General features: G+C 67.7%; 52 protein-coding genes and 1 pseudogene (2 of these 53 cut by a window edge). 26 read left to right on the top strand and 27 right to left on the bottom strand.

The window, feature by feature from the left end:
• The 10 genes from ACYQPG_RS17220 to ACYQPG_RS17175 all read left to right on the top strand — a co-directional run.
• On the top strand, positions 1-928 hold the 3' portion of the coding sequence (locus ACYQPG_RS17220) for an ABC transporter substrate-binding protein (RefSeq protein WP_461231325.1). The gene continues 83 nt to the left of window position 1, outside the view; only the last 928 of its 1,011 coding nucleotides appear in the window; its start codon lies off the left edge, out of view; it ends in the stop codon at positions 926-928.
• Positions 929-975: 47 nt separating this feature from the next.
• On the top strand, positions 976-2,127 hold the full coding sequence (locus ACYQPG_RS17215; RefSeq protein ID WP_092044892.1) for an acyl-CoA dehydrogenase family protein: 1,152 nt from the start codon (positions 976-978) through the stop codon (positions 2,125-2,127).
• The gene (locus ACYQPG_RS17210) at positions 2,124-3,254 is read left to right on the top strand and encodes an acyl-CoA dehydrogenase family protein (RefSeq protein ID WP_461231324.1); all 1,131 of its coding nucleotides are present in this window, start codon (positions 2,124-2,126) and stop codon (positions 3,252-3,254) included. The genes ACYQPG_RS17215 and ACYQPG_RS17210 overlap by 4 nt, the downstream gene beginning before the upstream one ends.
• Before the next feature lie 16 nt (positions 3,255-3,270).
• Positions 3,271-4,542 (top strand): CaiB/BaiF CoA transferase family protein, encoded by a 1,272-nt coding sequence (locus ACYQPG_RS17205; RefSeq protein ID WP_461231323.1) that lies wholly within the window; start codon positions 3,271-3,273, stop codon positions 4,540-4,542.
• Positions 4,539-5,342, top strand: coding sequence for an enoyl-CoA hydratase/isomerase family protein (locus tag ACYQPG_RS17200; protein WP_461231322.1), 804 nt, complete (start codon positions 4,539-4,541; stop codon positions 5,340-5,342). The genes ACYQPG_RS17205 and ACYQPG_RS17200 overlap by 4 nt, the downstream gene beginning before the upstream one ends.
• A gap of 204 nt (positions 5,343-5,546) precedes the next feature.
• Positions 5,547-6,362: a class II aldolase/adducin family protein gene (locus tag ACYQPG_RS17195; protein WP_092044898.1), complete on the top strand. Its 816-nt coding sequence runs from the start codon at positions 5,547-5,549 to the stop codon at positions 6,360-6,362.
• 144 nt (positions 6,363-6,506) lie between these two features.
• The gene (locus ACYQPG_RS17190; protein ID WP_461231321.1) at positions 6,507-7,799 is read left to right on the top strand and encodes an MFS transporter; all 1,293 of its coding nucleotides are present in this window, start codon (positions 6,507-6,509) and stop codon (positions 7,797-7,799) included.
• Positions 7,800-7,819: 20 nt separating this feature from the next.
• Complete coding sequence (locus tag ACYQPG_RS17185) at positions 7,820-8,749, top strand: SMP-30/gluconolactonase/LRE family protein (protein WP_461231320.1); 930 nt, start codon at positions 7,820-7,822, stop codon at positions 8,747-8,749.
• Positions 8,750-8,969: 220 nt separating this feature from the next.
• Complete coding sequence (locus ACYQPG_RS17180) at positions 8,970-9,515, top strand: carboxymuconolactone decarboxylase family protein (protein WP_461231319.1); 546 nt, start codon at positions 8,970-8,972, stop codon at positions 9,513-9,515.
• Complete coding sequence (locus ACYQPG_RS17175) at positions 9,512-9,796, top strand: hypothetical protein (protein WP_461232538.1); 285 nt, start codon at positions 9,512-9,514, stop codon at positions 9,794-9,796. Before ACYQPG_RS17180 ends, ACYQPG_RS17175 begins: the two co-directional genes overlap by 4 nt.
• Positions 9,797-9,960: 164 nt before the next feature.
• On the opposite strand, the gene ACYQPG_RS17170 is transcribed toward ACYQPG_RS17175, so the two are convergent.
• The 5 genes from ACYQPG_RS17170 to ACYQPG_RS17150 all read right to left on the bottom strand — a co-directional run bounded on the left by ACYQPG_RS17170 (position 9,961) and on the right by ACYQPG_RS17150 (position 15,215).
• Positions 9,961-11,211, bottom strand: coding sequence for an NAD(P)/FAD-dependent oxidoreductase (locus ACYQPG_RS17170; protein WP_461231318.1), 1,251 nt, complete (start codon positions 11,209-11,211; stop codon positions 9,961-9,963).
• Between the two features lie 152 nt (positions 11,212-11,363).
• The gene (locus ACYQPG_RS17165) at positions 11,364-12,134 is read right to left on the bottom strand and encodes an ABC transporter permease (RefSeq protein ID WP_461231317.1); all 771 of its coding nucleotides are present in this window, start codon (positions 12,132-12,134) and stop codon (positions 11,364-11,366) included.
• Positions 12,135-12,136: 2 nt separating this feature from the next.
• A complete protein-coding gene (locus ACYQPG_RS17160; RefSeq protein ID WP_461231316.1) occupies positions 12,137-12,970 on the bottom strand; it encodes an ABC transporter permease in 834 nt (277 codons plus the stop codon).
• On the bottom strand, positions 12,970-14,169 hold the full coding sequence (locus ACYQPG_RS17155) for an ABC transporter ATP-binding protein (RefSeq protein WP_461231315.1): 1,200 nt from the start codon (positions 14,167-14,169) through the stop codon (positions 12,970-12,972). The genes ACYQPG_RS17160 and ACYQPG_RS17155 overlap by 1 nt, the downstream gene beginning before the upstream one ends.
• Complete coding sequence (locus ACYQPG_RS17150) at positions 14,148-15,215, bottom strand: ABC transporter substrate-binding protein (RefSeq protein WP_461231314.1); 1,068 nt, start codon at positions 15,213-15,215, stop codon at positions 14,148-14,150. The genes ACYQPG_RS17155 and ACYQPG_RS17150 overlap by 22 nt, the downstream gene beginning before the upstream one ends.
• Before the next feature lie 201 nt (positions 15,216-15,416).
• Between ACYQPG_RS17150 and ACYQPG_RS17145 the strand changes: the two genes are divergently transcribed.
• On the top strand, positions 15,417-16,697 hold the full coding sequence (locus tag ACYQPG_RS17145) for an NAD(P)/FAD-dependent oxidoreductase (RefSeq protein WP_267428607.1): 1,281 nt from the start codon (positions 15,417-15,419) through the stop codon (positions 16,695-16,697).
• Between the two features lie 1,089 nt (positions 16,698-17,786).
• On the opposite strand, the gene ACYQPG_RS17140 is transcribed toward ACYQPG_RS17145, so the two are convergent.
• The 9 genes from ACYQPG_RS17140 to ACYQPG_RS17100 all read right to left on the bottom strand — a co-directional run bounded on the left by ACYQPG_RS17140 (position 17,787) and on the right by ACYQPG_RS17100 (position 27,026).
• On the bottom strand, positions 17,787-19,892 hold the full coding sequence (locus tag ACYQPG_RS17140) for a hypothetical protein (RefSeq protein WP_461231313.1): 2,106 nt from the start codon (positions 19,890-19,892) through the stop codon (positions 17,787-17,789).
• A 77-nt stretch (positions 19,893-19,969) separates the two neighbouring features.
• Positions 19,970-21,196, bottom strand: coding sequence for a pyridoxal phosphate-dependent aminotransferase (locus ACYQPG_RS17135; protein ID WP_461231312.1), 1,227 nt, complete (start codon positions 21,194-21,196; stop codon positions 19,970-19,972).
• 4 nt (positions 21,197-21,200) lie between these two features.
• A complete protein-coding gene (locus tag ACYQPG_RS17130; protein WP_147940304.1) occupies positions 21,201-21,899 on the bottom strand; it encodes a glycosyltransferase family 2 protein in 699 nt (232 codons plus the stop codon).
• 3 nt (positions 21,900-21,902) lie between these two features.
• Entirely contained in the window at positions 21,903-22,955 is a 1,053-nt protein-coding gene (locus ACYQPG_RS17125) for a radical SAM/SPASM domain-containing protein (RefSeq protein WP_447673309.1), read from the bottom strand.
• On the bottom strand, positions 22,952-24,310 hold the full coding sequence (locus ACYQPG_RS17120; RefSeq protein ID WP_461231311.1) for a glycosyltransferase 87 family protein: 1,359 nt from the start codon (positions 24,308-24,310) through the stop codon (positions 22,952-22,954). The genes ACYQPG_RS17125 and ACYQPG_RS17120 overlap by 4 nt, the downstream gene beginning before the upstream one ends.
• Positions 24,307-25,050, bottom strand: a complete 744-nt coding sequence (locus ACYQPG_RS17115) for a TIGR04282 family arsenosugar biosynthesis glycosyltransferase (protein WP_461231310.1) — start codon at positions 25,048-25,050, stop codon at positions 24,307-24,309. The genes ACYQPG_RS17120 and ACYQPG_RS17115 overlap by 4 nt, the downstream gene beginning before the upstream one ends.
• A 19-nt stretch (positions 25,051-25,069) precedes the next feature.
• Positions 25,070-25,600 (bottom strand): hypothetical protein, encoded by a 531-nt coding sequence (locus ACYQPG_RS17110; RefSeq protein ID WP_447673307.1) that lies wholly within the window; start codon positions 25,598-25,600, stop codon positions 25,070-25,072.
• Complete coding sequence (locus tag ACYQPG_RS17105; protein WP_461231309.1) at positions 25,597-26,370, bottom strand: molybdopterin-dependent oxidoreductase; 774 nt, start codon at positions 26,368-26,370, stop codon at positions 25,597-25,599. Before ACYQPG_RS17105 ends, ACYQPG_RS17110 begins: the two co-directional genes overlap by 4 nt.
• Complete coding sequence (locus ACYQPG_RS17100; protein ID WP_461231308.1) at positions 26,367-27,026, bottom strand: cytochrome b/b6 domain-containing protein; 660 nt, start codon at positions 27,024-27,026, stop codon at positions 26,367-26,369. The genes ACYQPG_RS17105 and ACYQPG_RS17100 overlap by 4 nt, the downstream gene beginning before the upstream one ends.
• A 173-nt stretch (positions 27,027-27,199) precedes the next feature.
• Between ACYQPG_RS17100 and ACYQPG_RS17095 the strand changes: the two genes are divergently transcribed.
• On the top strand, positions 27,200-28,186 hold the full coding sequence (locus ACYQPG_RS17095) for an AraC family transcriptional regulator (RefSeq protein WP_461231307.1): 987 nt from the start codon (positions 27,200-27,202) through the stop codon (positions 28,184-28,186).
• 676 nt (positions 28,187-28,862) lie between these two features.
• Positions 28,863-29,753: an alpha/beta fold hydrolase gene (locus ACYQPG_RS17090; RefSeq protein WP_461231306.1), complete on the top strand. Its 891-nt coding sequence runs from the start codon at positions 28,863-28,865 to the stop codon at positions 29,751-29,753.
• A 60-nt stretch (positions 29,754-29,813) separates the two neighbouring features.
• On the opposite strand, the gene ACYQPG_RS17085 is transcribed toward ACYQPG_RS17090, so the two are convergent.
• From ACYQPG_RS17085 to ACYQPG_RS17075, 3 genes are read right to left on the bottom strand one after another with little or no spacing between them, the layout of a single operon-like run.
• Positions 29,814-30,584, bottom strand: coding sequence for an SDR family NAD(P)-dependent oxidoreductase (locus ACYQPG_RS17085; protein WP_461231305.1), 771 nt, complete (start codon positions 30,582-30,584; stop codon positions 29,814-29,816).
• Between the two features lie 2 nt (positions 30,585-30,586).
• Positions 30,587-30,796: a hypothetical protein gene (locus tag ACYQPG_RS17080; protein ID WP_461231304.1), complete on the bottom strand. Its 210-nt coding sequence runs from the start codon at positions 30,794-30,796 to the stop codon at positions 30,587-30,589.
• 26 nt (positions 30,797-30,822) lie between these two features.
• The gene (locus ACYQPG_RS17075) at positions 30,823-31,512 is read right to left on the bottom strand and encodes an SDR family NAD(P)-dependent oxidoreductase (RefSeq protein WP_461231303.1); all 690 of its coding nucleotides are present in this window, start codon (positions 31,510-31,512) and stop codon (positions 30,823-30,825) included.
• A gap of 100 nt (positions 31,513-31,612) precedes the next feature.
• Here ACYQPG_RS17075 and ACYQPG_RS17070 point away from each other — a divergent pair, with 100 nt between their 5' ends.
• Entirely contained in the window at positions 31,613-32,545 is a 933-nt protein-coding gene (locus ACYQPG_RS17070; RefSeq protein WP_461231302.1) for a LysR family transcriptional regulator, read from the top strand.
• Between the two features lie 13 nt (positions 32,546-32,558).
• On the opposite strand, the gene ACYQPG_RS17065 is transcribed toward ACYQPG_RS17070, so the two are convergent.
• From ACYQPG_RS17065 to ACYQPG_RS17055, 3 genes are all read right to left on the bottom strand, one after another.
• The gene (locus tag ACYQPG_RS17065; RefSeq protein WP_461231301.1) at positions 32,559-33,275 is read right to left on the bottom strand and encodes an SDR family oxidoreductase; all 717 of its coding nucleotides are present in this window, start codon (positions 33,273-33,275) and stop codon (positions 32,559-32,561) included.
• Between the two features lie 27 nt (positions 33,276-33,302).
• Positions 33,303-33,977 carry a peroxiredoxin-like family protein gene (locus ACYQPG_RS17060; RefSeq protein WP_461231300.1) on the bottom strand — a complete coding sequence of 225 codons (675 nt, stop codon included), beginning with the start codon at positions 33,975-33,977 and terminating at the stop codon, positions 33,303-33,305.
• Positions 33,978-34,073: 96 nt separating this feature from the next.
• Positions 34,074-34,709, bottom strand: a complete 636-nt coding sequence (locus ACYQPG_RS17055) for a glutathione S-transferase family protein (protein ID WP_461231299.1) — start codon at positions 34,707-34,709, stop codon at positions 34,074-34,076.
• A 122-nt stretch (positions 34,710-34,831) separates the two neighbouring features.
• Between ACYQPG_RS17055 and ACYQPG_RS17050 the strand changes: the two genes are divergently transcribed.
• Together ACYQPG_RS17050 and ACYQPG_RS17045 are read left to right on the top strand one after the other, a co-directional pair.
• Entirely contained in the window at positions 34,832-35,737 is a 906-nt protein-coding gene (locus ACYQPG_RS17050) for a LysR family transcriptional regulator (protein WP_461231298.1), read from the top strand.
• Positions 35,738-35,833: 96 nt separating this feature from the next.
• Positions 35,834-36,604 carry an enoyl-CoA hydratase/isomerase family protein gene (locus ACYQPG_RS17045; RefSeq protein ID WP_461231297.1) on the top strand — a complete coding sequence of 257 codons (771 nt, stop codon included), beginning with the start codon at positions 35,834-35,836 and terminating at the stop codon, positions 36,602-36,604.
• 68 nt (positions 36,605-36,672) lie between these two features.
• On the opposite strand, the gene ACYQPG_RS17040 is transcribed toward ACYQPG_RS17045, so the two are convergent.
• Positions 36,673-37,653, bottom strand: a complete 981-nt coding sequence (locus ACYQPG_RS17040; protein WP_461231296.1) for an alpha/beta fold hydrolase — start codon at positions 37,651-37,653, stop codon at positions 36,673-36,675.
• A 282-nt stretch (positions 37,654-37,935) separates the two neighbouring features.
• Positions 37,936-38,853 carry a LysR family transcriptional regulator gene (locus ACYQPG_RS17035; RefSeq protein WP_461231295.1) on the bottom strand — a complete coding sequence of 306 codons (918 nt, stop codon included), beginning with the start codon at positions 38,851-38,853 and terminating at the stop codon, positions 37,936-37,938.
• Between the two features lie 129 nt (positions 38,854-38,982).
• On the opposite strand from ACYQPG_RS17035, the gene ACYQPG_RS17030 reads away from it, so the two are divergent.
• The 3 genes from ACYQPG_RS17030 to solA all read left to right on the top strand — a co-directional run bounded on the left by ACYQPG_RS17030 (position 38,983) and on the right by solA (position 41,970).
• The gene (locus tag ACYQPG_RS17030; RefSeq protein WP_461231294.1) at positions 38,983-39,837 is read left to right on the top strand and encodes an alpha/beta fold hydrolase; all 855 of its coding nucleotides are present in this window, start codon (positions 38,983-38,985) and stop codon (positions 39,835-39,837) included.
• 434 nt (positions 39,838-40,271) lie between these two features.
• Positions 40,272-40,517, top strand: a complete 246-nt coding sequence (locus ACYQPG_RS17025) for an arginase family protein (RefSeq protein ID WP_461231293.1) — start codon at positions 40,272-40,274, stop codon at positions 40,515-40,517.
• A 292-nt stretch (positions 40,518-40,809) separates the two neighbouring features.
• Positions 40,810-41,970 carry an N-methyl-L-tryptophan oxidase gene (gene solA, locus ACYQPG_RS17020; RefSeq protein WP_461231292.1) on the top strand — a complete coding sequence of 387 codons (1,161 nt, stop codon included), beginning with the start codon at positions 40,810-40,812 and terminating at the stop codon, positions 41,968-41,970.
• Positions 41,971-42,022: 52 nt separating this feature from the next.
• On the opposite strand, the gene ACYQPG_RS17015 is transcribed toward solA, so the two are convergent.
• Together ACYQPG_RS17015 and ACYQPG_RS17010 are read right to left on the bottom strand one after the other, a co-directional pair.
• On the bottom strand, positions 42,023-42,553 hold the full coding sequence (locus ACYQPG_RS17015; RefSeq protein ID WP_461231291.1) for a DUF5943 domain-containing protein: 531 nt from the start codon (positions 42,551-42,553) through the stop codon (positions 42,023-42,025).
• Between the two features lie 5 nt (positions 42,554-42,558).
• A complete protein-coding gene (locus ACYQPG_RS17010; RefSeq protein WP_461231290.1) occupies positions 42,559-43,536 on the bottom strand; it encodes a dipeptidase in 978 nt (325 codons plus the stop codon).
• A gap of 218 nt (positions 43,537-43,754) precedes the next feature.
• Between ACYQPG_RS17010 and ACYQPG_RS17005 the strand changes: the two genes are divergently transcribed.
• The 7 genes from ACYQPG_RS17005 to ACYQPG_RS16975 all read left to right on the top strand — a co-directional run bounded on the left by ACYQPG_RS17005 (position 43,755) and on the right by ACYQPG_RS16975 (position 51,842).
• On the top strand, positions 43,755-44,921 hold the full coding sequence (locus ACYQPG_RS17005; protein ID WP_050735877.1) for a branched-chain amino acid ABC transporter substrate-binding protein: 1,167 nt from the start codon (positions 43,755-43,757) through the stop codon (positions 44,919-44,921).
• Between the two features lie 23 nt (positions 44,922-44,944).
• Complete coding sequence (locus tag ACYQPG_RS17000) at positions 44,945-45,856, top strand: branched-chain amino acid ABC transporter permease (protein ID WP_461231289.1); 912 nt, start codon at positions 44,945-44,947, stop codon at positions 45,854-45,856.
• 28 nt (positions 45,857-45,884) lie between these two features.
• Positions 45,885-47,111: a branched-chain amino acid ABC transporter permease gene (locus ACYQPG_RS16995; protein ID WP_447682502.1), complete on the top strand. Its 1,227-nt coding sequence runs from the start codon at positions 45,885-45,887 to the stop codon at positions 47,109-47,111.
• Positions 47,108-47,899, top strand: coding sequence for an ABC transporter ATP-binding protein (locus tag ACYQPG_RS16990; protein ID WP_050735874.1), 792 nt, complete (start codon positions 47,108-47,110; stop codon positions 47,897-47,899). The genes ACYQPG_RS16995 and ACYQPG_RS16990 overlap by 4 nt, the downstream gene beginning before the upstream one ends.
• Complete coding sequence (locus ACYQPG_RS16985) at positions 47,896-48,615, top strand: ABC transporter ATP-binding protein (protein ID WP_147939827.1); 720 nt, start codon at positions 47,896-47,898, stop codon at positions 48,613-48,615. The genes ACYQPG_RS16990 and ACYQPG_RS16985 overlap by 4 nt, the downstream gene beginning before the upstream one ends.
• A 39-nt stretch (positions 48,616-48,654) precedes the next feature.
• On the top strand, positions 48,655-49,869 hold the full coding sequence (locus ACYQPG_RS16980; RefSeq protein WP_200905703.1) for a GlxA family transcriptional regulator: 1,215 nt from the start codon (positions 48,655-48,657) through the stop codon (positions 49,867-49,869).
• A 593-nt stretch (positions 49,870-50,462) separates the two neighbouring features.
• Positions 50,463-51,842 (top strand): MFS transporter, encoded by a 1,380-nt coding sequence (locus ACYQPG_RS16975; protein ID WP_461231288.1) that lies wholly within the window; start codon positions 50,463-50,465, stop codon positions 51,840-51,842.
• Between the two features lie 34 nt (positions 51,843-51,876).
• Here the strand turns inward: ACYQPG_RS16975 and ACYQPG_RS16970 are convergent, their stop codons facing one another.
• The 3 genes and pseudogenes from ACYQPG_RS16970 to ACYQPG_RS16960 form a co-directional block, all read right to left on the bottom strand.
• Complete coding sequence (locus ACYQPG_RS16970; RefSeq protein WP_461231287.1) at positions 51,877-54,261, bottom strand: type IA DNA topoisomerase; 2,385 nt, start codon at positions 54,259-54,261, stop codon at positions 51,877-51,879.
• 1,252 nt (positions 54,262-55,513) lie between these two features.
• Positions 55,514-55,971, bottom strand: a pseudogene (locus ACYQPG_RS16965) (IS66 family transposase); the annotation flags it as partial.
• Positions 55,972-56,091: 120 nt separating this feature from the next.
• Positions 56,092-56,232: the 3' portion of a hypothetical protein gene (locus ACYQPG_RS16960; RefSeq protein ID WP_461231286.1), read on the bottom strand. The gene runs 123 nt beyond the window's last position; the window shows 141 of its 264 coding nt (coding positions 124-264); its start codon lies beyond the right edge, outside the window; its stop codon occupies positions 56,092-56,094.

The raw sequence follows: 56,232 nt of genomic DNA, 5'->3' as shown, positions 1-56,232 counted from the left end.
CGAGACGAACACGGTCCGCATCGGCCTGCAATACGGCCTCGTCTACCTGCCGGTAATGATCGCTCAGAACGAAGGTTTGTTCGATAAGCGCGCCAAGGCGGCAGGCCTCGACGGGCTGTCGGTTACGTTGAGCCGCTTCAGTGGCTCGGCCGCGATGAACGACGCGCTGCTCTCCGACAGCATCGAGCTGGGCACACTCGGCGCGACCGGCGCCTTGATCGCCTGGGACAAAACCCGCGGTCGTCAGCAGATCAAGAGTCTCTGCGCCCTCACTTCAGTCGTCTACACGCTGTTTACGGGCAAGCAGGGCGTTACCGCGCTGAAGGATTTTACCTTTGGCGACAAAATCGCGGTCCCAGCCTTCAACTCGCCGCAGGCTATCCTGCTGCGGGTGGCCGCAGCCCGGCAGCTCGGCGATCCGGCCAAGGCGGATACTCTGATGGTGAGCCTGCCCCACCCCGACGCCACCGCGGCCATGCGCGCCGGACAAGGCATCGCCGGCTACTTCTCGACGCCACCCTTCACCCAGATCCTACGGGCGGATCCCAAGCTCCGGGCGATCATGACCTCCACCGGTCTGATCGGCGACGGTGACCCCACCGCCGCGACCCTGAACGCCAAGCAGGGCTTCGTCGACGCCAATCCCAAGGTGACGCAGGCGATCCTCGCCGGCATCGAGGACGCGGTTTCGCTCATCCGCAGCGACCCGAGGCGGGCGGCGGCGATCTACCTGGCTTCAGAGCAGGTGCAGATCGATCAGGCCCAGGTCGAGTCGACCCTCACCGACGGGTCCCTCGTCTACGGCGTGGCCCCGAAAGACATGGTCAACCTTGCCAAGGCGATGGCGGCGCAGGGGCTCCTGCGCAAAGTGCCGACCGACTGGCAAGAGCTCTTCTTTCCGGGCCTCAAGGAACGCGACGGAAGCTGAGCGAGCCATACGGGCGAGCCCCTGATCTGACAGACCACGGAGCAGAGATGCAGAGCTTTCGCTTCAGCGCCGAACCGCTCCCGGCCGAGGCCGAGGCGGCCCGTGCGGCCGTCCGGGTTTTTCTCGACGCTGAACTGGCGGCGGGGCACTTCGTGCCACATCGGACCTCGTGGACGACCTTCGACGCCGGCTTCAGCCGACGTGCCGGGGCGGCCGGGTTCATCGGCCTGACCATGCCGGAGGCGTATGGTGGCCATGAGCGGTCCGGCCTCGTCCGCTTCGTCGTCACCGAGGAGATGCTGGCGGCCGGCGCGCCCTGCGGGGCGCACTGGATCTCCGACCGCCAGTCTGGCCCACAGATCCTGCGGCACGGTTCCGAGGCGGCCAAGCGGGCGATCCTGCCGCGGATCTGCCGCGGCGAATGCGCCTTCGGCATCGGCATGAGCGAGCCGAACTCGGGCTCGGACCTCGCCGCCGTGCGCACCCGCGCGGCGCGCGACGGCGACGATTGGTTGATCAACGGCTCCAAGATCTGGACGACGAACGCCCATCAGGTCGATTACCTGCTGGCCCTGGTCCGGACCGGTGAGCCCGGACCAGACCGGCACGGCGGCCTGACCCAGTTCATCATCGACATGGCGGCTCCCGGGGTCACGGTGCGACCGATCCTCGACCTGTCAGGCCACCACGAGTTCAACGAGGTGTTCTTCACCGACTACCGCGTCCCGGACGCCATGATGGTCGGCGCGGAGGGCGAGGGCTGGGGGCTCGTCACGGAGGAACTCGCTTTCGAGCGCTCGGGGCCCGACCGCTTCCTGTCGGACTACCGGCTGCTCGTCGAACTCGTCGACCGGATTGGGCCGGAACCCGACCGGTTCCAGGCGGTCGAGACCGGCCGGATGGTGGCGCAGCTCACCGCGCTCCTCGGCATGTCGGCCTCGGTGGCCCGGCTCCTCGACAAGGGCGTCGTCCCCGGCGTTGAGGCGGCGCTCGTGAAGGATGTCGGCAACAGCTTCGAGCGCGCGGTGCCGGAGATCGCCCGGCGGCTCGTGCCGGTTGAGCCGAGCCTCACCGCGCAGGGCGAGCCGTTCCGTGAGGCGCTCGGCGGCGTAACCCTGCGGGCGCCCTCCTTCACCCTGCGCGGCGGCACCCGCGAGGTTCTGCGCGGGGTCATCGCGCGGGGGCTGGGCTTGCGATGAACACGACCAACCACGCACAGGATGGGGCGGCCGACGAGGTCGCCGGCATCGTCCTCGATCAATTCGAGCGGCTGCTGGCCCAGCATCTCTCGCCGCAGGTGCTGGCGGCCTTCGACGGTGCCGTGGACGACGCGGCCTGGCCCGCGGATCTCTGGAGGGCGCTTAACGACAGCGGTCTGCCCCTGGCCCTGGTGCCCGAAGCGGCCGACGGGATCGGCTTGGAGGCCAGGACGGCCGCCTTGCTAATTCGGCGCTGTGGGCAGGCGGCCTTGCCGCTGCCGCTGCCCGAGACCATCGCGGGCGCAGCGCTCTGGGCGGCGGCAGGCGGCGGCGCGCCGGAGGGCGCCCTCACCTTGGTCCCAGCCGGCAGTCCCGTTCGAATCACGCGGCGGGCCGACGGTTTCGTCCTCGACGGGCGGGCGGCGCAGGTGCCCTGGGGCGGTTCGGTCGCGGCCCTGCTCGCGGATGCGATCGACGCCGCAGGCGTCCGCCACCTCGTGCGGATCACGGCGCCGGGCACGGTTCGTGATACGCGCCACAACCTCGCGGGTGAGCCGCGCGACGCCCTCGACCTCACAGGCTGTACCGCCGCCATCGACGAGGTACGGGCAGCGCCGGACTGGGCGGCCGAGGTTGGTGTCGGCTCGGTGGAGGCAGCCGGCGCCTGGGTGCGCGCGCAGCAGTTGGTGGGCGCGATGGAGACCTGCCTCGCCTCCGCCCTCGATCACGCCCGCGAGCGGCAGCAATTCGGGCGGCCGCTCGCCAAGTTTCAGGCGATCCAGCACATGCTGGCCGAGGCCGCGGGCCACGTCGCGGCGGCGACCGCGTCGGCTGATCTCGCTGCCGCGTGCTGGGGAGATGCGCGCTTCGTCCTCGCCACCGCGATGGCCAAGGCGCGCTGCGGCGAGGCGGCGGGCCACGTCGCCGCAATCTGCCACCAGATCCACGGAGCGATGGGTTTCACCCAGGAGCACCCGCTGCACCGTGCGACGCGGCGGCTGTGGTCCTGGCGAGACGAGTTCGGCTCCGACGCCGTGTGGCAGGAACGGATCGGGCGCGCGGTCTGCGCGGGCGGCGGCGCTGCACTATGGCCTTTGCTGGTCCGGCTGCGGGCCGGTGCCGGTTGAGATGGGAGATTAGTGCGTGCTGGATCATTCCGCCGAGACGAAAGAGGACGGTCCCCTCGCGGGCGTGCGGATCGTGGATCTCACCAGCGTGATCATGGGGCCCTCGGCCACGCACATTTTGGCCGATCTCGGGGCGGACGTAATCAAGATCGAGACGCCGGAGGGCGACTCCTTCCGTCACTACCGGCCGGCCCGCAACGCCGGGATGGGCGGCAACTTCCTACACCTCAACCGCAACAAGCGCAGCGTCCGTCTCGACCTGAAGCGGCACGAGGCCCGCGCGGCCCTGGACCGGCTGATCGCCACGGCGGACGTCTTCGTGCACTCGATGCGCCCGGACGCGATCCTGCGGCTGGGCTACGGCTACGACCGCGTGCGCGCGCTTAAGCCCGAGATCATCTTCTGCGGCGCCTACGGCTTCGGGGCCGACGGCCCCTACGCGCACAAAGCGGCCTACGACGATCTGATCCAGGCGGGCTCTGGCCTCGCCACCCTCCAGACCGCCGCCACCGGCCAGCCCGGCTACCTGCCCACCGTGCTCTGCGACAAGATCGCGGGGCAGGCCATCGCCTGCGCGATCCTGGCGGCCCTCTACGAGCGACGGGCCGGCGGCGGCGGGCAGGCAGTGGAAGTGCCTATGTTCGAGACCATGGTGGAGTTCAACTTCGTCGAGCACATGGTCGGCTACGCATTCCAGCCACCGCTCGGGCCGCCGGGCTTCAACCGGGTGCTCAGCCCGAAGCGCAAGCCCTACCGCACCCAGGACGGTCACGCCTGCATCCTGCCCTACTCCGACCGGAACTGGCGCGACTTCTTCATCCACACCGGCCGCCTCGAGTTCGTGGACGACCCGCGCTTCACGCCGCTCGCCGTGCGGGTGGAGAACATCGAGGTCCTGTACGCGCTGGTGGAGGAGGAGGCCCCGCGCAGGACCACGGCAGAGTGGGTGGCGTTCTGCGACTCGGTGAGCATCCCGTGCATGCCGGTCCTCGGGCTAGAGGACCTGCCGGAGGACGCGCACCTCAAGGCGGTGGGCTTCTTCGGCACCGCCGAGCATCCGAGTGAGGGCCGCTACCGCACCATGCGCAGGCCGGTCTCGTTCAGCGGCAGCCGATTCACGATTCGCCGCCACGCGCCCCGTCACGGCGAGCACACCGCCGAGGTCCTGGCCGAGGCGGGCCTCGATCCGTCGGAGATCGCTGCCCTGGGCGCGGACATGACCGCGCCCGAAGCGACGACCACGACGGCCGAACGCTCGGCCGTCGCACCCCTGGAGACCGCCCCATGACCAGCCAGACCGAGGATCTTGGTGCGGGCGAAGACCTCCTGTTCGCTGTCGCCGAGGGGGTGGCGACCATCACGTTGAACCGACCAGAGCGGAAAAACGCCTTCACCTTCCCGATGATCGAGGCCTGGACGGCGGCCCTCCAGCGCTGCCGCATGGATGAGGCGGTCCGCGTCGTCATCGTGACCGGCGCAGGCCCGGCCTTCTGCAGCGGCGGCGACATCGTCGAAATGGGCGAGCGCCTCAACCAGCCGCCCCAGCGGCGAAAGGACGAACTTTTTAGCCGGATCCAGCGCATCCCGCTGGCGCTCGAGGATCTCGACAAGCCGGTCATCGCCGCGCTGAACGGCGTGGCCACCGGGGCGGGCCTCGACCTCGCACTGATGTGCGACCTGCGCTACGCTGCGCGCAGTGCCCGCTTTGCCGAGACCTATGTTCGCGTCGGGCTGGTGCCCGGTGCCGGGGGCGCCCACTTCCTGCCCCGACTCGTCGGCACCGCGAAGGCGCTGGAGCTGTTCTTCACCGGTGATTTCGTCGATGCGGAGGAAGCACTCCGGATCGGCCTCGTCAACGGCGTTCACGACGATGTGGCCCTGATGCCGGCGGTCGAGGCGCTGGCGCGTCGGATCGCCAAGGCGCCACCGCTCACGCTGAGCCTGATCAAGCGCGCAGTCTATCAGGGGATGCGCAACGACCTGCGCACCAACCTCGACCTGATCTCCTCGCACTATGCGGTGATCACCGCGACGCCCGAGCATCGGGATGCGGTGCAGGCGTTCATCGGCGGGCGCAGCAAGCCTTGAAGTGAAGGGCGCCCACTTGAGTGCTGGGGGGCTTCCGGTTGGGTCACCCCGCCCCCGTACGTGACGTGGGAAGAGGACGTCCCAGGAACGAAAGCAGCAGAAGCAAGACAACATCTGCATTATGTCAGCCAGTTCCAGCCTTTGATTTGATTGATCGCGAAAGATAATATCAAATAACATTCGATCGACTGAGGGAGCCGCCAAATGAATGTTGCAGCCAAGCGGTCGGTGTACGAACCTGACCAAGCCGGTCTGGCTTTCCCTCGCTACCCAGTGTTCGATGATGCCGCGCAGGAGCGAAGACACCGCAAGGTTCGGTTGGCTGCCGCCTGTAGGCTCTTTGCTGATCTGGGCTACGAATACGGATTCGCCGGCCACATCACCGTCCGTGACCCGGAGGATCCGAACCTCTACTGGACGAATCCGTTCGCCATGGAATTCGGGGCGGTCAAGGCGTCGGACCTCCTCCTCGTCGACCACGACGGCCGAGTCATCGAGGGCGCGCGTGCGGTGAACCGCGCCGGCTTTGTTCTGCACGCCGCCATCCACGAGGCGCACCCCGGCATCCTGGCATCCTGCCACTGCCACACGATCAACGGCATGGCTTGGGCCGCCCTGGGCCGGCGATTGGATCCGATCACCCAGACAGCCTGCGGCTTCTACGGTGATGGGCAGGCCCTGATCACCGAGGAAGCTGGCGCCGTGGTGGTGGAGCGCGGGGCCGGCCACAGCGTCGCCGCCGCGTTCGGACGCGACACTAAGGTTGCCATTCACCAGAACCACGGCCTGTTCAGCGCCGGCCAGGAGAGCATCGAGGAGGCCGTTTGGTGGTTCGTGGCCGCCGAGCGGGCCTGCGAGATTCAACTCAAGGCCGAGGCGACGGGCCACCCCCTGAAGCTCGTTCCCGAAGCCAATGCGGCGCACTCCGCCAAACACCTCGCCACTCCGTTCATGGCGTGGCTTCATGCCCAGCCGATGTTCGACCGTACTTTGCGCCAGCATCCGGACGTGATCGACTGATCGATTGCTGCACACCGCGGCGCGCATCTATGCAGAGCACAATACGGCGTGGATATAGAGCTTGCGGTGCCGGAAATGATTGCGGTGTCCTATGTCTTTAATTGTAATGTAAAATAAAAATATCGAATGCAGCGGGATGTGCTAATGAGCAAGCGCCGTTATTTTCTGTATATTGGCATTTTCTTGCTTGTTGTCTTCAATTATGTGGACCGCGTCGCGCTGTCGGTCGCGGCGCCGGCGATCGCGGCTGAATACAATCTGAGTCCGGTACAGGTCGGTTACCTGTTCTCAGCTTATCTCTGGACGTATGTCGTCTGCTTGATCCCATGCGGATTTCTGACCGATCGCTACGGGGCGAAGGTGGTCAACGGCGTCGGTGTGCTCGTGTGGTCCGGCGCGACGATTCTCACAGGGCTCGCGTCCGGCTTCGTCAGCCTTCTCGGCTCGCGCATGCTGATGGGCGCGGCGGAGGCGTCCACCTATCCAGCGGGCGGTCGCGTGTTGCGGGATTGGGCGCCGCGATCCGAGTTCGGTCTGGCGGCCACGATGCTCAACAGCGGCGGCTACGCGGGTCCTGCGTTCGGGACCTTGCTGCTCGGGTGGGTGGTGTCAGTCCACGGCTGGCGGTGGGGTTTCTATACGGCCGGCTTGCTGGGCTTGGTTTGGCTGGTCGGCTGGTTGGTCTGGTATCGCGGGCCGGAGACGGCAACCTTCGTCGGCGAGGACGAGCGCGCCTTCATCCTGCGTGAGCGCGATTCCGGGGCGAAATCCGGTGGCTCGGCCGACGGGTTTGGCGTGCTGTTGCGCTCGCGCAGTATGATCGCCGTCGCCGTCACGCAGGGCTGCGCCGTCTACACGCAGATCGTGTTCCTGACCTGGCTTCCGAGCTATCTCGCCAACGTCAAGCACATGTCGATCGTAAAGTCGGGCCTGTTCACGGCGTTCCCGTACTTCGCGGCAACGGTCTTCGCGTGGGTCCTCGCCCATCTGAGCGATCGTGCGCTGGCCGCGGAGGGCGGCTCCAGCACGGGGCGGCGGCGGCGCATCGTCGTCGTGTCGATGCTCAGCGCGGCCGTGATCTTGGCGGCACCGTTCGTCGACAGCACGCCGATGATCCTGGGCCTGATCACCATCTCGCTGACCGGATTGGCGACGGGCATCTCGCTCAACATTGCCCTGGCCGCCGATCTGCTGCGGTCGCCGGCGAGTGCTGGCAAGGCCATGGCGATCCAGATCACCGGCGGGAACATGTTCGGCCTCATCGCGCCAATCGCCACGGGCTACATCATCGCGGCGACGGGTAGCTACGACCTCGCCTTCGTGGCCGGTGGCGTGCTGCTGGTGACCGGGGCCGTAATCACGCTGACCCTGACGCACGCCCCGATCGGTGGCGACCTCCCCGCCCCAGCGGTCGTCCCCGCGCTGCGCCGCGCTTAAGCTCTTAGACGGAGGTCACGATGTACGCAGCCCCGCCTATCTGCCCAACGAGTGTCTTCGCCACATACCCCGAGGCGTGGCGGGTGGCCACGGCGGAGAACGAGTGGATCCGCACGCAGCCCGGGCGCATGCCGATCGGGTCGTTCCTGGAGGGGCCGTCCTTCGACCGGGACGGCAATCTCTGGTGTGTCGACATCCCGAACGGACGCATCTTGCGCGTGGCGCCGGACGGCGGTTTCACCATCGTAGCCGAGTACGATGGTTGGCCGAACGGCCTCAAGATCCACCGTGACGGCCGGATATTGATCGCCGACTACAAGAACGGCATTATGGTCGTCGACCCCGCCTCCGGCACGGTCCGGCCGTTCCTCCTGCGGGTCGGCCCCGAGCGGTTCCGGGGCGTCAACGATCTCTTCTTCTCTCGCGATGGCGATCTCTTCTTCACCGATCAGGGCCTAACTGGCTGGCAGGACCCCGGCGGACGCCTTTTCCGCGTTCGGGCGGACGGGTCCGTGACCTGCATCCTGGACGGCATCCCGAGCCCGAACGGCCTCGTCATGAACCTCACCGAGGACACGGTGTACCTGGCAGTTACGCGGGCCAACGCGGTCTGGCGGATCCCGCTGATGCGGGATGGGACGGCCGCCAAGGTGGGCACCTTCATCCAGATGTCGGGCGGGGCGGGGCCGGACGGGCTCGCCCTCGACGCGGAGGGCCGCCTCGCCGTCGCCCATGCCGGGAAGGGCACCGTCTGGCTGTTCGACGCCACGGGGGAACCGGTGTTGCGCATCGCCTCCTGCGCCGGTCTGCATACTACTAACGTGGCGTTCGGCGGCGCGGATGGACGCGCGCTGTTCATCACCGAGTCCGGCTCAGGCGTCATCCTGCAAGCCGACTTGGAGACGCCCGGGCACACCATGTTCTCCCACACGCTCGAGGGCGAGGCGTGACCGTCGGCTCTGTGCGACCGCACGGTCGGAATCGGAAGCCGTAAGGTTCCGGCCAGCCCCGATCGCAGCACGCGGGATCGCCCTGGTTGAGGACGACACGCGAGGCTCGTGCTGGGCGTCGTGCCGTCGTCGAACCCCGCCGTGCCGCGCGGAGATCCTGTCCCCCCTCTTCCCGTCGCTCCGGCGCGATCCCCGACTCACCGACACGGAAGGGATACAGATGGCCCGCCTTCCCTACGCCGACCCGGATCGACCCGAGACGGCCGAGCTCGTCGCCCGCATCACCGCCCAGCGCGGCGGGGTGCTGCACCTCTACGCCATGCTGCTGCACAGCCCGCCGGTGGCCGACGGTTGGCTGCACTTCCTCAGTGCGATTCGCCAGCGCTGCGATCTGCCGGGCGCGCTGCGCGAGCTCGTGATTCTGCAGGTTGCCCACCTCAACGGGGCGCCCTACGAGGCCGAGCAGCATATCCCGATCGCGCTGCGCGAGGGGGTGCACCAAGCGCAGGTCGACGCCCTCCCCGACTGGAGGGCGTCCGACGTGTTCGAGCCGGCGCAGCGCGCGGCCCTGGCCTACTGCGATGCGATGACCCGAACCATCCACGTGCCGGCTGACGTGTTCGCGGACCTGCGCACCCACTTCGACCCGCGGGCGATCGTCGAGCTCACCGCGACGGTCGGGGCCTACAACATGGTCTCGCGCTTCCTCGAAGCGCTCGGCATCAGCTCCGCCGACGACATGCGTGCGGGGCGGGCTGACCGATGACAGCCCCCTTCTCCCTCCACGGCAAGGTCGCGCTCATCACCGGCTGCGGCTCGCAGTTGCCCTGGTGGGGCAATGGTAAGGCCACTGCCGTGACCTTCGCCCGGCGCGGCGTGAGGGTCGCCACCACCGGATCGAAGCTGCAGCTCGAGGTCGCCGCGCGCGTCCTGGACGAGCCCGGGATCAACTGGAGCTTCGCCCCGCATAACGTGATGAAGTTCGCCAACTTCATGGCGCGCGCTGGCATGATCGCGAGCGCGCCGGTGTCGTGGCGCGACCTCTAATTCCCGGAGGCTGTGTCCGATTGGCCCTGCGGCTGAGGGTTCGATACCCGCCGCGAACGAGGCGAAGGTGCGCTCGGCCTCCTGGGGCGGCCTCACCCTCCGCTTGAGACTTCGCCGTGTCATCGTCGCTGGGGCCGCCTCAGGGCGAGGGGCCGCGCTCGCGCTCAGGACGCGAAGCGGCCGACGGCGTAGGGAGCCGGATCGATCGGGGCCGCGCGCTGTGCCATTAGCGTGGCGACCAAGCGCCCGCTCGGCGGACCGGCGGTCATGCCGTAGTGGCCGTGGCCGAACGCGAGGTGTAGGCCCGGCTGCTGAGGGACCGGACCGAGCACGGGCAGCGTATCCGGGAGTGAAGGCCGGAACCCGAGCCACAGCTGCGGCTCCCCGTGGGTGAGGCCGGGGAAGAGCGCGCGCGCGTGCTCGGCCAGGATCCGGGCGCGGGTCTCGTCCGGCGGGGCGTCGAGCCCCGCGAACTCGACCGTTCCGGCCGCGCGCAGGCCACCTACCATCGGCGTCACCCCGAAGCCGCGCGATTTGTAGCTGATCGTGTAGCGCGGTTCGATCGACGGCGTGGGCAGCATGGCGTGATAGCCGCGCTCGGTCTCGAGCGGCACGCGCACGCCGAGCGGGTCGAGCAGCGCCTTCGACCATGCCCCGCCCGCGACCACGACGTCGGCGCCGGCTCGGTTCGCGACATTGGTCCAGACTGTGAAGCCGCCGCCCTCGCGCGGGATGAGTTTCAGGGCCCGCTCGGCCACGATCGTGCCGCCCTCCGCGCGCAGCCGGTCCGCTAGAGCCCCGATGAGCCGGGCGGGGCTGATCGTGTAGCCGTTGCCGGGCACGAGGAGCGCGCGCCGCACGGCGCGGGAGATGCCGGGCACCATCTGCTGCAGGTCGTCGGCACCGAGCATCTGCGCCTCGATCCCGTGCCGCTCGCGGATCTGCCGCTCAACGCCCGCGCCCGCGCTCTCGCCCTCGCCGTCCCAGACCTGGATCTGACCGGTGCGCCGGACAAGCTCGCCGAACACCTGCGGTCCGATCAGGTCCTGCCAGCAGGCGAACGCGTCCTTGTGGAGGGCGCGCAGCGCGTCCGAGATCGCCAGGACCCGCTCGATCCGTCCCTCCTTGATCCAGCGCATCAGCCAAGGCAGCGCGGTGGGCAAGTAGGAGGGGTGGACGACGAGGGGACCCTTCTTGTCCCGAAGCCAGCCGGGCACCTGGCGTAGCATGCCGGGCATCGCGATCGGCGAGGCCGTGTCGGCGCTGATCATGCCCGCGTTGCCGTAGGAGGCGCCGCCGCCCGGCGGCAGCGGATCGATCACGGTCACATCTCGGCCGACGCGCCGGAGGTAGAGCGCGGTTGACAGCCCGACCACGCCCGCGCCGAGGACGATCGCGTTGTTATCATCGCTCATGCGGCGTCTCCGGCGGCCGAGGATAGGCGGTGGCCCGACCGAGATCGGCCGAGGAAATCGCATTCGGATCTCGCCGCGGCGACCGCGGACCGCGCGCGTCGCCCGCGCGATGCGGGCGGGATCGTGGGAGCGGGGGGATCCCGTGCATGGGGTCAGGCGTCCCGGCGCCGGCGCAGGAGCGCGTCGACGCCCAGAATCACGCCCGTGACGCCGATCAGGAACGCGCTGACCGCCGCCACCGTCGGCTCCACCTGCATGTGCAGGCTGTTCCAGATGCGCACCGGCAGGGTCTGGGTGGCAGCGTTGGTGAGAAAGAGCGAGATGACGAGCTCGTCGAAGGAGGTCAGAAACGCGAACAGGGCGGCCGACGCGAGGCCGGGTGCGGCGAGCGGCACGACGACGGTGCGCATGGTCCGGGCGCGGCTGGCGCCCAGGCTCAGGGCCGCCTGCTCCAAGCGCAGGTCGACGGACTGCAGCGCGGACAACAGGATCAGCAGGACGACCGGGAAGGCGATCACCGCGTGGCACAGGCCGACCCAGATTACGCTTCCGACCATCCCGAGGCGCGCGGACGCGTAGTACATGGCGATCGCCGTCACGACGGTCGGCGAGACGATCGGCAGGAGCGCGACGGCCAGGATCAGCCGCTTGGCCGGAAACGCGCCGCGCACGAGCGCGTAGGCAGCTAGGAACCCTACCCCGGTGGCGACGACGCAAGCCACACCGCCGATCGCGAGGCTCGACCACAGCGCGGCGCGCCAGGCCGGATCGCCGAGGAAGGCCGCGAACCAGCGCAGCGACAGGGACGTGGGCGGGAAGCGCAGGAGGGTGCCGCCGCTGAAGCCCAGCACCACCACGATGACGATCGGCAGGATCAGGAGCAGGCAGGCGCATCCGACGAACAGCGGCAGCGCGGCGCGCACGCTCAGGCCCCCATCATGCGGCGCAGATCCGTCACGCGGGCGTAGATCGCGAAGAGGATCAGGGTCGCGACGAGTAGCACCACCGACATCACGGCCGCGCTCGGCCAGTCGATCAGGATCTCGACCGCCCGCTCGATCAACATCGCGACGGTGACGTTGCTGGGCCCACCCATCAGGGCGGGCGTGATGAAGAAGCCGAGCGCCAGGATGAGGACGATGAGCGAGCCCGACACGATCCCCGGGACCGACAGCGGGAGATAGACGCGCCGGAACAGATAGAGGGGGCTCGCCCCGAGGGCGCGCCCGGCCCGCAGCAGGTTGGGGTCGATCGCCTTCATGGTCGCGTAGAGCGTCAGCACCATGTAGGGCAGCAGCACGTAGGTCATGCCGACCACGATCCCGAAGGTATTGTACAGGAGCGCGAGGGGCGCTCCGATGAGCCCCGACGCGCCCAGGAGCTCGTTGACGAGCCCGCTGCGGCCGAGCACCACGGTCAGCGCGTAGGTCCGCACGATCACGCTGGTGAAGTACGGCACGATCACGCAAAACACGACGAGCGCGGCGCGCCAGCCGCGGCGATTGGCCAGGTAGAATGCGATTGGGTAGCCGATCACCAGCGTCGCGAGCGTGACGAGGACCGAGACCCAGAGCGTCGTGAGCGCGGCGACCTGCATCGCGCGCGCGGTGAGGACGTCGACGAAGAGCTCGGGCACCTCGGCGGGCGTCGTCTCGATGAACAGGGTCCGCGCCAGGAACCAGGCGAGCGGCGTGAGGAACAGCAGCGCGAGCAGGCCGAGCGCGGGCAGGAGCAGGAGCCACGTCCGGTCCCGTCCCATCACGCGGCGTCCGGCGGTAGGATGACCGTGTCGGCCGGGGACCACGCGAGGGCGACGCGCTCGCCGGGCTCTGGGTGGTGATGGGCGGCCACGTTCGGGGCGTCGGCTGTCACGAGCGCGCCGCTCGCCGTCTCGACCGCGTAGCGCACGACGCTGCCGAGGAAGGACGCGCGCCGCACCGTGCCGCTCAGGCGGTTGACCGCCTCGCGCGGCAGATCGGCTGAGGGGTGCAGCGTCAGCTTCTCCGGGCGCACGAACAGCTGACCCTCGGTCCCCGCCCCGCGGGTCGCCGCTCCATCCGCGTGCAGCACTGCCCCATCCTCGAGCTGGAATGCGATGCGGTCCGGGCCGGGCGTCACAATCCTGCCCGGCAGGAGGTTCGCCTCGCCCAGGAACCGGGCGGTGAAGGCGTTGACCGGGCGCTCGTAGACGTCGCGGGGCGCGCCGATCTGCTCGACGCGGCCGCGGCTCATGATCGCCACGCGATCGGACAGGTTCATCGCCTCCTCTTGGTCGTGGGTAACATAGAGGACCGTCATTCCGAGCCGCCGCTGGATCTCCTTGATCTCGACCTGCAGGTCGTAGCGGAGGTTCTTGTCGAGGGCGCCCAGGGGCTCGTCCATCAGCACGACGGGCGGCTGGAACACGATCGCCCGGGCGATGGCCACGCGCTGCTGCTGGCCGCCCGAGAGCTGGCGCGCGTAGCGGTCGGACAGGTGCCTGAGTTGGACAAGGTCGAGCGCGGCCGCGACCCGCTCGCGCACGAGCGCCTTCGGCATTCCGCGCGCCCTGAGCGGGAACGCCACGTTCTCGAACACGTCCATGTGCGGGAAGATCGCGTAGTTCTGGAAGACCATGCCGAAGCCGCGCCGCTCCGGGGGCACGGCCGCGAGGTCGACCCCGTCGACCAGGAGGCGCCCGGCGTCAATCGACGCGAATCCCGCGACCATCATCAGGGTCGTGGTCTTGCCCGAGCCGGAGGGGCCGAGCAGCGAGAAGAACTCGCCCGCCTTGATGTGGGTCTCGAAGCGGTCGACGACGGTCTCGGAGCCGTAGATCTTGGTCAGCCCCTGGAGCTCCAGCGCTTTGCCGGCCGGTCCAGTGACTGCCGCGGCCGCCACGTGCTCGCGCGGGCGGGTGAGGCCGACTGCACCCGGCACGATCGCGTCCTGTCCGATCACAGCACCCAGTTCGACCAAGCGCGGCTCACTTTGGTTCGGTTGGCCGACCACCAGTTGATGTCGTTCCTGAAGCCCTTCGACACGGTCCAGGGCGTGCCGGTTGCGGGATCGATCAGGAGATTGGACGTGTGCGGGTAGACCTTGGTGTTGACGGGGATCGCCTTGTACTCGGCCAGCCAGCGCTTCTGTACGTCCTCGCTGATCGAGTAATCGATGAACTTGAGCGCGGCCTCGGGCGCCTTGGCCCCCTTGGGTATGGCGTAGGACTGCACCAAGACCTGGTTCTGGTTCCACTGGATGCCGAGCGGTGCGCCGCCGTCGATGGAGGCCTGAGCGCGGGTGTTCCAGAGCACGCCGAGCACGGCCTCCTTGTCGGCCAGCATCTGCGCGGACAGCGCGCCGGTATCCCAGAACTTGGGGACGCTGGACTTGATCCGGCCCATGGATTTGAGGGCGCGGTCGATGTCGACGGGGTAGACCTTGTCCATCGCAACGCCGTCGGCGAGGAGCGCGATCTCGAGGTTCGGGGCTCCGGACTCGATCCCGGCCAGCGTGCGCGGCCCGGGAAACGCCTGCGTGTCCCAGAACTCGGCCCAGGATTTTGGCTCGGAGCCGGGCTTGAACACGTCCGTGCGGTAGCAGAGCACGAACGCGTACACGAACGAGCCGACCTGATGGCTGAGCTTCAGGCTTGGCTCGATGTCCTCGAGCTTCGTGTATCGAAACGCGCCGTAGTCGATCGGGACGAGCGCGCCCGCCTCCTCCAGCATGAGGTTGGCGTCATTGCCGGTGTCGATGCAGTCGATCTCGACCTGCCCGGCTTTATACATAGCGAGCAATTTGCCCACCGTGCTCGGGACGGGAACGATCTCGATACCGGTCTCTTTCAGGAACGGCTCGTAGACGGTCCTGCGCTTGATCTCGTCAAACGAGCCGCCGGGCGTGCGCACCCGCAGTTGCGTGGCCGCCCGGGCGGGGTTCGTGATCACGGCCGGCATGGCGAGCAACGCTGCACTGCCCACCATGAGGCCGCGCCGCGTCGGGGTCGTGGACAGCTTCGGCACCGCGCGCTCCCATCACCTCGGGGAAGAGTGTAGGCGCAGGAAATACTGTCGGGCTAGCGGAAATCGCAGGCAATTCTGACCGCATTTACGACGTGTCGCACAAGCGACGTGCTGTAGCGGTGGTCCGCGGTCTAGCCCCGCGCTTGCATACTCACGCCGGAGATCGGAGCGTGGTCTCGCCGGCCGTCGAAGGGAGCGTCCATGATCAGGAACGAGCCGTACTGGTGGCGGGCGGCACCTCTGGCCGAATCTGACCCTTTGCCCGTGCGCGACAGCTCCGACGTGGTCATCGTCGGCGCGGGCTATACGGGACTGTCCGCGGCGCTAACGCTGGCCCGGGCTGGCCGCAGCGTTCAGGTCTTCGACCGGCAGAGGCCCGGCGAGGGCGCCTCGTCCCGCAACGGCGGAATCACGAGCGGGAATTTGCGCCTGTCACTCGCCGAGTTGACGAAGCGGTTCGGCCACGAGCGCGCGGGCGCCCTCGTGGCCGAGGCTAAGGCGGCGCGTGAGGACCTGTACCGGTTCATCGCCGAGGAGGGGATCGACTGCGACTTCAAGCTCGTCGGCCGCTTCGCCGGCGCCTCCCGCGCCGTCGACTACGAGCGCCTGGCGCGGGAGGCCGATCACCTGCGCGGCGCGTTCGGCATCGAGGCCCACTCGGTCGCGCGCGGCGAGCAGCGCAGTTACATCGGCACGGCGTTCTACCACGGCGGTAACGTCCGCATGGACATCGGCGGCCTTCATCCGGCGAAACTGCACGCCGCGATGCTCCGCCTCGCCCGGGACGCGGGCGCCCTCGTGCACGGCGAGACCGCCGTTCTCGGCATCCGGGGCGAGGCCGGGGGCTACGAGGTCCTGACCACGCGGGGCGCGGTCCGCGCCAGCCACGTGATCGTCGGCACCAACGGCTACACGGATCGGTTCGACCGGTGGCTGCGCAGCCGGCTCGTGCCCGTGCGCAGCCGCATCATCGCGACCGTGCCGCTCTCGGCCAACCTTATGGGCGAATTGATGCCGAGCCGCATGATGTATTCGGAGACGCGCAAGCTCCACTATTACTATCGGCCGTCGCCCGACGGGACGCGCATCCTGTTCGGCGGCCGGGACGGGACGATCGCCGGCGAGGCGGAGTGGCCTACGGCGAGCCTGCGGCGCGCGCTGGCCGACATCTTCCCACAGCTCGACAGCGTCGCGATCGAGCACAGCTGGTACGGCAACGTTGCCATGAACCGCGACATGGTCCCCCGCATCTTCGCGCGAGACGGGCGCCGCTACGCGGCGGGCTACTGCGGATCGGGCGTCGTTTGGGCGCGATGGGCTGGCCAGAGGGCGGCGCTCCAGGTCCTGAACGATCAGGCGGGACAATCAGCCCTCGACTTCCGCCCGCCGCGGTGGGTGCCGCTCGTCTCCGGCAAGGCGTGGTTCATGCCGGCCGTATTTGGTTGGTTTCGCATCCAGGATCGGTGGGCTACTCGCAGATGAAAATATCGTCGGGCAACGGCTGCCTCGCTCCTAAACAACTCCGCTTCCAAATGACTGCAACTTACAACCGCCAGCTCACCGACCCGGCCGCCGGCCCTATCCTGCTCGTCCCACTCACACTCGCGGCACGGATCCACCCGCACCTACACATGTACATCCAGCGGTTCTGCCCGGTTGGCCCCCGCGCAAGTGTTTGAAACCAGAGCGCCCTCGTCCCCACGGTTCTGCGCACATACGGGCTAAACCATAACCGGCGACCTGCAGCTCAGCCCCGGCACAACAAGCGCCCTTCACGGCTACACCGTCACCGCCAGCAGGCCGCAGAACGCCTGTTCATTCTGGCCGCGTTGGGCACTCCGAGTTTTTACGAATGACCAGAGCTGGCCGTAAGCGGCCGGTCCGCTCCGTGACAAGTCGGCCGCAAAAGCGGACAGCCTCCTACCCACCCATCCCGGTCATTCAGTGGCGCATTCCAGCAGGCTGGATTTGGTCGAAAGCAGCTTGTCCGCACTCAGGGGCTCCGCTGCAAAAGGAGCCGTCCTCCAACCGACCCAATCAAATCATACAGGAGCAAAAGCACAGCTTCAGAAAGCAGACTTGAGCCGCATCGGCTCAGCCCAACCACATCTATGGGGCATATGGGACAACAGATCCGACGCAGTCCCGCCCCTAAGCGCGCCCGAGCCAACCCAGCAGCGTCCAACCGGTAGCGAGGCACGGTCGCCAGCCGGATTTCAGTCATGCCACCCGGTAGCAGACCCCAATCGGCTTGCCCCGTGACGAAGACATCGTCCGGCGTAGAGAGCACGGCCTGCCACACGTCGAGTCGCAGCTTGCGCCTGCGGCCCCCCGCACCAAGGGTGCGGGGGGCCGCCTCTACGTCGATCAGCCGGCCTTGACGGCTGCCGGATTGATGGCTGGCTAACTTGCCTCGTTCTCGCGCGTCTTGATGAAGCTGGCCGCGACCACGCCCACCAGCACGCACGCGCCACCAATGCATCCGCTATCCCAAAGCGTCCGCCGAGAGAGTCGTAACAGATTAGAGCCTCCCGCAACGCCGGACTGATCCTTTGGCGCGAGGGGCCATCGTCATGGGGACGACATGCCGGTTTGGTTGCCGTGCGCCGCGTCGACGATGTCGTCCATGACCAGCTGGCTCAGCGCGCAAATGAAGGATGACAGCCGGTATCCGTCGTGACGCGATAGCGCGTTGTCGAAGGCGCGCACATTCCAGAACGGATCGTTGGCCAGCGTGACCGGGGCGATGCCGGTTAACGGTAACCCGTGCTGGAAGCGCACCGCGGGCGACCCCTGACCCTCGGCCCCGGCCTGCGGCGGTGCCAAGTCCTGGCTGTCCCACCCGAGACCACCTTCCTTCACCCGCCGTCGACGCGCGCGGACCAACCAACCGTTCGCGCGCGGGCAGTCGATGTCCGCGTCAGCCAGTGTCGCGTAGGCGTGGTGCCGCTCCGAGCCGGTTGCCGCCAAACCGAGCATCTCGTGGGTCGTGCCGAACGGTGCGCCCGAGGGCCGCGCGTCGGCGAGCACGCCGGCGGCCGGTCGCGGCGGGTCGAGGTTACCGATCGTGTGCGACTCCTCCGGCAGGCTGATCTGGAACGGAAAGGTCGCGGCCAGGACCGACAGGGTCCGCAAGGGTAAAGTGAGAACGCTGTCGAGGAGATCCGCCTCGCGTGGGACCGCGCAGCTCATTCCGCGGGGTGGCCTATGCTCAATGCGCGCGGCCGCTCGTTCGAGAAAGCCCGCGGCGGGCCGGAAGTCGAACTTGAAGGTCGGGAACAGGTCGTGGGTCGCCCAATCGTAGTCCACGCCGGCGTTGAACATCGCGTCGGTGCCGGCGAGCCGCTGCCGGATGCGTGCCCGGGCGTCCTGGAAGCCGTCGTCGACGTCGAGGCCAATCCAGGCGCAATCGCCCGGCCGCAGCCCGCCCGCCGGGAAGGCGAGCGCCGCGGTGACCGACATTACCACCGGGCGCTGGTCCAGCGGGAACAGGCCGCTGTCATGCGCCACCTCCCCGGGCGTGGCGCCCGGGTCGGCAGGCGTCGCGACGCGCTCCCACACGGCGCGTTGGACCGCCGTCCACTTGCTCGCTTCGGCGGCCGGGTTGATGAGCACCACGAAGTCGCCGAGCACCGGCGGCATCGCTTCGCCGAACCGGTGGCGCCGCACGGCCTTGAGGAGGTCGTCCTTGAGGCCGGTCGCCAGCATGTTGCCGCCAAGGCTGTGGCCGGCCACGACGAGCTTGTTGTGCCGGTCGGCCCCGTCGGGGCCCGGCCTCCTCAACGCCGCCTCCAGAGTGCGCAGCGCGGATATGGCCGCGGGTGCGACCGCCTCACTCACGGGTTTGCGGTCGAAAAGGGTCGCAGCCGCGGAGAGCTCGCCGAAGAAGCCACCGAGCGCCGCCCCGAACCTGTCGCGCAGGCCGCGCTCGTCGACCCGGGCGCCGCGCCAGCCGACGTAGACCGCGGTGACGTCCATCCCGCAGGCGGCGGGATCGCTCCGACAGCGATCGCGTAGGAAGCGGGCGGCGTGCGCCGCGTAGAAGCGCAGATCCGCGACGTTGGCGTCGCCGACCTGGGCGTCGTGGCGCCAGCCGTGGATGAAGGCGATGACGTAGTGACGTCCGGTGGCCAGGTGCTGCGTCAGAGCGTCGAGCTGCGTGATGACTGGCTTGAGCCCCGTAGCCGGCGCGCCGCGGGCGTGCATCTCGCCCTCCATCGCGTGGCGCAGCATGGCGCTGTCGATGGCGACGTCGCTGCCGCCGGCGCGCGACACGAGGGCGTAGGGCTCGCCGTCCTCCTTGAACTCCAGGAAGCCGAGCGTGTACTCCAGCGGCCGCTCGCCGCGCGCGGACGGGATGACGTGGCGCTGCAGGGCGCACCGTAGTCGCGTCCGCCAGCGCCGGTCGTCGCGGAGCGCGCCCTCGTCGTTGGTCGGGTCGCGCCAGCCGTCGCCGTCGAGCATGGACGACATCGGGGCGCCGCGGCCGACCTCGCTGAGGACGGTCCAGCCGGTCCGAAGGCCCTCGCTGCACTCCGGGACGGCCGGATCGAGGTCGCGGTAGGCGCGAGCCTGCGGCGTCGAGAGCACGCCGTAGTTCAGGAACAGGATGCCCAGGGCGAGCAGTGCAGTGGCGATAACGCCGAGCCTGAGCCCGCGGATAAGACGTCCCGTCACTCGCCATGCTCCGCGCAGGACCACACCCAGGCGCCCGACAGGTTTCGCGACGTTCCGGTCGCGCTTCGGGTGGGCTCTCATCGGTGCGAGCGCCGTTGCAGGTGATCCTCAAGGATTTCGAGCGCCGCACCGCTGCCGCGCCGGCCGAGGCCGAGGCGCAGGCGGTCCGCCGGGACCGGCGCCAACGACGAACGCCACAACACGGAAGGCAATACGAGCAGGCCCACCTCTGACGCGACCGCCCGCGCGAACGCGGCCGCGCCCTCCCGCCCGCGGAAACGGGGAAAGGCGAAGGCCAGATTCCTCAGTTCGTCCGGCTCGAACCGTTCCGGATGGCGATCGAGCAGGGCGCGCAGTCGGCGATGGTTGCCGCGACCTGTCGCGCGGGCGCGCCCGGTGATGCGCGGCTCGGCCCGCAACGCGATATGCGCGAGGACCTCGCTCGGGCCGGCGAGGCAGCTCGACAACAGGCTCTTGATGGCAAGGACGCGTTCGAGCACGGCGCGGTCTCGGCAGGCAACCCAGCCGACGCGCAGGCCCGGCAGCCCGAAACCCTTCGAAAGTCCGTTAATCGAGATCCCACGCTCGTACACGTCGATGACTGGCGGGATGGCACCCTCCGGGTTGGCGTCCGTCTGGCGATAGACCTCGTCATTGACAAGCCAGAGCCCGTGCCGGCGGCAGAGGTCGATCAAGCCAGCCAGGGTCGTCCGGTCCAAGGTCGCACCTGTCGGGCTGTTAGGGAAGTTCACCAGCACCAGCCGCGTGTTCGGCCGGATCACGCTGGCGAGGTGGTCCAGGTCGAGCGCCCAATGCCGGTCCGAACTCAGGGCGACCCCATCCGCCGCGCATAAACTCGTCACGACGAGCTCGGACGGTTGGTAGATCGGCACCACCACCACCGCATGGTCGTCCGGGCCGAGCAACGCGCGCAGAACGCAGGCCACCGCTTCCTGTGCGCCGGCACTGACGAGCACGTCATGGGGTTTCAGGCCGACGTACCGCTCGGCGACCGCGGCGCGTAACCAAGAGGCGCCGCGCGGGTCGGCGTAGCCGAGGTCCGCGTTCTGCCAGCGCTTCACGTCCTCCGGACCAGCAAGACGCAGCAGCGCGGCGAGTGAGAGCGACTGCGAGTCCGACGCGGCGAGGTCGTGGTGCGCGCATGTCGACCAACGGGCCAGATATGCCGCCAGCGCGAAGGACCGCCCGGGCGTGGGCCCGCGTCTCGGCGATCTGAGGAGGGCGCGGTCCTCTCGTATGTCGCCTGCCCAACCGCCCGGTGCATGGTAAGCGTCGAACGCCATGGCCTTACGATCTCTGGGCCGGGCTAGCGGCGACGCGCAGGTAGGTCGCCCCGATCCGCGTGGTCGCCCGAAGCGTCCCACCGAGCGAGCCCGCGACCTTCGAGGATCCGCCCAGACGGCGCCGGTAGGGCATCGGCACCTCGCGGATGCGCAGGCCCACGCGCGCGGCCTGCATCTGCATCTCGATGTTCCAGCCGTAGGTCAGCTCGCGCAAGTCGAGGGCCCGCAGCGCCGCGCGGTCGATGGCGCGGAAGGCGCACATGTCGGTGTAACGGACGCCGTAGCGCAGGCCGATGCCGAGGCCTGCGAGGCGGCCGGCGAGAACTTGGTGCCAGAGCATCGACCCGGGCTCGCGGCTCCCCAGGGTGCGCGAGGCGAGGACGAGGTTGTGGTGGCCGGCGAGCACCGGCGCGGCGATCCGCTCGATCAGGTCGCCGCGGTCCGCGCCGTCCCCATCCAGGTAGACGATCACGCGCGAGGCCGGATCGGCGGCGGCTGCTCCGAGCGCGCAGGCCCGCCCGTAGCCGCGTCCGACCTCGATCACCCGGGCGCCGGCGACTCGGGCGATGGCCTGCGTACCGTCGGTCGAGCCGCTGTCGGCGACGATGATGTCGGCTGCATAGGCCGGCGGGATCTCGCGGATCACCGCGCCGATCGCCTCGGCCTCGTTCAGGGTCGGAATGACGATGCTGACCGGGTGCATCGCTCAAAGACTCCAGCGCAGGCCGCAGTTCCGGCACGGGGCGGGCGGCGCGTCGGAGAGGAGCGAGGTGCGGAAGTCGCGATAGGCCTCGCCGTTCCAGATCTCTCGGAGCGTGGCCTGCGTGGCGTCGCCCAACGTGTAGTTGGAATAGCCGCGCACCGAGAAGGGCGCGATGCAGCAGGGCAGCGCCCGTCCGTGGGCTGTGAAGTACATCAGGGACCAGGGTCGCCGACAGGTGGCCCAGGCGCGGTCCTCCTGCCGCTTCAGGCTGATCCCGGGCTCGGTCGCGCCCGAGGCGTCGAGCGTCACCCCCAGCGAGCGGCCCAGGGCCTCGGCCTCGGCGATCGCCGCGGTCTCCTCGGCCCGCGCACTCTCGAATAGCGACAGGTCGGCTCGGGCCATGCCGTACCCGGCCTCGTCGAAGACGAGGCGCTGCAGGTGCACCTCAGTCACGCCCATCTCGGCCGCCAAGCTCACGAAGGCGGGGAGCTGGTCCACGGTCTCCTTGAGACCCGTCAGCCAGAGCGAGACCCGGGGCGTCGTGGCGCCGGACGCCTTCTGGAACGCGACGAACTTGCCGACGTCGCGCACGATGCGGTCGAAGAAATCCTTGCCGCGCACCCTGCGGTACGAGGCCCGGTCAGCGGCGTCGAGGGAGACGCGCAGTTCGTCGAGCCCGGTGTCGATCAGCTCCCGGAAGCGCTTGGGCTGCAGCAGGGTGCCGTTGGTATTGAACAGGACGTAGGTGTCGCGGTCTTTGAGGTAGCGGATCATGCGCGGCAGGTCCTTGACCAGCATCGGCTCGCCGACCCCGTGGAGCACGACCCGGGCGACGTTCGGCACTTGGTCGACGATCCGCGTGAACAAATCCCAGCTCATGTCGGCCGGGGGTTCCAAGGTCTCGAAGGTGCGCGGGCAGGTCTCGCACAGCAGGTTGCAGCGGTTCGTGACCTCAAGATAGAGGCAGACCGGAGGCGCCACGGCCTCGGAGGCTCGGTCGGTACCGATCGCCTCGAAGTAGCGGCGCGGATCCTTCAGGGCGGCTGAGGCCGTCATTGGGCGGTTCCTTCCGGGAGAGCGGCGAGGGGTGCGGTGCGGGCCCGCCACAGCGCACGGGCGGCCAGGACGAGAGCCGGGACGAAGACCAGCGATGGCCAGAGGGAGCGGTCGTTGAATGGATCGATCAGGAACAAGATCGGCGCAGCGCCGAGCCAGATCAGGGCCGGGGCCGGCGCGACCACCGCGGGCAGCGCCAGCCAGGGGTAGTACCAAGCGTAGTGCGGGCTCGCCGCGCAGGTGGTGAGGGCTGCGAGGAGCCCGGCATCGCGGCACAGCGCGACCGCGTCGGGCGCAGGTGGCCGGTCCAGGCCGAAGGCGATCCGGAGCGCGAGCGCGGTGAGCGTCAGGCCGGCGCAGACCAGATAGGTCCGCAGCAGGCCCGGTGGGCTGAGCCCGAGATGGCCAAGCCCGGCGAGCAGCCAGTAGCCCGCGCCGGTCTCGTACCCCTCCTCGGCCCCGTAGCCCCCGGCGAATCCGAGCACATTCGCGCCGGCGCCGAGATAGGGCAGGTAGAGGACCGCGATCACGGCCGCACCGACGAGCATTGGCCGCCACAGCCGGCCACCACGTACGAAGGCGGGCGCTACCGCGACGGGCAGAACCTTGACTAAGGTCGCCGCGCCGAGGAGCGCGCCAGCGAGCCCGTACCGACGGCGGGTGCGGGCGAGCAGCGCGAAGCCGAGGAGGCCGATCGCCACGGCGTCGACGTGCCCGTCGCAGGCGAAGGACCACAGGGCGAGCGGGTTCCAGGCGTAGATCAGGATCCGGGCCGACGGCAGGCCGGCCCCGCGCAGGATCGCGAGCATCGCGAGCACGCCCAGGGCCTCGAAGCCCAGCATCGCCAGCTTCATCCCGGTGACGCCGTGCGAGACCTGGCCTACGGCGGCAAACACCATCTGCGCCGCGGGCGGGTAGATCGTGCGGGCGTAATCCTTCCGGTTGATCTGCGGGTAGACCGCCGCGTCGCGCAGCCGTTCGAGGGCCGGATCGGCCGGTATGTAGCGGTAGGGGTTGATCCCGGCAGCCTGAACCTGCCCGTCCCAGACGTAGCGGTAGATGTCGCTCGACAGGAACGGCGGCGCCGGCAGCAGCGCGGCCCGCATCAGCACGGCGACGCCGAGGATCGTCCACAGGGCGGCCCGCGGCAACCGCTCCCGCAGCACGAGGCGCACGGCGAGGAGGTAGACCGCGAGGCCGACCGCCACGCTGCCGACGAAGACATTGGCGCGGGTGACCGAGCCGACCGTGTCGGCGCCCGGTACGTGGATCGCGAGCGCGCCGACATTCACGGCCAGCAGCAGGAGGCCGAGGGCCGTAAGCCTGCGTGCGGGACTGGCGAGCAGCCGGGTCATGCCGGCACGGCCTCCGACATCTCCGCGAGCCGCGCCAGAACCGCACGCGTCGCCGGGGCGGCGAAGCCGGTCCTGTCGGCCGAAAGCCGGCCGAGCGAGGCCGCGTCGTCGACGTCGTACCAGGGCTCCAGCTCGACGAGATCGAGGCCGATCTCGCGCGCCCGGGCGCGGGTCGCGGCCGCGACGGTGTCGGTGCTCCAGGCGATGTCGGCGAAGAGGCGGGCATGGGCCTGCTTGAGGCCGAGGATGTAGTAGCCGCCGTCGTCGCAGGCGCCGAGCACGGCCCGGTCCCCCGGCGCGAGCAGGATCCGGGCGGCCTGGACGAGGAGGCGCGTCGGCAGTGTCGGGATGTCGGCGCTGAGCACGCAGGCCGCCGCATGGCCCTCCGCGAGCATGCTCCCGACGGCCTGCAGCAGGCAGCGGCCGAAGCCCTCGACCGCCGCCGGGGCCGGAATGTCGCCGTCCGCCGCGACGAGCCGTGTTCCGCATGCGATGTGTGGGACCACCAGCGCCTCGGCGCCGCGCGGCGCATAGGCCGCATAGGCGGCGATCGGCGCGGCGCGCGCCGCCTCCAGGATGTTGGCGGTCGTGTCGCACAGGAAGGCGGCGCTCAGGAGCGCGGCATGGTCGGGCCTCAGCGGCGGGCACAGCCGCGTCTTGGAGCGGCCGCTGCGCGGCGCCTTGGCCATCACGCCGATCGCGCAGGTGGCGGACGATCCGGATGTCGATCTCGGTGCCATCTCACAGAATCCTCCGTGATCAGTGGAAGGGCCGGACGATCCCGATGCGGAGCGTCTCATCTGGCGGGATTGCGGCGGCCGAGCCGGCCACGAAGGTCGGCAGTGCGCGCAGGTGCTCCGGTGTCAGGCCCATGAGGGCGACGTACTCGCCCAGCAGCGCCACCGCCTCGACCGGCACGGCCACGAGCCGGGATTCGACCCCGCTCCAGGCCGCCGGCTGGAGCCCGAGCCGGTTCAGCCCGAGGACGCCGTCGAGGCGCACGATCAAGGCGGCGCCGCCATCGTCGCGGCGGACGAGGCCCGTCACGCGGCCGAGCACGGGCTGGGACTCCTCCGGCTGGAGCAGGAAGCGGCCGGGGAGATCGCCGGCGCGCACGGGCTGGGGAAACCGGTCGGCCGCGCGGCCCGCCATCTCGGGGGCGGTCATGCCGGGCTTCGGCATGTGGTCGGGGGTCGGCGAGGGACCGGCCGTCTGCGCCCGCCCCGGCCCGACGACGGTCAGGGTCAGCAGCGCGGCGCCCAAGGCGCACGGACATACGCGGGCGCTCATAGGCCGGCGAACCAGCTGAATCCGCGGCTCTCCCAGTAGCCGCCGGAATAGGTGTTGGTGACCTCGATGGCCGTGATCCATTTCGGGTTCTTGAAGCCGAGCTTGACCGCGGTGCGCAGGCGCAGCGGATACCCGTAGGGGTCCGGCAGGTCCTGGCCGGCGTAGCGGGTGGCGAGCAGCGTCTGCGGGTGCAGCGCACTGGCCATGTCGATGCTGCTCGGGTAGTCGTCCGCCGTCTTGAAGGCGACGTACTTGGCGGTGAGGTCGGCGCCGACCCGCTCGAGGAACGCGCGGAGCGGCACGCCCGACCACTGTCCGATATAGTCCCAGCCCTCCACGCAGACGTGGCGGATGATGATCTCGCGCTCGGGTAGTTCCGCGATCTGCTGGCGCGTCCAGGGCCGCTTGTCGGAGATCAGCCCGGCGAGCTCGAGCCGCCACGCCTCGCCGTCGATTGGCTTGACGTCCTCGACATCGTAGTAGGCGTTGAAGCGCGGCGGCTTCAGCACCTGCGAGGCGGGGTACTCGGGCGCGAGCTTGTGGGGATCGAACAGGGCGGCCTGGACGCCGTCGTTGAAGTCGGAGACCGCGCGCAGTGCCCGACCGACAGCGGTCGTGTCGGTCACGTCGCAGCCGGTGAGCATGGTGAGCGTCCCAAGCGTCAGGCCGCCGCGCAGCAGACCGCGCCGCTCGATCTGCCGGACCAGGGGCCTGTGGTCGTCGAGGATGCCGGGATCTGGCACCTTGAGGGGGCGGAAGGGCGACCTCATCGCGTCGCCTCCCGCGCCACGGCCGGAAGGGCCGGACGGCGGACCGGGCCGCCGGTCAGCATCGCCCACAGCGTGCGCGGCACGAGCAGGGCGAGCACGACGTGGATGGCGAGGAAGCCCGCCAGCACCGCCATGCCGGCGAAGTGGACGAAGCGCGCCTCCTGGAAGCCGCCGAGCAGCGCGACGAGGCCCGAGAACTGGACCGGCTTCCAGATGGCCAGGCCGCTGACGACTTGGCTGATGCCGGCCAGGATGGCGACGATGTAGAGGATCTTCTGGACGGCGTTGTAGGTCGTCAGGTCCTCGTGGGCGAGCTTGAGTCGCAGCGTGTCGCGGACCGTCTGCACGATGTCGCGCGGCCGGATCGGCAGGAGACGCTCGCGCAGGCGCCCGGTCGCGACGCCGTAGACGAGATAGGCGCCGCCATTGGCAACCAGCAGCCACATGGCGGCGAAATGCCAGAGCAGGCTCTCGGCCGCCCAGGACCCGAGCCGGATCGCCTTGGGGAAGTACACGCCGTGGATGATGACGGAGTCGTCGTAGATGCCCCAGCCGGAGCCGATCAGCACCACCATCGCCACGGCGTTCGTCCAGTGCATGATTCGCACCGGCCATGGGTGCAAGCGACGCCTGGACCTGATCGAGTTCATCTTCATGATAGCGGGCGCCCTTCGTGTGTTTTGATCCAATACGTGGTCGTAAATTGATGAATTATGGGATCGACAAGTCATATGTGAAAAGCCAATCGCGAAATTGCCTATCGTGATGACCTAGACCTTCCACTGAAGACGCTGACATTAGTTCATCAGTAAGAGCGCACGGAGTGCCCATGTCCTGCGATATTCTTCCGCGTCTGTTCTCGACTTTGTCTGTGCAGGTCCATGCGTTCGCGTTCTGTGAGATCCAGACCGGGTGGCAGCTGGCGAAGAACGGCATGGCGGACGCGATTCTTGTCCATTACGTTCTTGCGGGCTCAGGAACGATCGTGGTCGAAGGTCAAGAACCTCTACGTTTCGGGCCGAATTGCATGGTGATCCCACCGCGCGGCATGCGGCACTCAATTGGTTTCGCGGGAGCTACCCGAACGGTTACGGCCGAAGACGCACGCAGAGTACTTCCGGATGGCCTTATTGCGTTGACGGCGGGTGATGGAAGACGGGACATTTTACTGGCCTGTGGCTCTATCGCGGCGCGATATGCCGGCGCGCTCGGTCTTTTCGACCGTCTGCACAACGCTTTGATTGAAGATTTATCCGGCAGCGACAGGCTGCGCCACGCCTTCGCTTTCATAATCGAGGAACTGGTCAATCCAAGTCTTGGTACGCAGGAAGTGACGAGTGCGCTGATGAAGCAGTGCCTGACGATCCTGCTTCGGATCCATCTGAAGGAGAAAGGCGCTGAATCGCCGATCTTCGAAGCGCTGCGCGATCCGAGACTGGTCCCGGCGATCGCGGCTGTCCTCGACGCGCCTGGGGCGCAGCATACGGTCGATAGCTTGGCTGCGCTCTGTGGAATGAGCCGCTCTGGTTTCGCCGAGCGCTTCTCCGCCACATTCGGCGAGGGTCCGATCGAGTATCTGCAGCGGGCGCGACTGCAACTGGCAGCCAAGCTGCTGACGTCCTCGCCCATGCCCGTGAAGGTCATCTCTGAGAGCGTCGGTTACGCCAGCCGCAGTTACTTCTCGCACGCCTTCAAGACCGCTTACGGGTGCGATCCGAGCGCCTACCGCGCTCAAGCCACGAGCCTGGTCAGATCCCTGGAGCAACAATCCGACCTCGGGATCGACGGCGCACGGCGGAAATCCGAAAGGCCCTGAGCGTGCATGCGGGTGGATATCTTCCGAGTTGAACACGAGCACCGAGGGTATTGCCATCATCAACGCCGGATAGTCTCGCCAAAAACTTGCGATGGGGGAACCCGCACGGCGTGCGTTATCGTTCAAATCAGGTGCTGTGGCTCGAACTTGGTGGTTTCTGAAATTAAACCTGCATATAAGCGGTGCGTCGAAAAGACGGCCCGGATTTCCTCAGGGGCCTTCATTCGTAAAACAAAGGGCGGCCTTTCGAGGATGAGGACTCTTAAAAATCCTGCTCTTCAGTATGCACGGCGCGACCCGAGAAGCGGCGCCCATTAAGGCTGAGAAATCTTGAAATCAGGATCTGCCACGCCGATCGATGATGCTCTTCGTCAACGTGGCACAGACGCTTGGTCTGGTTGGGTCGATGGCAAGCCCCGATGAAAGAATGGTCTGCTCGGCGAAAGACCAGCATAGAGTGACGCATATCGGCCACCTCGGCAGACGATCAAAGCGGGCCGCCTGAGGTTATGCTGTCCTTAGACATTACCCTGCTTTGTATATCCAGCGCGTCTGCGTACGGATCGACGCCTGCTGCCGAGTTGGGAACGGAGTCGCGCAGTCACTCCGGGCACCATCGGAACATCAGAGACGTGGATCTGCGGGTGGCATATCCCGCCATTTAAGATGTGAAAGGATGTTCATGCCGTCGGTCCTAGCGCCTGGCACGCACAGCATCGCCGTGAACGGCGTAGCTCAACATTATCACGTCTCCGGCATCGGACCCTATTGCATCGCGCATGCCGGTGGCCCCGGCATAGAGGCCAGCTACTTGCGATTGCCTCTGCTCGAAGAGGACCTGACCATGGTGTATTTGGACCCGATCGGCACAGGATCGTCCGGACGCCTCGCGACCCATCCTCAGGGGTACAGCGTAGACCGCTTCTCCGAACAGCTGCTCGCGTTCATCGACGCGGCCGGTATCCCCAATCCTTACCTTCTCGGCCATTCGCACGGTGCCTTTGTGGTGCTGGAGGCAGCGCTCAAGCGCCCAGGAGGACTCGCGGGCCTGATCATGTATGCGGGCGCTGCCTACACAGGCGGCGCCTTCATGGCCGATGCGAGCGCTGAGATCGCCGTCTTCGTGGCACGCCACGCGGGGACGGCGGAAGCCAACGCGGTCGAGAGGGCCTGGGCCTCGATCCCCACTATCCGCACAGACGCGGCCTATACCGCGGCGCTTCGCGACCTCCTTCCAGCCTATGTGTCGGACTTCCGGCGCTGGCCCGACATCCTCGCGACCCTGCAGCGGCAGCTCCAGGCGACTCTGCTGGTCGGCGATAGCCAAGTCTTCGACGTTCGCGACCGCCTCGCTACCTTGCAGGTTCCGGCGCTCGTCGTCACCGGAACCGACGACTTCATTCTCGGCCCGCACCACGCGGCGTTGCTGGCCGATCTGCTACCGCAGGCGCAAATGAGAATCTTCGAGCAGAGCGGCCACTTCGCCCATATCGAGGAGGCCTGGGCCTTCGCAGAGACTGTCCTTCGCTTCACGGGACGTCCAGGCCGAGCGTTGTCCGGCATATGATGGCCGTACGCGCCTAAGTTCCCCGACCTTAGGCGCTCCACCAAGGTGCTGCGTGGTTGTCTAGGGCAGCGGCACACCGGACAGCGTCGCGCACTGGTCCAGCAGAGCCTCCTGCAGCCCGACGCGACGGGTGCTGGGCTCCGGCAATTTTTCGCGCTGATGATAGAAGTACCGGCCCGTTACACGGGTCGCTGGGTCGTCCCCGACCGCCAGCCATGCCTGGGTCACGGGCGCGGCGGCCATATCATCCGGCGCACCGGGACCGCCCATACGGGTGGGTACCCAGCCCGGTTCGAGGGCGTTCGATCGCACTGCGGGCCAGCGTCGTGCCACGCCGAAAGCCAACAGGACATTCAGGAACTTCGTTTCCGCGTAAGCCTGCGATCCGCTCCAGCGCCGTCTGGTCCATTGCAGATCGTCCATGTCCGGGATACCGCCTGGGTGCATGCCCGAGCTCAGGTAGACGAGGCGGTCTGGCTTCTCCATCAAGGCGGTGAGCACGTAGGGCGCCAAGACGTTGATCGCGAAGAGATGGCTCAGACCATCCCGGGTCTCCAGCCGGCGCGCTTCGCGATAACCGATGCCGACATTATGGATGACGGCGTCGAAGCGCCCGATCGCGTTGGCCTGCTCGACCACGGATCGCATGCCGGCGATCGTGACGACATCACCGATGACGGTCTGGGCCGCGTTCGGAAGCGCCTGTCGCGCGACCTCACCGCGATCGGTGTTCCGCGCATGCAGCACGACTTCATGGCCCTCGCGAGCCAGGCGCTGGCCCGCCATGAGCCCAAGGCCATCCGACGATCCGGTAAGGAAGATACGGGCCATCGTCAGTCTTTCAGCAATGCTTCGGCCACGATCGGCGTTTGAGAGTGCTGCAACGACGCGGCCGCCCGTAGATCGTGCGTCGCGAATGCCTGCTCGGGCAGCACCGCTCCAGGCGATAACGGGCGGCTCTGCGCGGCAACCGGAGCCGTTCCGGTCACCGTCGCCGATCTCCTCGGGTGGACGCTGCCTGCCGTGGTGCGCGGGTGGCGCATGTCCGGTTCGCCTGGCAGTCAGCCAGTCACCAGGGAAGCGGATTGTTGAACCGATCGACGTAGCGCAGCCCGGCCAAGCCGCGGTTCGCCTCGATCATGTCAACCACGCGCGGGATGCTCTCCGCGACGGACAGAGCCGCATCGCCGCCGCCCATCTCGGTCCGCACCCAGCCGGGAGCGACGAGGAGCAGGGCGCGCCCGTCATCGGGGTGCTTCGCCGCATAGCCCTTCATGAGCATGTTGAGCGCGGCTTTGCTGGACGCGTAGAGCTGCCAGCCGCCGGTTGCGTTCGCGATGCTGCCGAGCTCGGAGCTCATGATCCCGATGGTGCCGCCGGCTGGCACCAGATCCCGCAGGAGCTCGACCGCGCGCACGGGCGAGAAGGCGTTGGTCAGCATCATGTCGAGAAAGTCCGTCTCGTGCGCGCTGACCGGGCTCGCCTCGATTTCGCGGGCGATGCCGGCATTGATGAACAGGACGTCGACGCGTCGACCGCTCAAACGCTCGCGCAGCGCGTGGACAGAGCCTACATCGTTGATGTCGATCGGCTGAAGCTCGAGGCTGTCGGGAAAGCGCTTCGCGAGCGTCTCAAGCTGCTCGGAGCGGCCGCGTGCCGTTGCGATCACGCGCCACCCGCGCCCGAGCCACTCCTCCGCGAGGGCGAAGCCCAGTCCGCGCGAAGCGCCGACGACGAGCGCCGTGGATTGCCCTGTCATGAGAGCCTCCTCTGAATTGCCATGGCTCTTTGTGGCGTAGAGTCGGGACAGGAATTAGCGTCGTTCTGTCAGATCATTCCGGACTCGGGGTCATGGAACGATGCCTTATGATGGCCGACTGCTCGCCGGCGTGACGGTTCTGATGGCTGTGGTCGAGGCCGGAACCATGACCCGAGCGGCAGAGGCCCTCGGGCTCACCCAGTCGGGTGTGGGACGCGCCATCCAGCGTCTGGAGACCCGCGTCGGTGTGCGGTTGCTCGATCGCACGACCCGGACCTTGCAGCTCACCGACGAGGGACGTCGCTTCTGGGAGCGGGTCGGCCCGCATCTCGACGGGATCGAGGAGGCGGCCCTGGAAGCTGCGGGCAGCGCTCGGACGGTGCGGGGCCGTTTGCGGGTGAATGTCGATCCGTTTTTCTCGCGCCTCGTCCTGTCGCGCGAGCTGACGGGCTTCCTCGCGATCCATCGCGAACTGCGGCTCGAACTGATCATGCGCGATCAGATCGGCGACCTCGTCGCCGACGGGTTCGATATGGCGCTGCGGTTCGGGGATCCGCCGGTGGCGGGCTTCACCGCGCGTAAGCTCCTGGAAACGCGGATCCTGACGGTCGCGGCGCCGGCGTACCTCGCTGCGCACGGCCGCCCCGCGCACCCGCGCGACCTTCGCGACCACGCCTGCATCGACTATCAGGATCCGCTGACGGGCCGCCCCTTCGCGTGGGAGTTCCACCGCGGCGACGAGGTCGTGCCGGTGCGGCAGCCGGCGCGCCTGATGGTGTCGGACGTCGAGACGATGATCGGCGCCTGTTGCGAGGGCGCGGGGATCGCGCAGGTCATGCAGCTCGGCAGCCGGAATTTCGTCGCGAGCGGCAAGCTCGTCGAGATCTTCCCGGATTGGCCCGACGAGACCTTCCCCCTGTACGCGATCTACCCGTCGCGGCAGCATCGCGCCGCGAAGGTCCGCGCTTTCACCGAATGGTGCCTCCAGCTGGTCGGCGGCGACAACGAACTCGATGCCGCCGCGACACGGTGAGCCGCGTCCGAGGCTACAGCGCCGCCCGGCCGATCGAGGCACCGCCGTCGACGTAGAGCGTCTGCCCCGTCATGAACGCCGCCCCGTCCGACATCAGGAACGCGATGGCTGCCGCGATCTCCTCCGGCCGTCCGAAGCGCCCCATCGGCACCCCGGCGAGGTAGCGCGTCTCGCCCGGGCTGCCCGGCGGGTTGTTGGCCCGGAACAGCTCGGTCTCCGTCGGTCCGGGCGCCACTGCGTTGACGGTGATCCCGGTCGTTGCGAGTTCGAGCGCCCAGGAGCGGGTGAAGCTGACCAGCGCCGCCTTCGCGGCTGCGTAGGCCGTGCGCTCGACGCTGCCGAGGACGGTCAGGCTGGCGATGTTGACGACCCGGCCCCAGCCGCGCCGGCGCATGCTGGGCAGGGTTGCCTGCACAGCCTGAAGCGCCGGATGGAGGTTGACGCGCAGGACCTCGTCCAGCGCGGGGATTTCGACAGCCTCGAGCCGCTGCGGCCGGACCAATCCGACATTGTTGACCACGCCGTCGAAGGCGAAGCGTCCGGTCAGGTCCGCGAGGACCGCGTCTGTGGCGTTGCCGTCGGCGAGGTCGACCGGCACGAGCGTGCCGGGGAAATCGTCGAGGCCTCTGCGCGCGAGGCCGACGACGTGGTGGCCGTCGCCGGCGAGACGGTGGGCCAGCGCCAGCCCGATGCCCTTGCTGGCACCGGTCACGAGAAAGGTTCGGGACATCCTGGATCTCCTTGCGGCCGTGTCTAGTCAGGCGGGAATGGAGGCGGCGCGGCGGAGCGCCGGCAGCATGTCCTCGGGCTCGGGACGGCGGGTGTAGTCGGGGTTTACCTCGGCGTAGATGATCACGCCGTCCTGCCCGACGACGAAGCGTCCTGGCATCGGCAGGGTCCAGCTCGCGTCGCCGTTGAACGCTGGCAGGTCGTTCTTCAGGCTCATGTAGAGATCGACCAGGTAATCGGGCAGCGCGAAGCGCAGGCCGAACGCGGCCGCGACGGCGTTGTGCGGGTCCGACAGGATCGGGAATTCAAGGGCATTCTGGCGGACCGACTTCCGGCTGTTGGCCGCCGTCTGCGGCGAGAAGGCAACGAGGCTCGCCCCGAGCTTCTCGAATTGTGGCAGCGCCTCCTGAAGCGCCCGGAGCTCCATGTTGCAGTAGGGGCACCACACGCCGCGGTAGAAGCTGATCACGAGCGGCCCGCGCGCCAGCAGGGCGTCGGAGGAGACGGGCTGCCCCTCCGGGTCGTTGAGCGTGAACGCCGGCGCCCGGTCGCCGGCCCTGAGGGCACGGGTCGCGGCGCCGGTGGCGATCAGTTCCGCGGTGGCCCGGTGCATCGTCCGGATCACCGAGGGCGGGACGTTGTAGGGGGGCTTGCCGGCCTCGAAATCGGCTTTGAACGCGTCGAGCTTGGATTGCAGGGTCATGGATTTGTGCCTCGTGCGACAGGCTGGCGAGCTGGCTTGCGCTGCTGGCTTGCGGGAATGGACCGGCCCGGGGCGAGTCCGGTGGCGTGCGACCGGTCAGGCCTGCGGCACGAGCGCGTTCACCCGCTCGATCGCGCGTTGGACAGCGGGACGCGCGGCCATCGCGTCGTACCAGCGGGCGACATGCGGCGTGTTCTCGAAGCTCACGCCCGCGAACTCGCGTCGCCAGAGCCAGCTGAAATGGGCGATGTCGGCCACCGTGAAGGCGTCGCCGGCGACGTAGCAACGTTCGGCCAGGACCCCGTCGAGTACACCGAGCGTCCGGTTCGCCTCCGCCGAGAAGCGGGCGATGGCGAGCGGCTGCGGCTCCGCGGCCTGGCGTTGAAAGAAGCCCGCCTGCCCGAAGGCCGGGCCAAGCCCGGAGGCGTGGAAGAACAGCTGCTCGAACACGCGCGCCCGGCCTTCGCCGTCCGGCGGCATCAGGCGGCCGCCCGTTTCGGCGAGGTAGACCAGGATTGCCGCGGACTCGGTCAGGACCAGCCGGCCATCGGCCGCCGCCGGGTCGATCAGTACCGGCACCTTCGCGTTCGCGTTCAGCGCCAGGAATTCAGGCGCCTTCTGCTCGCCCTGACGCACGTTCACTCCGTGGAGGCGGTATGGGAGGTCGAGTTCCTCCAGCGCGATGAGGACCTTGATGCTGTTGGGCGTGGCGAAGGCATAGACCTCGAACATGTCCGCGTTGCTCCGGCTGGGTCACCGCAGCGGCGCGGTGAAGACGGCCGGACTGATGCGCCTCACCCGATGGACAGGGCAGAAAGCCCGAGGCGATAACGTTCATTCCAGGGAGGCATGGCGTGGACCGGTATCAGGCGATGGCCACCTTCGTGCAGGTCGTGGAATCGGGCTCCTTCTCGGGGGCCGCTCGACTCCTGAATGTCGGCCAGCCCGCCGTCTCTAAGACGATCGCGCAGCTGGAGAACCGGCTGCAGGTCAGCCTGCTCGTCCGCTCGACGCACGGCCTGAGCCCCACGGAGGCGGGCCTGCGTTTCTACGAGCGGGCGCGGGCGGCCATCGCGGAGGCGGACGAGGCCGAGCGCGCCGCCCGCGGCGCGGGGGCCGGTCTTTCGGGACGGCTGCGCGTCTCGGCGGCGACTACCTTCGCCCGGCTTCACGTGGTGCCGATGCTGCCGCGCTTCCTCGCCGATCACCCGGACCTCGACATCGAGATCGTCCTCGACGACCGGGTGATCGACCTCGTCGGCGAGGGGATCGACCTGTCCCTGCGCATGGGGGCGCTGCCGGATTCGGCCGTCGTCGCGCGCAAGCTCGCCACCGGCGGCCGTTCGGTGCTCGCCACGCCCGCCTATCTCGCCCGCGCGGGCGAACCGCGCAGTCCCGCGGACCTCGCCGGGCACGAGGCGGTGGTCTACAGCCGGCAGCCCGATGCTTGGTCCTTCACCCGGGACGGCGCCGAGATCTCGGTTGCGGTGCATGGCCGCGTCCGGGTCAGCGCGGCCGAAGGCCTGCGTGCGGCCGTGCTGGCCGATATCGGGCTCACCATCGCGTCGGACTGGATGTTCGCCCCCGAACTGGCGAGCGGCTCGGTCCGGCGGCTGCTGCAGCCCTGGGCATTGCCTATGATCGATCTCTGGGCGGTCTTCCCCACCGGCCGCATGGCCAGCGCCAAGGCGCGGCTCTTCGCCGGCTTCGTCGAGGCGGTGATGGCCGAGACCCGGGAGCCCCATTCCGCCACGGCATAAGTCTTATCGCTGCGCGCCGTCATCCGTCGCCGGGCGGCGCCGTCTACCTCGTCCTCACGCCGACCAACGGGGCCGGCCACCACGAGGACAGCACCGATGGCCCGTTTCGAGACCTACCGCGACGCGTTCCCCAACGCCCGCCTGACCCGGAAGCCGAACGGCGTGCTGGAGGTCATGCTCCACACCGAGGGCGGCAAGCTCGTCTTTAACGGTCACACCCACGAGCAGTTCGTCGACCTGTTCCACGCGATCGGCGAGGACTGCGACAACCGGGCGGTGATCCTGACGGGGGCGGGGGACGCCTTCATGGACGCGATCAGCCCCGAGGGCTTCGATTTCTTCACGCCGCAGGGCTACGACAAGATCCTGCGGGAGGGCCGCAAGGTGCTCAGCAACATCCTCGACATCGAAGTGCCGATGATCACCGCGCTCAACGGACCGGTCCTGCTGCACAGCGAATACGCGCTGCTCACCGACATCGTGCTGGCTACGCCCGAGACGGTGTTCCAGGACAAGCCGCATTTCGAGTTCGGGATCGTGCCGGGCGACGGCATACACATCCTGTGGCCTGAGGTGATCGGTTCGATCCGCGGGCGGTACTTCCTGCTGACGCGGCAGGTGCTGGATGCCCAGACGGCCAAGGATTGGGGCGTCGTCAACGAGATCGTGCCGCATGACCGGCTGCTGGCCAGGGCGCACGAGATCGCGGACGGGATCGCAGCCCTGCCGCCGCTCACCGGCCGCTACACGCGGATCGCGCTCACGCAGCGTCTGCGCCGGCTCGTCGAGGAGGGCACCGGCTACGGCCTGGCCCTGGAGGGCATCAGCGCCGCCGACGTGGCACGGACCATGGCCGCCCAGAACTGAGTGAGCGCCCGATCCGAGCCATCCCACGGCGTGTCGGGCCCGCGAGGATGGCCCGGCACGCCGGAGGCTCAGAAGTAGGCCCGGATCTCTCGGGCGATGTCGTCCCCGTTCGTCTCCAGCGCAAAGTGGCCGGTGTCGAGGAAGCGGACCCGTGCGTCCGGGATATCGCGCTTGAACGCCTCGGCTCCGGGCGGGATGAAGAAGGGGTCGTTGCGGCCCCATATCGCGAGGAGCTTCGGGCGGCGCTCGCGGAAGAAGGCCTGGACCAGCGGGTAGCGTTCCAGGTTGCGCTTGTAGTCGAGCTTGAGCTTGACTTGGCGGTCCGCATTGCCCGGTCGCGCCAGAACGGCGGCGTCGAGCGTGTACGACTCGGGCTCAATGACTGACGGGTCGGGCACCCCGTGGAAGTAGGATGCCTTGACGCCGTCGAGGGTCATACGGGCGCGGATGGCCTCCACGGCGGCCTCGTTCGGCTTTTCCCAATAGGCTTTGAGGGGCGCCCAGGCCGCCTCGCCGAGCCCCTCTAGATAGGCGTTGCCGTTCTGGGACACGATGCCGGCGATGCGGTCGGGATGCGCGAGCGCCAGGTCCCAACCCACCGGAGCCCCGTAGTCGAAAGTGTAGAGGCGGTAGCGCCGGAGGCCGAGGACGTCGACGAAGGCCTCGATCGTTCGCGACAGCGACGCGAAGTCGTAGACGTAGCCGCGGTCGTCCGGGACCACCGTGAAACCGAAGGACGGGAGATCCGGCGCGATCAGGCGAAACCGGTCCGCGAGCCTCGGCATGAGATGGCGGAAGTAGAAGGACGAATTCGCGAAACCGTGCAGCAGCAGGAACACCGGGGCGTCGGGCCGGCCGGCCTCGCGATAGAAGACGTCCACGCCGTCGGCCCGGACCGTGCCGTGGCGGACCTCTGCGACCTCGGCGGGCCGCGTTTCCGCCGCGACGGCGCCGACCGGGCCTAAGCCTGCCGCCATGACGCTGCCGGCGAGAAGACTCCGCCGCGTCGCCCTGGAACGCCCGTCTTGGAATGCCGTGTCCTGTCTCATCGCTCCACTCGCATATGTGCGGGCCGGGGAACGTCCGGATTGCTCGCCTCGCGACCGCGAATGTCGCGCACGTCGAGGCGGATGCACCGGCCTTCGCCGCGAGCCCTCCGACCGTGCCGCGGCGTTCAGGCTCGGGACCGGACAGTGTGATCACGATGAACTCTCTTGGCCCTCGCTAGAACACAGAGTTTGCGAAACTCAGCCTTACGGAATTCGAGAGGGATGTGGCTCGGCCTTTTCTTACCCGGCGGACGCTCGTACCAAGCCGGCGCGCATCGGCCTTCATGGGGGTGGGATAACGGCACCCAGCGACGCGCGCATGCGCGGCGTCGCGAAGTCGAGGAATGCCCGCAGCTTGAGCGGGAGGCGGCCATGGCCGACATGGACAACGCTGACCGGGACGGGGGCGAGCTCGAACGACCGCAGCACGAGGACCTGCCGCCCGGCGGCGACCAGGGGTGCCGCCTGGTACGACAGCACCTGCGTGAGGCCCACGCCGGCCGCCGCCGCGTCGAGCGCCGCCTCGGCCGTGTTGACCTGCAGACGCGACCGCACCCGGACCACTTGGACGGCCTTCCGGTCGGACGTGGCGAAGTGCCAGGCCGGGCCGGCGGCCAGGTCGCTGAAGGTCACACACGGGATCTCGCCGAGGTCGGATAGCGTGTGGGGCGTCCCGTGGGCGGCGAGGAAGTCCGGACTGCCGCAGACCACGCGGGTGACCGTGCCCAGCCGCGCCGTCACCAAGTCGCTGTCCGGCAGGTGCGAGATGCGGACCGCTAGGTCCACGTGATCCTCCACGAGGTCCAGGGCCCGGTCGGTGAGGATCAGGCGCACGGTGATGTCCGGGAACCGGGACAGGAACGCCGAGACCACCGGCAGGACGTGCAGCCGCCCGAAAACCAGCGGGGCCGTCATCGTCAACGCGCCGCGGGGCTCGGTGTACTCGCCCTTGACCGCACGCTCGGTCTCCTCGACCTCGCCGAGCAAGCGTCGGCACGCCTCGATGTAAGCGGCCCCCGCGTCGGTCGGAGTCAGCTTCCGGGTGGTGCGGACGAGGAGCCTCGCGCCGAGATGGGCTTCCAGGTCCGCGATCTTGCGGCTGACGCTCGGCAGGGGGATGCCGAGCCGGCGTCCGGCGGCCGACAGGCTCCCGGCCTCCACGGCAGCGACCAGCAGGCTCATGGCCTCCAACCGGTCCATCGCACCCTCTCGTTTTCAGCAACGGTAACTCTCGGATAGGTCAGATTATCCCGCAGAGTGCAAGTCGGTACCCATGCCTCACCGACGGCGTGCAGCACGGGCTGCATCGCCGGCACCGGAGGGCTAACGATGACCCAGACCACCTACCGCACCGTCGACGTCGACGGCCTCAAAGTCTTCTACCGGGAGGCCGGCGACTCTGCGAAGCCGACACTCCTGCTGCTGCACGGCTTCCCCTCGTCCGGCCACATGTTCCGCGACCTGATCCCGCTGCTCGCGGACCGCTTCCACCTCGTCGCCCCCGACCTGCCGGGATTCGGGCTGTCCGAGATCAAGCCGCGCGCCGCCTTCACCTACACCTTCGATGCGCTGGCGAAGGTCATCGGCCGCTTCACGGAGGTCATCGGATTGAAGACCTACGCGCTCTACGTCTTCGACTACGGCGCGCCCACCGGCTTCCGGGTCGCCATGGCGCATCCCGAGCGAGTGACCGCCATCGTCTCGCAGAACGGCAACGCCTATGAGGAAGGGCTGAGCGAGGGCTGGAACCCGATTCAGCGTTACTGGCGGGACCAAAGCGACGCCAACCGGCAGGCGCTGCGCGAATTGCTGACCCCGGCCTCGATCCGCTGGCAATACGAGCACGGCGTTCCGGACACCTCGCTGGTCTCGCCCGACGGGAGCGCCCTCGACGCGTGGTACATCCAGCGGCCGGAGGTCGACGAGATCCAGCTCGACCTGTTCGGCAACTATGCCAGCAACGTGGCGCTCTACCCCGACTTCCAGGCCTATTTCCGCACGCACCGCCCGCGGCTTCTGGCGATCTGGGGGCGGAATGACCCGTTCTTCCTGCCGGCCGGTGCGGAGGCGTACCGGCGCGATATCCCGGATGCCCAGATCCGGTTCCTCGATACGGGGCATTTCGCCCTGGAAACGCATACCAACGAAATCGCCGCGGCCATCACGGAATTCCTCAAGGCCTGAAGTGGAGATTGCTAAGGGCCCGCGACAGCCTGAATGACGGAAGGTACAGAAGGACCGGCCGGCCCTGACTGGGCGGCCGTTCTTTCGAAATCTGCTTGATGCAGCAGGAAGCCATGAGAGACTTCCGCTTTCAAGCGACGTCCTATGGCCGGGGAATGTCCGGTGTGGGCGCAAAGCCGAATGTCCGGTTCTGCGCGTGGTGGTGATCCGGTGTGACGTAATCTGGCCGAAAGCCGCCGGTCCGCTACGGAGCGGTCCCACCGAAAAGCAGACGCTCCTCCCGCGATCCAATCAGATCTCACCGCTACTTTCGGCACCGAGCCGCGGGAGATATCTGATCCGGTCATTTCAACCTGCGGTCACACAACGTTAAGGATTTAGAATGGCCGTCCTGCCACGGACAGGAACTAGTAAGGTCTATTCGTTCCTGGGGTATGGATGTCTTCGATCCGTCGGTCGCCCCCGGTGTCTGCATGGCCAGCTGGGGCGGCCTGACGGCGCAGGAGGGGATCGAGCTGATCCGCAGCCTGAGCGGCCTGAACATCGTGGCGATGGATTACAACACCGTGAGCCCGCCGCAGGACGTGAGCAACATGGCCGCGCATCTTTGCGCGCATATGATCATGGAGGGGATGCTCCTGCTGGCTCGCCGGCATGACTTGATCCCGGAGCCGGCCTGAGTCTCGTCGGCCGGACCACCCAGGCGCGGGAGATCGCCCTCGACTCTCAACACTCGAAGAAAGACGACATCTGCGGCGGCAGGAGAGGCTGCCCCCTCCCACAACGGGCAAGCCCCTCCGTCCTCTCGAACCGGCGGTTCGTCACCGGGGACCGCGAACAAGGTGCGGTCCCGTCCGTGCCGCATGCAGCTTACCGATGCGCCGCTTGCGTCCAAGCCGATCCCCGCCCTTCCGGGGGATGACCGGTGCCGAAGTGCGACCCTCCGCCATCAGGTCGAAGATGCAGGCCCCCATGCGTTCGGACACGCCCTACGATGTCATCGTTGTCGGGATCGGCGGCATGGGCAGTGCCGCGGCCTGGCAGTTGGCCAAGCGCGGTCAGCGCGTGCTCGGGCTTGAGCGCTACGACATCCCCCACGCCATGGGCTCGTCCCATGGGATCAGCCGGATTATCCGTTTGCCCTACTACGAGGATCCGGCCTATGTGCCGCTCCTGCACCGGGCCTACGCGCTGTGGCGGGACCTCGAGGCGGCGACGAGCGACGAGATCCTGGTGATCACTGGCTCCATCGACGGCGGCGCGGAGGAGAGCGACGTCTTCCAGGGCGCCCTGGCCTCGGCCCGGCTGCACGACCTGCCCCACGAGGTCCTCACCGCCACCGCGGTCAACGAGCGGTTCCCGGCTTACCGGCTCCCGGTGGGCATGCGCGCCGTCTACCAGCCCCAGGGCGGGCTCGTGGCCAGCGAGCGGGCGATCGTCGCCCACGTCCGGGCCGCACAGGCCCACGGGGCGGAGATCCATGCCCGCGAGCAGGTTCTCGACTGGCAGGCGACCCCGGGAGGTGGGGTCGTCGTGCGGACCGATCACGGGACCTACGAAGCCGGGCGGCTGGTCCTGACGGCGGGGGCCTGGGCGGCGGATCTCGCCGCGCCCCTGGCCGGTCTTGCCGTCCCGGAGCGCCAAGTGCTGGCATGGCTCCAGCCTCAGGAGCCCGCTTGGTTCGAGCCGTCGCGCTTTCCGGTCTTCAACTTGCAGGTGCCGGAGGGACGATACTACGGACTGCCCGTCTATGAGGTTCCGGGGTTCAAGTTCGGGCGCTACCATCACCTCGGGGAGACCGGCGCCCCGGACGCCGTGCGGCGGGAGCCGGATGCCGCCGACGAGCGCCTCCTGCGCGACTTCGCGGAACGCTACTTCCCCGCCGGCAGCGGGCCGACCATGGCCTTGCGCGACTGCATGTTCACCAACACCCCCGACGAGCACTTCATCCTGGATCACCACCCGGACTACCCGCAGGTCGTGCTGGCCTCGCCGTGCTCGGGGCACGGCTACAAGTTTTGCTCGGTGATCGGCGAGATCCTTGCCGATCTCGCCAGCGGCGACGGGCGGACCCGCCACGAGATCGGCTTCCTGGGCCTCAAGCGGCCGGGCCTGAGCCCCGCCAATCCGTAGCGCCGGAGGCGTCACGGACTGGGAGCCGGCCGGGATCGGAAAGAGCCGAAGCCTATCTCCGCGGCGTGACCTCGAACAAGCAATGGTCGTGCGTGCCCTCCGCGGCGCAATAGGCTTCCCGGGCATGGAGATGCAGCGTCCGGCCCGAGGCCGCCGCCGCATATTCGAGCGAGCCTTCGAGCCACGCGGCGAACATCGTGCAGACCTTGCGGCCGAGGCGTCGGCGCTCCTCGTCCACAAAGGCCGAGTTCCGAAGTCGGACCGAGGCGGTGCCGGCCCCGAGATCGACGTCCAGCACCTCGAACTGCCCCCAGCCGCGCTGGGTGATGCGCCGCATATAGTGGTGGAAGGCCCCGAGGCCGTCCAACCCATGATGAGCGGCCTCCTTCTCGCACCAATGATAGGCCGAGCGATGGCCAGCGGGCCGCAGCACCTCCGCCAGCCGTTCGGGACCCAGTTCCGCCTCAAGGGCGAAGTGGTTGTTCAGGAAGAAGTGCTGCGGCACCAGGATCATCGGCAGCGCGTCGACGGACCAGCGCCCGGTGGTGTCGTCGACCGCGATCTCGACCTGCGGCTTGCCCATGACCCTCACGCTCCCCACACGTCGCGCAGGAGCGCGAACCAGTTGCCGCCGATCACCCGCTCGATCCGCGCGGACGGCCAGCCGCGCCGCTCCATCGCCGCTGTCAGGTTCGGCCACTCGCCGATGGTGCGCAGGCCCTCGGGGTTGATCACCTCGCCGAAGTCGGTGAGCCGGCGGCCATAGCCCTTGTCGTGGGTGATCCAGTCGAAGAACGGCCGGCCGTAGCCCTGGGTAAAATCGGTGCCGATGCCGACCTTGTCCTCGCCGCACAGGTTCAGGACGTACTCGATCGCCTCGACGTAATCATCGACCGTCGAATCCGGTCCGCGCTTGAGGAAGGGCGGGAACATGGTCACGCCGACAAACCCGTCCCGCTCGGCGATGAAGCGAAGCTGCTCGTCGGACTTGTTGCGCGGGTGCGCCTTCAGCCCGGCAGGGAGGCAGTGCGAGTAGGCGACCCGCTGGCGGGAGCCGAGGATCACGTCCTCGCTCGTCTTCGAACCCACATGCGACAGGTCGGCCAGGATGCCGAGCCGGTTCATCTCACCCAGCACGTCATGGCCGAAGTCCGACAGGCCCCCGTCCCGGCGCTCGTAGCAGCCGGTGCCGACGAGGTTCTGGGTGTTGTACGCCATCTGGATGATGCCGACGCCGAGTTCCTTGAACAGGCCGAGATAGCCAACCTGGTCCTCGATCCCGGTGATGTTCTGCCAGCCGAGGATGATACCGGTCTTCCCGGCTTCCTTGGCGGCCTGAATGTCGGCGGTGGTGTAAATCTGCGTGATCAGGTCCGCATGTTCGCGGAAATACGCCTTCCAGTGCATCACGTTTCGCATTGTCTCCGTGAAATTCTCCCAGACGCAGCAGGTGCAGTTCGCGGCAGTCAGGCCGCCCTTGCGCATGTCTTCGAAGACCGGCCGGCCGAAGTCGGAGATGATCAGGCCGTCGATGACGATCGATCGGTCGTGCAGGTCGGACGGCATGCGCAGTCTCCGTGGGAGCTTCCCTGGTTCGGGGTGCCCTTGATCCTCCCTTCCGCCGGATGGCAGCTAGGACATTTCCGTCATCGGCTCGGTACGCACGCGCCGCGCCCCGCGGTTGCACCAATGGCGCATCCGTTCAGGAGCCAGCGCGCTTGCGTGCTAGTCTGCCCACGGCTCCGCTGCCTAGTCTGCTTCTGGACTGAAGACGGAGAGGCGGAATGGGTCGGATCACGCGGCGGTGCCTCGCAGGGGTAGTGGCGGGGGCACTGCTCATCCCAGGATGGGCCGAGGCCAAGGACACGGTGAAGATCGCGTTCGTCGGCCCCCTCACCGGGCCGAACTCCCCCCACGGGATCGGCGCCCGCAACTCCGCCGAACTCGCCGTGAAGCTGTTCAACGCCGATCCGGCCCATCGTTATCAGTACGAGCTCGTTGTCCTAGACGACGAATGCAAACCGAATGTCGGCGTGCAGGTCGTGACCAAGCTCGGGTCTGACCGCAGCATCGCGGCGGCGGTACCGCATTACTGCTCGGCCACCGCCATCGCCACGGTCGACGTGTTCCACCGCTTCAAGCTGCCGATGGTGGTCTGGGCGGCGGTGCTGCCCGAGATCACCTATGCCAACAAATACGCGGAAATCCACCGGGTGAGCGGCATCCTCATCGGCCAAAACCGGGTCGGTGCGCAGTTCATGAAGGAGCAGGGTTACAAGACCTTCGTCTCCTTCGCCGACTCGACCGATTACGGGAAGTCGATGAACAAATATTTCACCGAGTTCACCAACGAGAACGGCGGAAAAATCCTCGGAAATTTCGCGGTCGCGCCCGATCAGCAGGATCTCAGTGCCGAGCTGACGAAGATCAAAGAATTGAATCCGGAGGTGATCTATTTCGGTGGCCTCACGCCGCTGGGGACGCGGCTGCGGACGCAAATGGACAAGCTCGGGATCAAGGCGCAGCTCGAAGGCAACTCCGGGATCATGGGCGATGCGTTCATCAACGCCGTGGGACCGGATCTCGCCGAAGGTACCGTGACCTTCTTCGATTCGCCACCACTCTCAAAGATGCCCGGCGGCGCAGCCTTCACCGAAAACTACAAGGCGGCGGGCTTCCGGGAGCCGCCGGAGGCCTACGGACCCTTCGCCTACATCGCCACCCACCTGCTGATGCAGAAAATCGAGGCGGTGGGTCCAGAGCGGGCGAAGATCACCGCGGCGCTCGGTGACGTGAAGGACGTGCCCTCGATCGTTGGGCCGATCACCTTCGACGACCACGGCCAGAATATCACGCCGCTGACCACGAAATACGTCGTTCAGGACGGCAAATGGCTCGTCTGGGAGGACAGTGAGTACGCAAGCGGCAAGCGCAAGTTGCTGCACCGCTGAGACCGAGCGATCGGAGATATGCGATGAGCGCGATCGGCCAGTACGTCCTCAACGGGCTCATGCAGGGGACGATCTACGGCCTCGTGGCGATGGGGTTCACGATCTTCTTCGGGGTGATGAACGTCATCAAGTTCTCCCACGGGGACGTGATGACGTTCGGAGCCTTCGGCGCCTTGGTCGCGGCGACTGCCGCCGCCGCTGCGGGGCTGCCGGCCGGTGTGCAGATCCTGGCCGCCGTCTCGACGGCCGTGGGCCTCGCCGCGCTCCTCGGCGCCGGGATCTCCCGCCTCCTGATACTGCCCCTGCGCTCCGCCCCGCCCCTCAACCTGCTGCTGATGACGATGATGGTCGGCACCGTGATCCGCGAGTCGATCCGGCTGTTCTTCCCCAACGGCACCAATTCGCAGCGCTTCCCCGCCCTGCTGCCACCTGGGGGGGCGACCGTCGGTGGCGTCTTCGTCCGCTATGACGGGCTGATCCTGATCGTGGCCGGGCTCCTGATTATCGCCGTCGTCCACCACATCATCAACCGCACCCGCTTCGGGCTCGCGATGCGGGCGGTGGCGGAGGATCAGGAGACCGCCCGGACGATGGGGGTCAACTTCTTCCGTGTCGTCCCCCTGACCTTCGCCCTCGGTTCGGCGACGGCGGGTTTCGCGGGGGTGATCTCCGGCCTGTACTACAGCGAGATCAACTACGGCATGGGCCTGCTGATCGCGGTGATCGGCTTCAGCGCGGCTATCGTCGGCGGGCTCGGTAACCTCTGGGGTGCGATCCTAGGGGGCTACCTCTTCGCCGGGCTTCAAACCGTCGTCGTCGCCACCCTGCCGACCTTCAGCGAATACAAGAACGTCGTCGCCTTCGTCGCCGTCATCGCCCTGATCACGTGGCGCCCCACCGGGCTGCTGGCCGAGCGCGCCAGCGAGCGCGTCTGACCTCTCCTCCCGCCCGGATGACGTACCGATGCTGATGCGCCACCGCTCCACCCAAGATGAGGTCCCCCGGGACGCGCTGCCGATGGTGGCCGGGGTGAGTGCCCGGCGGGCTTCGGATTTCGCGATCTTCGCGGTTGTCGTGGCCGCCTGCGCCGGGGCGGTCGCTTTCTTGGTCCATGCGGAGGACCAAAGGGTCGTTCTCTCGGCGCTGGTGGCCTGCGGGATGGTGTGGTTCGCCGCCGCTCGGTTCCGGGTGATCGCCGCCGTGGAGCGCGGCGCGGCCGGTCATCCCTGGCCGGCGCGGCTCGTGCTGGTGGCCGCCTGCCTTGCCGTCATCGTCGTCCTGCGCGAGGACAATTTCGGCCTCTTGATGCTGGCGACGGTGCTGATCTACGCCACGGTGTGCCTCGGCCTGACGATCCAGCTCGGCTATGCCGGCCTCTCGAATTTTTGCGCCGCGGCCTTTCTCGGCTGCGGCGGCTATACCGCAGCCGCCCTCGGCCGGGCGGAGGGAATCGCCATCCCGGACCTGGTGGTCATTCTCCTCGGGGGCGGTGTCGCTGTCGCGATCGGCTCGCTCCTCGTACTGCCGCTGTTGCGGACGCGGGGCCACTACGCCGCCCTGACGACACTGGCCTTCGGGGTGATGTTCAACGTCTTCCTGGACGCCAATGAGTTGCTCGGTGGCCCCCAGGGCCTGAAGCTCGCGCCGATCACGGTGTTCGGCTGGGACTTCTCGAACGACCTCGACTTGTTCGGCATGACGTTTTCCTTCTACGCCAACTACGTCATGCTGTGCCTCGCCCTCACCGCGGTGGCCCTGGCGCTCGTCGGTCTCCTCGATCGATCGTGGATCGGCATCCGTCTGGACGCAGTGCGGCTCGACGAGGTCGCCGCCCAGGTCTTCGGCCTGCGGATCGCCCGTTGGAAGATCCTCGCCTTCACCCTGGGCAACGTGCTTGCCGGGATGGCCGGGGCGATCTACGCCAAGATGACCGGCTTCATCGCCCCCAACAACTTCACCCTCGGCGACTCGCTGATGATGGTGTCGATCGTCATCCTGGGCGGGATCGGCAACCGCTGGGGGGTACTACCGGCGGCGCTGATCGTCGTGCTGCTGCCGGAGAAACTGCAGTTCATTCAGGAATACCGGCTTTTGCTGTTCGCAGTGCTGGTGATCCTTGTCCTCGTCCTCAGTCCCGGCGGCCTGTTGCCCCGCCGGACGCGGACCCTCGTCGCGGGGCGCCAGGCATGAGCGCCGTGGCGGCAGCCCCCGCGATCCTGGAGGCGAAGGGCCTGTCCGTCCGCTTCGGCGGCCTCTTCGCCCTCAATGAACTCGACCTGACGGTCCGACGCGGCGAGGTGTTGGGTCTGATCGGCCCGAACGGCTCCGGCAAGACCACCTTTTTCAACGTCACGAGCGGCATCTACCCGGCTGCGGCCGGCTCCATCGTCCTCGACGGCCGCGACATCACCCGCGAGCCTGCCCACGCGCTCGCCGGGCTCGGTCTCGCCCGGACCTTCCAGCGTTCGCGCTTGTGCCTGCCGCTCTCCGTCTTCGACAACATCGCGCTCGGCGCGCAGGAGCGCCTGCCGCAGGGTGTGATCGACAACCTCCTGCGCCGCCGCACCCTGGCGCGGGCCGTCGCGGCCCTCGCCGAGGAGGCCAGGGACCTCGCCCGGTTGTTCAACCCGGACCTCGCCCGGCGTCTCGACGAGCCGGCCGTCGCCCTCGGCATGATCGACCGCCGCCGGGTCGAGATCTGCCGCGCCCTTATCGGACGGCCGAAGATCCTGCTGCTCGACGAGCCCTCCGCCGGCATGACCCACGATGAGACCAACCAGCTCATCGACGAGATCCTCGATGTGCAGCGCAGCCGCGGCGACCTGACTGTTATCATCGTAGAACACGAAATGGGGTTGATCGAGCGTATCACCGACCGCTGCGTCGTCCTCAACTACGGCCGCAAGATCTGCGAGGGCTGTTTCCGCGAAGTGGCCGCCGACCCGACCGTCCGCGAAGCCTATCTGGGGCATTCATGACCGCGCGCCTGACCATCGACGGCGTCTTCACCACGTACGACCGTGTCGATGTCCTCGACGACATCACCCTCGAGGTGGCCCCCGGACGGATCACATGTATCCTCGGCTCGAACGGCGCCGGCAAGACCACGCTGATCCGTTCGATCCTGCGCCTTACGCCGCCCCGCCGCGGCTCCATCTCCTTCGACGGGCGCAAGCTCGACGGGATGCAGACCCACGACGTGGTCAGTCTCGGGATCGGCTGCATTCCCGAGGGCCGCCGGATCTTTTCCAAGATGACCGTCGAGGAGAACCTTCGGCTCGGCGCCTACCGCGTGTCGTCCGAGCGGGAGATCCGGCGCAGGCTCGACGGCGTGCATGCCGTCTTCCCACGCCTCGCGGAGCGGGCCCGCCAGCTCGCCGGCACGATGTCCGGTGGCGAGCAGGCCATGGTGTCGATCGGCCGGGGGCTGATGACCGATCCGAAGCTCCTCGTGATCGACGAGCCCTCGCTGGGGCTCTCGCCGCTCTTCGTGCAAGAGAACTTCAATGTGATCGCCCGGATCAATGCGACCGGCGTCACGGTCCTGCTCGTCGAGCAGAACGTGAATCAGACGCTGGCGATCGCCCATCACGGCTATGTCCTATCCGGCGGGCGCATCGTGGCGCAGGGCTCCTCCGCGACGCTGCGGGACGACCCCGAATTGCAACGGGCCTATTTCGGCGCTGTGCACTGACGCCAGCGTCCCGCTGTTCGCTCGCCCCTGGTCCGTCTCTTGCAGAAGGAGACCGACCGGATCACAATCCGGGCAAACGCACCGGATGGCATGACGACACCCCGGACACCGTCGACCATACCGCTGCAGGGGCCGAGCCGTCGCAAGCTGTCGCTCGGTTTCGTGTTGCTGCCCCACTTCACCCTTGTGGCCTTTTCGACCCTGATCGACATCCTACGTTTGTCCGCGGACGAGGGGGATCGCAGCCGACCCGAGCGCTGCTCATGGAGCTTGCTCGCTCCGGATCTGGAGCCGGTGACATCGAGTTGCGGAATCCAAGTGATGCCCTGGGAGACGTTCTCGGATCCGACCCGGTTCGATTACATTGTCGTCGTGGGCGGGCTGCTCGACCGGGAGCCCTATAACTCCCGATCCCTCGCATTTATGCGAGAGGCTCATTCTGCCGGGGTGCGCCTCATCGGCATCTGCACCGGCGGCATCGCTTTGGCCGAGGCGGGGTTAATGCGCGGCCGCCGCTGCTGCGTCAGCTGGTACCACTTCACCGATCTCGTTGCGCGGCATGACGATGTGATCCCAGTCGCGGACCAACTCTTCGTGGAGGATGGCCCGATCATCACCTGCGCGGGCGGTCTCGCCAGCCTGGATCTCGGGGCTTGGCTCATCGATCGGCACCTTGGTCCGGGACATGCGCAGAAGAGCTTGCATATTATGGTCACCGACCGGGCCCGTCCCGCGGCCGGGGCTCAGCCCCAGCCGCCGAGTGCCGGGATCGTCGAGGACAACCGGGTTCGCCGGGCGATGCTGCTGATTGAGCAGCATCTCAGCACGCCTCAGCGCGTCGAGAAAATCGCGCAGACCGTAGGACTCTCGAAGCGACAGCTCGAACGGGTCTTCCGTAAGCTCGTTGGCAAGAGCGTTCAGGAATACTCGCGGGACCTTCGCGTCCTCTATGGACGCTGGCTCCTTGCGAACTCGCCGCAGACCATCACGGAGGTCGCCACGGAATGCGGGTTCTCGGACGTATCCCACTTCAACCGTCTGTTCCGTCGCAGCTTCGGATGTTCGCCATCGACCATGCGCCGGGGTGACAGCCAAGGTTCGGTACAGGCGTCGGAGGAGTGGGATAGCCTGCGGGCGATCGCCGGATCTCCCGACAGTCAGGGCGATTTCCATCGCTTCCTGAACAACGATCCGGCCGAGGTCCTCGGAGTCGAACGGTTCCTGAGCTGTGAGCGGCGTCCCTACGCCCAGTAGCCCCCACGCAGCTCGGCTGACGATGTGTCGGACGGAATCACCGCCGGCGCATCCAACATCGGCACACAATCGAGGTCCCGACATACAGACGTCGCTGCGGTGGCAATCTTCAATCCTGTCCTGTACCCCTGAGGAGACTGAGCAGTTCCGCTTTGGCGCAGGGCATGCTGTGGATCGGTATAACCGCCTCCTACATTCCGCTAAGCACGGGACAGGCCGAAGTACGGCGATGAGAAGTTAGCTCATTGTGAGGTCAGGTCCGCTTTGAAGACACCGCGAGAAGCGAGCGAATGCCCGCTATGGGCGCAAAGCCGAAGGTCCGCTTCTGGGCGTGGACCCAACTTCTGCTCCTCACCACCCGTTGCAAACCTCGCGAGTGAGTATCGAGCGCCGAATTCCAGCCGCCATCGCCGCGCCGGAATGGAGGTGTCGACCCGATGGCATGGAGCACCCCAGCCGCGGGCTCGACACCTCCATTCCGGCGCGGCGATGGCGGCACCGCCTCGCACATGGGTGATGATGCTGCGAGATTGCCAAGCTGCGGAAGGGCGCGCAGTCCGAGGTCGGTTCGAAACGCGAGACCTTCAGTCCGAATGTCTGTCACAACCCTGAGGCCAACCGCGATAGCTCGCGATGGGCTACCGCCGGGCCAGCGCGGCCGGGCCATGGCCCCGGTGCTCACCGGGGTGGCACTCGCCACGCTCGACACCGCCATCGCCAACACGGCGCTGCCGACCATCGCCGCTGACCTTGGGGTCGATCCTAGCGCCTCGGTCTGGATCGTGAACGCCTACCAACTCGCGGTCGTGGCGACGCTGCTGCCGATCGCGGCGCTTGGCGAGATCGTTGGGCAGCGGCGGATCTACGTCGCTGGCCTCGTGCTGTTTACCGGCGCCTCACTCGTCTGCGCCCTGGCTTGGTCACTGCCGACACTCGTCGCTGCGCGCGTGCTCCAGGGGATTGGGGCAAGCGCACTGATGGCGGTCAACATCGCGCTGATCCGTTTCATCTATCCCGCGCATCAGCTCGGCCGCGGGGTTGGGCTCAACGCCTTCGTCGTCGGCGTCGGCTTCGCAGTCGGTCCGACCGTGGCATCGCTGATTTTGCTGGCGGCGCCATGGCCCTGGTTGTTCGCCGTCAACGTGCCGATCGGCCTCGGCGCCCTCGCCCTGGCCTGGACCGCGCTGCCGGAGACCGGACGTTCCGGGCACAGCTTTGACGTTGCCGGCGCGCTGCTCAACGCCGCTGCGTTCGCGCTCCTCGTGCTCGGGTTGGGCGAGGCCGCACACGAGGGGCCGCCTTGGCGCATCCTCCTAGAGATCAGTGGCGCGCTCGCCTGCTTCACCCTGCTCCTGCGTCGCCAGGCCGGGCACCCGGCGCCGATGCTGGCCGCTGATCTCCTAATGCGCCCGCTGTTCGCGTTGTCGGCCCTGACCGCTGTATGCTCCTTCGCAGCGCAGGGGCTCGCCTTCGTCTCGCTGCCGTTCCTGTTCCAGCACACGCTCGGCCGCTCGCAGGTCGAGACCGGTTTTCTGATGACGCCCTGGCCAGTGGTGGTCGCGCTGATGGCGCCGGTAGCCGGCCGCCTCTCGGACCGCTATGCGCCCGGCCTGCTCGGCGGGATCGGGCTCGCCGGCCTCGCGCTCGGCATGGGGCTGCTCGCGCTGCTGCCCGCGGACCCCAGCGTCCCGAACATCATCTGGCGGATGGCGATCTGCGGGGCCGGGTTCGGTTTCTTCCAGGCCCCGAACCTGCGCGCCATCATGACGAGCGCACCAGCTAACCGATCAGGCGGTGCGAGCGGCATCGTCGCCACGGCGCGGCTGCTCGGTCAAACCCTGGGCGCCGCCCTCGTCGCGGCGTGCTTCGCGATCGCGGAAGCGCATGGTCCAGCCTTGGCGATGGGGCTCGGGGCGGCCTTTGCAGGGTTTGCGAGTGCGGTGAGCTTCACGCGCCTCGCCGTGGCGTCTTGAGTCCGCTTCCATGCGCAATATTCAACCGCTCGCTTCAGTCGCGCCGTCGCGCAGTTGTCTGCCTCGGCGCCTGCACCGCTCTACCCCGCCGCTTTCCACGGGGGGCAGGCTCTCCAGCTTTAGTTGTGCCGGAACTGGGCGTTCCCGCTTCACGCTGCGGCCGTGCGGCGTGCGCGTCGAGAAAGCGCCGGCACGCGTCAAAGTCGGTCTCAGCCTCCGATGGGCAGGGGATGCCACGTTGCTCGGCCAGGCTGCGTGCGTACTTGAGCATCGCTGCACTCGGGATGCGTCGGTCGCCAGTTTGGCCGGCGTCACCCTCCTGAGGTGCGCGTGGCCCGCCATGGGTGTCGAGGAAAGCGCGGCAGACGCTGATGCTGCTCTTGCAGCCGCGTGGCAGCTTCACGCCCTTCCGCTCGGCCAAGCTCACCGCGAACGACACCATGGCCGGCGTCGGCGGCCGATTGTCGGCCTGACTGGGCGGAATCAGGCTTGAATCGAGGCTGACGACGGGCGAGTTCGAGATCGCGGCGATCAGCTCATCGAGGCGCGCGAGCGTGCGTTGCCGGAAGGCGTTGGCCCGCTCGACGGCCTCGGCCCGTGTGGCCGCGCGACCGATCTCGGCCAGTTCCGCCTCGAACAGGGCGCGTCCGACTGGGTCGCCGTAGGCCGGAAACACGCGCCGCACCGCCGTCATGAAGGCCAGCCCAACCTCGGTCACTTCGATAGCCGGGTCCTTGCCATTGGCCAGCGTGATGTAGCGGCTCTTCAGCAGCTTGGGCAGGATCGTGTCGCGCGTGGCGGCCGTGCCGAGGCCCTTGGGTTCGTTCGGATTGACCGGGTTCTCCAGGGCGCGCTTGACCGCCGAATCATCCACCTGATCAATCAACCGGCCCATCACCACCGGCAGCTCGCCTCGGGTGATCCGCCGCGGCGGCTCGGTCATCGCGGTGGCAACATCTGCGCTCGTGGCCGTTGCGCCCTCCCCGTCGTTCACCAGTGGCAGGCGCGCGGACGTGGCCTCCGCCTCGCGCTTGGCCTTGCCGGGCACCACGTCCGCTTCAAGTTCGGCCTCGCTGCCGTAGATCGCACGCCAGCCCGGGACGCGGATGAGGCTGCCTGAAATGGCAAACCGCTTCGCGCCCAGCGGCGTCCCGACCTCGGCCGTGACGCTCGTACGGGCGTCGATGCCGTCGGGCAGGTGGGCGGCGAGGTACGCGTTCGCGACGAGCCCCCACAACCGGAACTGATCGGCGGAGAGGCGGCTGCGTTCCGGCACCTTGCGCAGGGGCACGATGGCATGGTGCTCGCCCGGGTCCTTGACGTAGTGCCCCTTCGCCCCGCGTCGGATCAGAGGCACCTCGCCTCCCGGACTGACGTCGCGCACGTCGGTCAACACGGTCGCGATGGCGGCAACGATCGCGGCGGCATCACCCGCCTGCCCTTCCGGCAGGTACTCGGACTCAGTACGCGGGTAGCTGAAGTAACCCTGATCGTACAGCTCCTGAGCGAGTCCGGCCGTCTGCTGAGGGTCCCAGCCGAATCGCTTGGCGCAGCGCCGCGCCAAGGTGTCCTTGGAGAACAGCCGAGGCGGTGCGCGGCGTACGTCCTTGTGCTCGACCGCCAGGGGACCCGACCATGTCGCGGCGGCCGCTCGGATCGTCTCAGCGACCGCTGCGTCGAAGATCCGCTCCTTGGAGGCATGCCATAGGGTCAGTTCGGCACCGGACTGGGTGCCGAGGTGCAGGGCAACCTTGAAGAAGTCCTGCGGCACGAAGGAACGGATACGCTCTTCCAGGTCGGCCAGGATGGCGAGGGTGGGCGTCTGAACGCCACCGAAGCGCCAAGGCTCTCGGAACGCGGGTGGGCGCAGGCGCAGCGAGATGGCCCGCGTGCCGTTCAGGCCGAGGTGATAATCCTCGTACTGCCTGCACAGCGCTTCGAGGTAGGCGGCGTAGTCGCGCTCGCCTGAGCCCGGCTCCTTGGCCAGGGCCGCGAAGGCGCGCCGGATCGAGACGTCGTCGAGCGCGCCGAGCTTGAGCCGGTCGACGCGGCCGCGCCAGCCCAGGTGCTCCAGCACCTCCCAGGCGATCATGGAGCCCTCTCGCCCGGGATCGGTCGCGATGATCACGCGCTCGACGCCGCTCAGCGCCTGTCGGATGGCGGCGATCTTCGGCTCGTGCGACTGGCCGGACCGATTGGTGCCGCAGCTGACCGGGATCGTGGCGAGCTTGATGGGCAGCGCCTCGAAGCGCCATGGCTTCCACTCGGGCCGGATGCTACCCGGCTCCTCGGCCGATAGCAGGTGCCCCTCGGCGGCCACGCAAACGGTGTTCGGTGAGCGGAAGAAGCGCTGCAGCTGCCGCATGGCCGAGGGCTTCTCGAAGAAGAACAGCGTGCGGCTGGAACTCGGAGATGACATCTCACTGCCCGCGGAGGCGCCCGCTGCACATGGCAGCCTGTTCGTATTTTGTTCTAAAAAGGGTTCGCGCGCAATCGCGCTGAGTGAGAAGCCGCAACGCCCTCTTGCCCAACTATCTAGAGCGAAGGAGCTTCTTCCAGTTACGATTGGGCAATCGAATGGATCTGTGTCAAACGCACGGATGGGGCAAAGCCAAGGGCAAAATTTCCTGGATCGGACTTGTGCGCCAAGCACTTGGCGGGGCTGAGTCCCACCAAGTGCAGGCACGTTCCGGTTAGATGAGCCGGCGCAACGTAGGCCGATGAGGATCCTTGCCCGCGCTCACATTGTGAAGGAGTAACCGGTTCCACAAGGGCCATCTTTCTTGGAATACATCTGCCTCGTCGGCGAAAGACGGATGTAAGGTATTGAATTTCGGCCGTCTCTCGGCTGACGTATGTTGGTCGTAAGTTCGAGCGAAGATGCGGTGCTTGAAGAGGTAAGAAAGCATATGAGGTTGATTTAGCACCGGTTCAATACTGAACGAGTGACAGGAGGTGCTACCGGGTCGAAACGTATGGGTGAGCCGGCCGATATTATCTTGAGTGATCGGGCCGGGGATAAGCACACAGCTTGAAATCCGCCATAGTGCAGCTACTCTATCTCTGATGCCGAGGGAAACGTCGATACCACCGATTGCGACGGTACCTGGTATCGCTTCGAGCAAAACTTGTTTTTGATGATCGAGCAGCTCTCCAAGATCAAAATCGACGAGCAGGCCTTTCGCTACTAACGCACTGGGCGGAGTCCACCACAATTGGACCCATGGATTATCCTCCCTGAGGATATGCTCTGCTTGCGGAAGGAGTCGCAGCCGATATCGTCGTGCGCATACAGGGCAAACCCCAGAAAAGCATCGGCTGCCCTTTCGGCAGCTTTTCAGGCGCTCAAGGATCCCTTGAGCCGCTCGGCCCCTGTTTTTTGCCAAGCGCTCTATGGTGCGATTGGCTGCTCGCCGGCAGATTTCGAATGATTCGTGGCGAGATAAATACGTTTTGAAGTCGGTCATAAGATACCTCCAGATTATAGAGGCCAATACAAGCGGACGTATTTTGTTGGTGTCAAATCTTTGGAAGGGATGTAGTTCGTCCAATAACGTCCATACTTGATCGCCAGGATCCGGGTGTGACTTGATCAAATTTTTGTGATAGGTTTGATTTATAAGTCATGATCATCGACCGCACGTAATTACTCACCCGTGTGATTGCGGGGTTCAGGTGCCGACGGTTTTGAGGATGGTGCCGAAGGGACTGCGGCCTGTGAGGAAGGCGGTATCGACGACGGTGCGGATGGCAGCTTCGCCCTCGGCGGCTCACATCGCGCGGTAGCCGTTGATGACCTTCCGCTGGACCACGGACGGACGCAGCAGCCTCTCTGAACCGTTGTTAATTGGTTCGACCGCGCCGGGGTGGGCGAGGAACACCAAGAGCCGATGCGAGCCCGGCCGCTCTTGGCCTGCAGGTTGCGGGTCAGGTCGCAGCCGCTCGGCGTGGCGAGGATGGCGCCCAGCTGCGGATCTAGGCTCCTGCGCTGGGCGGCCAGCGTCGAGGTGGTCAAGTCGGTGGCGTGCTCGGCCAGGGCGAACATCGATCGCAGCCAGAGCTGCAAACGCCAGGGTACGGGATCATCGCTCGTTTCGACGACGTAGGCGACATCGCGAGCGAGATGCGCGCGGGAGATGATGGACGGGCATCGGCCGGCGGTGTGGATCTCGGACCTATCGATGGCAAACGCGTCGCCGGCGAGGACAGCGACATCGCCCCCCCCCCTGTAGCCCTTCAGCCCCGATACTTAAGACCGACGCTTCTCCCAGACCCGGAACGGCTTCAGCGCCTCATCCCGGAGCGCGTTGGCAAGCACGGTGCCCTCGCGGTTGCCGAACAGCAGCCCGTCAAAGGTGAGGCCAGCCATCACGTCGAGCTGGCGAACCCG

The sequence above is a fragment of the Methylobacterium sp. CM6246 genome, assembly GCF_054818005.1.
This window is presented reverse-complemented; position numbering and strand designations above follow the sequence as displayed.

Coding starts and splice junctions, on each gene's coding strand:
- ACYQPG_RS17130 (WP_147940304.1), bottom strand. CDS start 21,899: ATGCACCCGGTCAGCATCGTCATTCCGACCCTGAACGAGGCCGAGGCG.
- ACYQPG_RS17115 (WP_461231310.1), bottom strand. CDS start 25,050: ATGGCACCGAGATCGACATCCGGATCGTCCGCCACCTGCGCGATCGGC.
- ACYQPG_RS17060 (WP_461231300.1), bottom strand. CDS start 33,977: ATGACCCTGCAATCCAAGCTCGACGCGTTCAAAGCCGATTTCGAGGCC.
- ACYQPG_RS17070 (WP_461231302.1), top strand. CDS start 31,613: ATGCCTTATGATGGCCGACTGCTCGCCGGCGTGACGGTTCTGATGGCT.
- ACYQPG_RS17160 (WP_461231316.1), bottom strand. CDS start 12,970: ATGGGACGGGACCGGACGTGGCTCCTGCTCCTGCCCGCGCTCGGCCTG.
- ACYQPG_RS17005 (WP_050735877.1), top strand. CDS start 43,755: ATGGGTCGGATCACGCGGCGGTGCCTCGCAGGGGTAGTGGCGGGGGCA.
- ACYQPG_RS17045 (WP_461231297.1), top strand. CDS start 35,834: ATGGCCCGTTTCGAGACCTACCGCGACGCGTTCCCCAACGCCCGCCTG.
- ACYQPG_RS17170 (WP_461231318.1), bottom strand. CDS start 11,211: ATGAGCGATGATAACAACGCGATCGTCCTCGGCGCGGGCGTGGTCGGG.
- ACYQPG_RS17075 (WP_461231303.1), bottom strand. CDS start 31,512: ATGACAGGGCAATCCACGGCGCTCGTCGTCGGCGCTTCGCGCGGACTG.
- ACYQPG_RS17100 (WP_461231308.1), bottom strand. CDS start 27,026: ATGAAGATGAACTCGATCAGGTCCAGGCGTCGCTTGCACCCATGGCCG.
- ACYQPG_RS17135 (WP_461231312.1), bottom strand. CDS start 21,196: ATGGCGTTCGACGCTTACCATGCACCGGGCGGTTGGGCAGGCGACATA.
- ACYQPG_RS17110 (WP_447673307.1), bottom strand. CDS start 25,600: ATGAGCGCCCGCGTATGTCCGTGCGCCTTGGGCGCCGCGCTGCTGACC.
- ACYQPG_RS17175 (WP_461232538.1), top strand. CDS start 9,512: ATGACAGCCCCCTTCTCCCTCCACGGCAAGGTCGCGCTCATCACCGGC.
- ACYQPG_RS16985 (WP_147939827.1), top strand. CDS start 47,896: ATGACCGCGCGCCTGACCATCGACGGCGTCTTCACCACGTACGACCGT.
- ACYQPG_RS17030 (WP_461231294.1), top strand. CDS start 38,983: ATGACCCAGACCACCTACCGCACCGTCGACGTCGACGGCCTCAAAGTC.
- ACYQPG_RS17190 (WP_461231321.1), top strand. CDS start 6,507: ATGAGCAAGCGCCGTTATTTTCTGTATATTGGCATTTTCTTGCTTGTT.
- ACYQPG_RS17125 (WP_447673309.1), bottom strand. CDS start 22,955: ATGACGGCCTCAGCCGCCCTGAAGGATCCGCGCCGCTACTTCGAGGCG.
- ACYQPG_RS16970 (WP_461231287.1), bottom strand. CDS start 54,261: ATGTCATCTCCGAGTTCCAGCCGCACGCTGTTCTTCTTCGAGAAGCCC.
- ACYQPG_RS17035 (WP_461231295.1), bottom strand. CDS start 38,853: ATGGACCGGTTGGAGGCCATGAGCCTGCTGGTCGCTGCCGTGGAGGCC.
- ACYQPG_RS17105 (WP_461231309.1), bottom strand. CDS start 26,370: ATGAGGTCGCCCTTCCGCCCCCTCAAGGTGCCAGATCCCGGCATCCTC.
- ACYQPG_RS17055 (WP_461231299.1), bottom strand. CDS start 34,709: ATGTTCGAGGTCTATGCCTTCGCCACGCCCAACAGCATCAAGGTCCTC.
- solA (WP_461231292.1), top strand. CDS start 40,810: ATGCGTTCGGACACGCCCTACGATGTCATCGTTGTCGGGATCGGCGGC.
- ACYQPG_RS17090 (WP_461231306.1), top strand. CDS start 28,863: ATGTTCATGCCGTCGGTCCTAGCGCCTGGCACGCACAGCATCGCCGTG.
- ACYQPG_RS17185 (WP_461231320.1), top strand. CDS start 7,820: ATGTACGCAGCCCCGCCTATCTGCCCAACGAGTGTCTTCGCCACATAC.
- ACYQPG_RS17065 (WP_461231301.1), bottom strand. CDS start 33,275: ATGTCCCGAACCTTTCTCGTGACCGGTGCCAGCAAGGGCATCGGGCTG.
- ACYQPG_RS17085 (WP_461231305.1), bottom strand. CDS start 30,584: ATGGCCCGTATCTTCCTTACCGGATCGTCGGATGGCCTTGGGCTCATG.
- ACYQPG_RS17010 (WP_461231290.1), bottom strand. CDS start 43,536: ATGCCGTCCGACCTGCACGACCGATCGATCGTCATCGACGGCCTGATC.
- ACYQPG_RS16995 (WP_447682502.1), top strand. CDS start 45,885: ATGCTGATGCGCCACCGCTCCACCCAAGATGAGGTCCCCCGGGACGCG.
- ACYQPG_RS17210 (WP_461231324.1), top strand. CDS start 2,124: ATGAACACGACCAACCACGCACAGGATGGGGCGGCCGACGAGGTCGCC.
- ACYQPG_RS17000 (WP_461231289.1), top strand. CDS start 44,945: ATGAGCGCGATCGGCCAGTACGTCCTCAACGGGCTCATGCAGGGGACG.
- ACYQPG_RS17145 (WP_267428607.1), top strand. CDS start 15,417: ATGATCAGGAACGAGCCGTACTGGTGGCGGGCGGCACCTCTGGCCGAA.
- ACYQPG_RS17080 (WP_461231304.1), bottom strand. CDS start 30,796: ATGCGCCACCCGCGCACCACGGCAGGCAGCGTCCACCCGAGGAGATCG.
- ACYQPG_RS17040 (WP_461231296.1), bottom strand. CDS start 37,653: ATGAGACAGGACACGGCATTCCAAGACGGGCGTTCCAGGGCGACGCGG.
- ACYQPG_RS16990 (WP_050735874.1), top strand. CDS start 47,108: ATGAGCGCCGTGGCGGCAGCCCCCGCGATCCTGGAGGCGAAGGGCCTG.
- ACYQPG_RS17180 (WP_461231319.1), top strand. CDS start 8,970: ATGGCCCGCCTTCCCTACGCCGACCCGGATCGACCCGAGACGGCCGAG.
- ACYQPG_RS17120 (WP_461231311.1), bottom strand. CDS start 24,310: ATGACCCGGCTGCTCGCCAGTCCCGCACGCAGGCTTACGGCCCTCGGC.
- ACYQPG_RS17215 (WP_092044892.1), top strand. CDS start 976: ATGCAGAGCTTTCGCTTCAGCGCCGAACCGCTCCCGGCCGAGGCCGAG.
- ACYQPG_RS17015 (WP_461231291.1), bottom strand. CDS start 42,553: ATGGGCAAGCCGCAGGTCGAGATCGCGGTCGACGACACCACCGGGCGC.
- ACYQPG_RS17095 (WP_461231307.1), top strand. CDS start 27,200: ATGTCCTGCGATATTCTTCCGCGTCTGTTCTCGACTTTGTCTGTGCAG.
- ACYQPG_RS16975 (WP_461231288.1), top strand. CDS start 50,463: ATGTCTGTCACAACCCTGAGGCCAACCGCGATAGCTCGCGATGGGCTA.
- ACYQPG_RS17195 (WP_092044898.1), top strand. CDS start 5,547: ATGAATGTTGCAGCCAAGCGGTCGGTGTACGAACCTGACCAAGCCGGT.
- ACYQPG_RS17025 (WP_461231293.1), top strand. CDS start 40,272: ATGGATGTCTTCGATCCGTCGGTCGCCCCCGGTGTCTGCATGGCCAGC.
- ACYQPG_RS17200 (WP_461231322.1), top strand. CDS start 4,539: ATGACCAGCCAGACCGAGGATCTTGGTGCGGGCGAAGACCTCCTGTTC.